General features: G+C 34.0%; 57 protein-coding genes and 3 tRNA genes (1 of these 60 cut by a window edge). 38 read left to right on the top strand and 22 right to left on the bottom strand.

From position 1 onward, the window contains the following. The first annotated feature begins 546 nt into the window (after nt 1-546). The 3 genes from AC6H33_RS03095 to AC6H33_RS03105 are packed head-to-tail and all read left to right on the top strand — an operon-like array spanning nt 547 to nt 3185. Nucleotides 547-1854, top strand: a complete 1308-nt coding sequence (locus AC6H33_RS03095; RefSeq protein ID WP_497605506.1) for a hypothetical protein — start codon at nt 547-549, stop codon at nt 1852-1854. A 10-nt stretch (nt 1855-1864) separates the two neighbouring features. Next, nucleotides 1865-2182: a helix-turn-helix transcriptional regulator gene (locus tag AC6H33_RS03100; RefSeq protein ID WP_497605507.1), complete on the top strand. Its 318-nt coding sequence runs from the start codon at nt 1865-1867 to the stop codon at nt 2180-2182. Continuing rightward, the gene (locus AC6H33_RS03105) at nt 2112-3185 is read left to right on the top strand and encodes a tyrosine-type recombinase/integrase (protein ID WP_497605508.1); all 1074 of its coding nucleotides are present in this window, start codon (nt 2112-2114) and stop codon (nt 3183-3185) included. Before AC6H33_RS03100 ends, AC6H33_RS03105 begins: the two co-directional genes overlap by 71 nt. A 14-nt stretch (nt 3186-3199) precedes the next feature. Here the strand turns inward: AC6H33_RS03105 and AC6H33_RS03110 are convergent, their stop codons facing one another. Further along, entirely contained in the window at nt 3200-3385 is a 186-nt protein-coding gene (locus AC6H33_RS03110; protein WP_497605509.1) for a hypothetical protein, read from the bottom strand. A gap of 126 nt (nt 3386-3511) precedes the next feature. Here AC6H33_RS03110 and AC6H33_RS03115 point away from each other — a divergent pair, with 126 nt between their 5' ends. Together AC6H33_RS03115 and AC6H33_RS03120 are read left to right on the top strand one after the other, a co-directional pair. Beyond that, complete coding sequence (locus AC6H33_RS03115) at nt 3512-4012, top strand: CC0125/CC1285 family lipoprotein (RefSeq protein WP_497605510.1); 501 nt, start codon at nt 3512-3514, stop codon at nt 4010-4012. Nucleotides 4013-4014: 2 nt separating this feature from the next. Then, nucleotides 4015-4281, top strand: coding sequence for a hypothetical protein (locus tag AC6H33_RS03120; RefSeq protein WP_497605511.1), 267 nt, complete (start codon nt 4015-4017; stop codon nt 4279-4281). Here AC6H33_RS03120 and AC6H33_RS03125 read toward each other — a convergent pair. Together AC6H33_RS03125 and AC6H33_RS03130 are read right to left on the bottom strand one after the other, a co-directional pair. Next, nucleotides 4261-5121, bottom strand: coding sequence for a hypothetical protein (locus tag AC6H33_RS03125; protein WP_497605512.1), 861 nt, complete (start codon nt 5119-5121; stop codon nt 4261-4263). The two genes, AC6H33_RS03120 and AC6H33_RS03125, sit on opposite strands and share 21 nt — an antisense overlap. Then, nucleotides 5114-5488, bottom strand: coding sequence for a hypothetical protein (locus tag AC6H33_RS03130; RefSeq protein WP_497605513.1), 375 nt, complete (start codon nt 5486-5488; stop codon nt 5114-5116). Before AC6H33_RS03130 ends, AC6H33_RS03125 begins: the two co-directional genes overlap by 8 nt. 708 nt (nt 5489-6196) lie before the next feature. Between AC6H33_RS03130 and AC6H33_RS03135 the strand changes: the two genes are divergently transcribed. After that, on the top strand, nt 6197-6631 hold the full coding sequence (locus AC6H33_RS03135; RefSeq protein ID WP_497605514.1) for a replication/maintenance protein RepL: 435 nt from the start codon (nt 6197-6199) through the stop codon (nt 6629-6631). Nucleotides 6632-6700: 69 nt separating this feature from the next. Here AC6H33_RS03135 and AC6H33_RS03140 read toward each other — a convergent pair whose 3' ends face one another. From AC6H33_RS03140 to gyrA, 10 genes are all read right to left on the bottom strand, one after another. Then, nucleotides 6701-7933, bottom strand: coding sequence for a site-specific integrase (locus tag AC6H33_RS03140; RefSeq protein WP_497605515.1), 1233 nt, complete (start codon nt 7931-7933; stop codon nt 6701-6703). Between the two features lie 74 nt (nt 7934-8007). Next, nucleotides 8008-8082 (bottom strand) — tRNA-Asn (locus AC6H33_RS03145). 56 nt (nt 8083-8138) lie between these two features. Beyond that, nucleotides 8139-9071, bottom strand: coding sequence for a radical SAM protein (locus AC6H33_RS03150; protein ID WP_497605516.1), 933 nt, complete (start codon nt 9069-9071; stop codon nt 8139-8141). Further along, nucleotides 9072-10103, bottom strand: a complete 1032-nt coding sequence (gene hemE / locus AC6H33_RS03155; RefSeq protein ID WP_497605517.1) for a uroporphyrinogen decarboxylase — start codon at nt 10101-10103, stop codon at nt 9072-9074. A gap of 19 nt (nt 10104-10122) precedes the next feature. After that, nucleotides 10123-10641: a YqhA family protein gene (locus AC6H33_RS03160; protein ID WP_497605518.1), complete on the bottom strand. Its 519-nt coding sequence runs from the start codon at nt 10639-10641 to the stop codon at nt 10123-10125. 3 nt (nt 10642-10644) lie between these two features. Continuing rightward, a complete protein-coding gene (locus tag AC6H33_RS03165; RefSeq protein WP_497605519.1) occupies nt 10645-11679 on the bottom strand; it encodes an aspartate-semialdehyde dehydrogenase in 1035 nt (344 codons plus the stop codon). A gap of 27 nt (nt 11680-11706) precedes the next feature. Further along, nucleotides 11707-12861, bottom strand: coding sequence for a sigma-54-dependent transcriptional regulator (locus AC6H33_RS03170; RefSeq protein WP_497605520.1), 1155 nt, complete (start codon nt 12859-12861; stop codon nt 11707-11709). Between the two features lie 11 nt (nt 12862-12872). After that, nucleotides 12873-13283: a hypothetical protein gene (locus AC6H33_RS03175; protein WP_497605521.1), complete on the bottom strand. Its 411-nt coding sequence runs from the start codon at nt 13281-13283 to the stop codon at nt 12873-12875. Further along, nucleotides 13232-13828, bottom strand: a complete 597-nt coding sequence (locus tag AC6H33_RS03180; RefSeq protein ID WP_497605522.1) for an LPP20 family lipoprotein — start codon at nt 13826-13828, stop codon at nt 13232-13234. Before AC6H33_RS03180 ends, AC6H33_RS03175 begins: the two co-directional genes overlap by 52 nt. A 45-nt stretch (nt 13829-13873) precedes the next feature. Next, entirely contained in the window at nt 13874-16357 is a 2484-nt protein-coding gene (gene gyrA, locus AC6H33_RS03185; protein ID WP_497605523.1) for a DNA gyrase subunit A, read from the bottom strand. 223 nt (nt 16358-16580) lie between these two features. Between gyrA and AC6H33_RS03190 the strand changes: the two genes are divergently transcribed. From AC6H33_RS03190 to cysQ, 6 genes are all read left to right on the top strand, one after another. Further along, nucleotides 16581-17831, top strand: a complete 1251-nt coding sequence (locus tag AC6H33_RS03190; RefSeq protein WP_497605524.1) for an ammonium transporter — start codon at nt 16581-16583, stop codon at nt 17829-17831. A 74-nt stretch (nt 17832-17905) separates the two neighbouring features. After that, a complete protein-coding gene (locus tag AC6H33_RS03195) occupies nt 17906-18244 on the top strand; it encodes a P-II family nitrogen regulator (protein WP_497605525.1) in 339 nt (112 codons plus the stop codon). 86 nt (nt 18245-18330) lie between these two features. Continuing rightward, nucleotides 18331-19506 carry an ammonium transporter gene (locus AC6H33_RS03200; protein ID WP_497605526.1) on the top strand — a complete coding sequence of 392 codons (1176 nt, stop codon included), beginning with the start codon at nt 18331-18333 and terminating at the stop codon, nt 19504-19506. A 42-nt stretch (nt 19507-19548) separates the two neighbouring features. Next, nucleotides 19549-20259 (top strand): energy transducer TonB, encoded by a 711-nt coding sequence (locus tag AC6H33_RS03205; protein ID WP_497605527.1) that lies wholly within the window; start codon nt 19549-19551, stop codon nt 20257-20259. Nucleotides 20260-20560: 301 nt separating this feature from the next. After that, the gene (locus tag AC6H33_RS03210; RefSeq protein WP_497605528.1) at nt 20561-22336 is read left to right on the top strand and encodes a GGDEF domain-containing protein; all 1776 of its coding nucleotides are present in this window, start codon (nt 20561-20563) and stop codon (nt 22334-22336) included. 18 nt (nt 22337-22354) lie between these two features. Then, nucleotides 22355-23110 carry a 3'(2'),5'-bisphosphate nucleotidase CysQ gene (cysQ, locus tag AC6H33_RS03215; RefSeq protein WP_497605978.1) on the top strand — a complete coding sequence of 252 codons (756 nt, stop codon included), beginning with the start codon at nt 22355-22357 and terminating at the stop codon, nt 23108-23110. Nucleotides 23111-23209: 99 nt separating this feature from the next. Here cysQ and AC6H33_RS03220 read toward each other — a convergent pair. Next, a tRNA-Glu gene (locus AC6H33_RS03220) sits at nt 23210-23284 on the bottom strand. Nucleotides 23285-23306: 22 nt separating this feature from the next. After that, a tRNA-Lys gene (locus tag AC6H33_RS03225) sits at nt 23307-23382 on the bottom strand. Nucleotides 23383-23652: 270 nt separating this feature from the next. Between AC6H33_RS03225 and AC6H33_RS03230 the strand changes: the two genes are divergently transcribed. The 12 genes from AC6H33_RS03230 to AC6H33_RS03285 all read left to right on the top strand — a co-directional run bounded on the left by AC6H33_RS03230 (nt 23653) and on the right by AC6H33_RS03285 (nt 36458). Continuing rightward, nucleotides 23653-24411, top strand: a complete 759-nt coding sequence (locus AC6H33_RS03230) for a complement resistance protein TraT (protein WP_497605529.1) — start codon at nt 23653-23655, stop codon at nt 24409-24411. 97 nt (nt 24412-24508) lie between these two features. Then, nucleotides 24509-25432: a VWA domain-containing protein gene (locus AC6H33_RS03235; protein WP_497605530.1), complete on the top strand. Its 924-nt coding sequence runs from the start codon at nt 24509-24511 to the stop codon at nt 25430-25432. After that, entirely contained in the window at nt 25429-26844 is a 1416-nt protein-coding gene (locus AC6H33_RS03240) for a VWA domain-containing protein (protein WP_497605531.1), read from the top strand. Before AC6H33_RS03235 ends, AC6H33_RS03240 begins: the two co-directional genes overlap by 4 nt. After that, nucleotides 26825-27934: a hypothetical protein gene (locus AC6H33_RS03245; RefSeq protein WP_497605532.1), complete on the top strand. Its 1110-nt coding sequence runs from the start codon at nt 26825-26827 to the stop codon at nt 27932-27934. The genes AC6H33_RS03240 and AC6H33_RS03245 overlap by 20 nt, the downstream gene beginning before the upstream one ends. A gap of 49 nt (nt 27935-27983) precedes the next feature. After that, nucleotides 27984-28991, top strand: a complete 1008-nt coding sequence (locus AC6H33_RS03250; protein ID WP_497605533.1) for a CsgG/HfaB family protein — start codon at nt 27984-27986, stop codon at nt 28989-28991. After that, a complete protein-coding gene (locus AC6H33_RS03255) occupies nt 28991-29989 on the top strand; it encodes an LPP20 family lipoprotein (RefSeq protein WP_497605534.1) in 999 nt (332 codons plus the stop codon). The genes AC6H33_RS03250 and AC6H33_RS03255 overlap by 1 nt, the downstream gene beginning before the upstream one ends. A 113-nt stretch (nt 29990-30102) precedes the next feature. Next, complete coding sequence (locus tag AC6H33_RS03260) at nt 30103-31050, top strand: AAA family ATPase (protein ID WP_497605535.1); 948 nt, start codon at nt 30103-30105, stop codon at nt 31048-31050. Nucleotides 31051-31058: 8 nt separating this feature from the next. Next, nucleotides 31059-31889 carry a DUF58 domain-containing protein gene (locus AC6H33_RS03265; protein WP_497605536.1) on the top strand — a complete coding sequence of 277 codons (831 nt, stop codon included), beginning with the start codon at nt 31059-31061 and terminating at the stop codon, nt 31887-31889. Then, nucleotides 31889-32296, top strand: coding sequence for a hypothetical protein (locus AC6H33_RS03270; RefSeq protein ID WP_497605537.1), 408 nt, complete (start codon nt 31889-31891; stop codon nt 32294-32296). Before AC6H33_RS03265 ends, AC6H33_RS03270 begins: the two co-directional genes overlap by 1 nt. Beyond that, nucleotides 32289-33218: a VWA domain-containing protein gene (locus AC6H33_RS03275; RefSeq protein WP_497605538.1), complete on the top strand. Its 930-nt coding sequence runs from the start codon at nt 32289-32291 to the stop codon at nt 33216-33218. Before AC6H33_RS03270 ends, AC6H33_RS03275 begins: the two co-directional genes overlap by 8 nt. Further along, nucleotides 33215-35014, top strand: coding sequence for a VWA domain-containing protein (locus tag AC6H33_RS03280; RefSeq protein WP_497605539.1), 1800 nt, complete (start codon nt 33215-33217; stop codon nt 35012-35014). The genes AC6H33_RS03275 and AC6H33_RS03280 overlap by 4 nt, the downstream gene beginning before the upstream one ends. Before the next feature lie 22 nt (nt 35015-35036). Beyond that, nucleotides 35037-36458, top strand: a complete 1422-nt coding sequence (locus tag AC6H33_RS03285) for a BatD family protein (RefSeq protein ID WP_497605540.1) — start codon at nt 35037-35039, stop codon at nt 36456-36458. Here AC6H33_RS03285 and AC6H33_RS03290 read toward each other — a convergent pair. Continuing rightward, nucleotides 36455-37285 carry a prephenate dehydrogenase gene (locus AC6H33_RS03290; RefSeq protein ID WP_497605541.1) on the bottom strand — a complete coding sequence of 277 codons (831 nt, stop codon included), beginning with the start codon at nt 37283-37285 and terminating at the stop codon, nt 36455-36457. The genes AC6H33_RS03285 and AC6H33_RS03290 overlap by 4 nt on opposite strands. Before the next feature lie 99 nt (nt 37286-37384). Here AC6H33_RS03290 and bamA point away from each other — a divergent pair, with 99 nt between their 5' ends. Further along, complete coding sequence (gene bamA, locus AC6H33_RS03295) at nt 37385-39652, top strand: outer membrane protein assembly factor BamA (RefSeq protein WP_497605542.1); 2268 nt, start codon at nt 37385-37387, stop codon at nt 39650-39652. Nucleotides 39653-39739: 87 nt separating this feature from the next. Here the strand turns inward: bamA and AC6H33_RS03300 are convergent, their stop codons facing one another. The 6 genes from AC6H33_RS03300 to plsY all read right to left on the bottom strand — a co-directional run bounded on the left by AC6H33_RS03300 (nt 39740) and on the right by plsY (nt 44690). Further along, the gene (locus AC6H33_RS03300) at nt 39740-41209 is read right to left on the bottom strand and encodes a Ppx/GppA phosphatase family protein (protein ID WP_497605543.1); all 1470 of its coding nucleotides are present in this window, start codon (nt 41207-41209) and stop codon (nt 39740-39742) included. 8 nt (nt 41210-41217) lie between these two features. Then, nucleotides 41218-41472 (bottom strand): YfhL family 4Fe-4S dicluster ferredoxin, encoded by a 255-nt coding sequence (locus AC6H33_RS03305; RefSeq protein ID WP_497605544.1) that lies wholly within the window; start codon nt 41470-41472, stop codon nt 41218-41220. A gap of 112 nt (nt 41473-41584) precedes the next feature. Beyond that, on the bottom strand, nt 41585-42883 hold the full coding sequence (locus tag AC6H33_RS03310; RefSeq protein ID WP_497605545.1) for a sensor histidine kinase: 1299 nt from the start codon (nt 42881-42883) through the stop codon (nt 41585-41587). Nucleotides 42884-42973: 90 nt separating this feature from the next. Further along, complete coding sequence (gene hsrA, locus AC6H33_RS03315; protein WP_497605546.1) at nt 42974-43648, bottom strand: homeostatic response regulator transcription factor HsrA; 675 nt, start codon at nt 43646-43648, stop codon at nt 42974-42976. A 101-nt stretch (nt 43649-43749) separates the two neighbouring features. Further along, on the bottom strand, nt 43750-44079 hold the full coding sequence (locus tag AC6H33_RS03320; RefSeq protein ID WP_497605547.1) for a dihydroneopterin aldolase: 330 nt from the start codon (nt 44077-44079) through the stop codon (nt 43750-43752). Next, nucleotides 44076-44690, bottom strand: a complete 615-nt coding sequence (gene plsY / locus AC6H33_RS03325; RefSeq protein ID WP_497605548.1) for a glycerol-3-phosphate 1-O-acyltransferase PlsY — start codon at nt 44688-44690, stop codon at nt 44076-44078. Before plsY ends, AC6H33_RS03320 begins: the two co-directional genes overlap by 4 nt. 135 nt (nt 44691-44825) lie before the next feature. On the opposite strand from plsY, the gene nadA reads away from it, so the two are divergent. The 13 genes from nadA to ubiE form a co-directional block, all read left to right on the top strand. Then, nucleotides 44826-45806: a quinolinate synthase NadA gene (nadA, locus tag AC6H33_RS03330; RefSeq protein ID WP_497605979.1), complete on the top strand. Its 981-nt coding sequence runs from the start codon at nt 44826-44828 to the stop codon at nt 45804-45806. Beyond that, nucleotides 45803-46618: a carboxylating nicotinate-nucleotide diphosphorylase gene (gene nadC, locus AC6H33_RS03335; protein WP_497605549.1), complete on the top strand. Its 816-nt coding sequence runs from the start codon at nt 45803-45805 to the stop codon at nt 46616-46618. The genes nadA and nadC overlap by 4 nt, the downstream gene beginning before the upstream one ends. 65 nt (nt 46619-46683) lie before the next feature. Next, entirely contained in the window at nt 46684-47736 is a 1053-nt protein-coding gene (gene flhB, locus AC6H33_RS03340; RefSeq protein WP_497605550.1) for a flagellar biosynthesis protein FlhB, read from the top strand. Nucleotides 47737-47774: 38 nt separating this feature from the next. Continuing rightward, nucleotides 47775-48650 (top strand): DHH family phosphoesterase, encoded by an 876-nt coding sequence (locus tag AC6H33_RS03345; protein ID WP_497605551.1) that lies wholly within the window; start codon nt 47775-47777, stop codon nt 48648-48650. Further along, nucleotides 48651-50021 (top strand): peptidoglycan metallopeptidase Pgp6, encoded by a 1371-nt coding sequence (gene pgp6 / locus AC6H33_RS03350; protein ID WP_497605552.1) that lies wholly within the window; start codon nt 48651-48653, stop codon nt 50019-50021. A gap of 30 nt (nt 50022-50051) precedes the next feature. After that, nucleotides 50052-50936 carry a UDP-3-O-acyl-N-acetylglucosamine deacetylase gene (gene lpxC, locus AC6H33_RS03355; protein WP_497605553.1) on the top strand — a complete coding sequence of 295 codons (885 nt, stop codon included), beginning with the start codon at nt 50052-50054 and terminating at the stop codon, nt 50934-50936. Further along, on the top strand, nt 50929-51390 hold the full coding sequence (locus AC6H33_RS03360; RefSeq protein ID WP_497605554.1) for a hypothetical protein: 462 nt from the start codon (nt 50929-50931) through the stop codon (nt 51388-51390). Before lpxC ends, AC6H33_RS03360 begins: the two co-directional genes overlap by 8 nt. A gap of 7 nt (nt 51391-51397) precedes the next feature. Further along, complete coding sequence (thrB, locus tag AC6H33_RS03365; RefSeq protein WP_497605555.1) at nt 51398-52279, top strand: homoserine kinase; 882 nt, start codon at nt 51398-51400, stop codon at nt 52277-52279. Between the two features lie 290 nt (nt 52280-52569). Further along, entirely contained in the window at nt 52570-55200 is a 2631-nt protein-coding gene (gene infB, locus AC6H33_RS03370) for a translation initiation factor IF-2 (protein ID WP_497605556.1), read from the top strand. Further along, nucleotides 55197-55547 (top strand): 30S ribosome-binding factor RbfA, encoded by a 351-nt coding sequence (rbfA, locus tag AC6H33_RS03375; protein WP_497605557.1) that lies wholly within the window; start codon nt 55197-55199, stop codon nt 55545-55547. The genes infB and rbfA overlap by 4 nt, the downstream gene beginning before the upstream one ends. Before the next feature lie 12 nt (nt 55548-55559). Beyond that, the gene (locus AC6H33_RS03380) at nt 55560-56009 is read left to right on the top strand and encodes an LSm family protein (RefSeq protein ID WP_497605558.1); all 450 of its coding nucleotides are present in this window, start codon (nt 55560-55562) and stop codon (nt 56007-56009) included. Beyond that, on the top strand, nt 56003-57010 hold the full coding sequence (ribD, locus tag AC6H33_RS03385) for a bifunctional diaminohydroxyphosphoribosylaminopyrimidine deaminase/5-amino-6-(5-phosphoribosylamino)uracil reductase RibD (RefSeq protein WP_497605559.1): 1008 nt from the start codon (nt 56003-56005) through the stop codon (nt 57008-57010). Before AC6H33_RS03380 ends, ribD begins: the two co-directional genes overlap by 7 nt. A 3-nt stretch (nt 57011-57013) precedes the next feature. Continuing rightward, a protein-coding gene (gene ubiE, locus AC6H33_RS03390; protein ID WP_497605560.1) for a bifunctional demethylmenaquinone methyltransferase/2-methoxy-6-polyprenyl-1,4-benzoquinol methylase UbiE crosses the window boundary here: on the top strand, nt 57014-57671 show its 5' portion. The gene runs 62 nt beyond the window's last position; only the first 658 of its 720 coding nucleotides appear in the window; the start codon lies at nt 57014-57016; its stop codon lies beyond the right edge, outside the window.

The raw sequence follows: 57671 nt of genomic DNA on the forward strand, positions 1-57671 counted from the left end.
ATGGAGTAAACTAGCTGTCTATTTCACACTTGACAAAATATATAAAAATACATATCATTTCAGCAAGTACAAAGTGTACTACCAAAAAATTATTGGAGTTTCAAAGAGAAAATAATTATAAATTAGGTTATAAAAAGCGTAAAATAGTAATAGGCAACACAAAGTCATAAAAAAGCCAAAGTGCATCAGAGAAGACAAAAGATAAGCCATAAAATATCTAAAAGCTACAAACTACCATCATAAAAAATCAAATCAAATAAAAAATAAACATCTCAATTCTTTACTGTTGAAAAAATATTCTTATATCCTAAAAATGGTACATCTGCAATTTTAAGCCACATTTATCAGGATGATAAATGGGGTATCAACGAGCTAGAGAATCAGAGTTTTTCAATAATCTTTTTGCGAGGCGATAGCTTAGAACACTAAAACCGCGTCCATGTGCCTTTGGCACTGCAAAGCGGTTTGTTGTTTCTTAGTCTATCTTTTTGTCAAGTCGGCGGGGTTCTTAGTAACACCCCCTTCTTAACCTCACAAGGATTTAAAATGAATAATATTTATAACGCTCCAAACATAATATCTGGGATAGATACGCTTTACTATTTTTATGAATCTAATGATTTGTATGATGATTTATTCTTAGATATATTAGACCAGTTAGAAGACGTAAAAGGCAGATTTGAAAAGAGAGATATAACATACTCTAACAAAGACATAAAAATTCAAATCAATAAACAAGCTTTTACTTTTAACGGCAAGGCACAAGGATTTTTCTGGTTTACTCACATAGATGAGTATTTTACTATCGGTTTTAAAGACCACCTCACAAACAGAGGCTTAAACGATATACAACTTCAACTAAATGCAAACGGCATTTATACGATAGGTTTAAAAACGCTTCTTCGATATGTTGATGATTTGCTTGTAGGTTTTATAACGGGCTATAAACCTTTGACAAGAGTTGATTTGAATATCTTTGTACAATCTGACTTATCTTGGATCTCTAAAGAGATGTTTGTAGCTAGAAAAAGAAGCTATACATCAATTTTCAAAGAAGTAGCTTCCAAACATAAACTTGAAACTCTCTATATAGGTAAAAAACCTTTTTTACTCCGTTTATACAATAAAATCGAGGAGCTTAAGAACTCTAAGAAAAAAGAGATGATGTATGAGTATTTTTTAAATAACGGTTTTGGCTCACTAGAAAATGTATTCAATATAGAGTTTGAAATGCACAGAGACTATTTTAAAAGTTTTAAAATTGATACGGTTGATGATTTACTCCAAAGAGGCGAGCTTTTATTTCAAGATTCTCTAAATGCTATTAGATTAGTTGATTTATCAACTATTACGGATAACACAATTGATTCTAAAAATAAAAACAGAGCTTCAACTCATCCGTTATGGGAACATCTAAACGCCTCTTACAAGCTAAAAGATTTTTTAGCACTTGAAGCACCGCTTGAAAGAATTAAACGCAAAAGCTACAGATACACAATCGAAGAAGCTATGGAAGAGCAGTATGCACTGGCAAGAAAAGCATATATTCATAATATCGTAGTAGATGAGCAGTTTTATAGTGAAGTGCTAGAGAAATTTAATAAAATAAAAAAATCTGCATATTCAGGTATGACACCTGCAATAGAAAACGGCTGTATTGATTTTAATAATCCGTCAATAGAGATAAACATAAAAAGTCTTAGCAATTTAGATTTAGAAAAATATCTTTATATACTAGAAGAAGATATGAAAAAACCTGATTTAGATTTGAATATATTGATAAAAAGACATCAGTTGGTACATCTTGAATTAAAATCTCGCGGTATTGATAAACCGCTTGAATGCGTTTTTTAGGTGGCAATAGATGGACATAAAATATGAATACTTGGAATTGCTCCCAATGATAAAAGATATGCTCATACAATCTAGCTCACCCTATTTATCTCGTCAAGAGCTATCAAACTATCTAAAAGTAAGTGAAAGCTTCATCAAACAAAAGCTCTATAATGGGGAGTTTGAAGAGAGTAAACATTACTTTAAGATAGGAGAGTCTAAAATGCTCTTTGATAGATTAGAGATAGATAAGTGGATTAGGGCGAAAGGAAGTGCTGATGGCAAGCCTTTATGCCAAAAACAACAAACTCTATCTAAGTATATATCACAAAGGACAGAGGGTTATTAAACCTACTGGACTGGATGATAATGCTAAAAATCGAAAGTTAGTGGAGAACGACCTTCTCCCTAATGTGTTATTTCAAATTCAAACAAACCAAATTGATATATCTCCTAAAAAAGATATAAGAACGGTTGCTTTTTATGCAGAGCTATTTTTAAAAACTAAGAATGCTCTTGTCAAGGAGTCCACATATATAAGGTATTACTCGATTATTCATAATCAGATTTTACCTCTCTTTGGAGATAGGGATATAAGCTCTATCAAACTATCAGAGATAAAAAAGTGGTATAACTACTGGATAAATAATAGGAGCAGTGCGACTGCAATATATATTGCAAATATATTTAGTGCTATCTTTAAAGAAGCATTTTATGATGAAGCGGTAGATAAAAATCCATTTGCTTATATAAGACGACCAAAAAAAGAGCAGGGCAGCGCAAAGCCATTTAGTGTTGATACAATAAAAATGCTTATTGAAAATGCACAAGATGAGTGGTTTAAAAACTTTCTAGCTCTATCTTTCTTCACTGGGCTTAGAACTGGCGAGGCTGTTGCTCTTAAATGGGAAGATATAGACTTTAACTCTCAGGAGTTGGAAGTAAAACGCTCAAGAAGATATGGAAAAGATGTTACTCCTAAAACTCAAAAGAGCAATAGAGTAGTTCCAATATTTGATGAGCTTCTTCCATATTTAAAAAGTCAATATGAGCTTACCTACTCTAAGAGTGAATATGTTTTTATATCAATGTATGGAACTCCGTTTAACGACGGAAACCGTATAAGAGATTATCACTGGAGCAGACTACTCGAAAAAGTAGGGCTCTCATACCAAAGATTATATGATACGCGCTCAAGCTTTGCCACTATGATGTTATCAAGCGGAAAGTTCAGTATAAATCATATAGCCCAAATGATGGGGCATACAAATATTGAAATGTTGATACATAAGTACAACAAGTTCATTCCATCAGAGGTAAGAAAGATTGATAAATCAATTGGATTGTTTTAGAAGTAGTGGTGGTATTATAAAAAGTAATACTTGAAAAATATTTTAGCTACCATATAGCTACCATAGATTTTTAAAGCTCTGAAATATCGTGTTTTAGGGGTTTTAAAAAGGGTGGCTCCGAATACTGGATTCGAAAAATAATTTTGTACAATACCGTGAATAAGGGCTTCTAACTCTTTGGCTTCGGATTTTAGTATCATAATTTCTCCTTCGTGTATCATACTTGTAGTAGTCTAACATAATTTTATATAGAATGTATAACGGTAGCCATATTTAATAAATTTTTTGATATTATATTGTTAATTAGTATTATGAGGTAGTGTTTAATGGTTGTTTTTCAATACTTGCTAATAGCCTTGTTTGGGTTATTTTTTATTGGCTGTTCTACAAAATATCAACCTGTTGGGTTTACTGGTGGTTTTAGTGAAACTCAACTGAGTCATAATGCTTTTAATGTTTCATTCAAGGGTAATGGATATACTTCAAGAGAAAAAGCGTCAGAATTAGCTTTATTACGTTCAGCAGAACTAACATTAAATAATGGCTATAAATACTTTATTATATTAAATTCAGAAAAATATATTGACTATAGTTCTCATACTTCCCCAAAAACATATAATACTACATTCCAAGCAAATACATATGCAAATCAGACATATGGTATTGCTAATACAACAAGCAGTGGAGGCAATACTATTTATTTTCAAAGACCAAGCACTGACAATACTATACAATGTTTTAAAGATAAGCCTAATCTAAATACAGTTATATATGAGGCTGAATTTATTTCAAAATCAATCAAAACAAAATATGATATAAAAGATTAATTATGGCTCATAACTGGCAAGAAGATGACGATATCAAAGTTTTATATATTGTTTTATATGGATATGAAAATATACCGTACAAAAAAAATGACATAGCAGAACAAATTGGAGTTACAGTTGGTAGTTTAGGATATAGATTAGGTAACTTTAAAGCTATTCAAGGAATAGGTAAAGTTACACACGTCGCTAAATTGTCTAAATATGTGTACAATAAATATAACTCATTAAATGAGCCTAAATTACGAGAATTAGCTTTTAATGTAGTATAAGCTTATTTCTGTTCGATTATGATTGAGCGATTTTGACACGATTTCAATCGCTCTATCATATCCAAGTTTATTCAATTTTTCATTGAATAAATTTTTAGCATATTGATAACGGAAATCATGAGCTCGTAAAGTTGTATCCAGCTGTTTTAAATCTCTATTAAAAGACTGTTTCGAAGGTATCTTCTTCATCTTCAGAATAAGTTCTCTATCTTTATGGCTGATAATCTTATCATGATAAATTTTTCCACCTTTACCAACAACACCAGTAATCTTATGGTCCCCATTTCTTAAAGCTTTGATATATTTATGAGGTTCTTTTACTATATCCATAGCCTCACTTATTCTATATCCATGAGTAAGCATTAATCTTCCAATAACAAAACTCTCATATCTTACCTGCTTTAATTTTTCCAAAATATTTTCTGACTGTAAACCTCGAGAGTATTTAGTTTGATTTTTAGGTAATAAATTTTTTATATTCTTGAATTTATCTTTAAAATAATTTTCTGATACTCCTATTGTGATATTAAGTCCTCTGAATGCCCTTAATAAGCTATTAAATCCGCTTAAATAGTTTTCTACGGTAGAAAGTGCTAATCCGTTCAATCGTTGATCCAAAAAGCCGTTAAGATTTATTTCATTTAAGAGTAGATTCAATTTTCCGTCTTGTCCATTTGATTCTAAATAGTCCGCAAAATCTTGAAAATACATATCTCTTTTAGTTAATAGGGCTTCTGAATGGGTTAGGCTATCGTCATTTTTTTTAGTTCCAAGTGCAAATAATTTAAAGTTCATATCTCTTTTTTGTTTTTCAAATGTTCCACCCTTGAGATTACTCATTATCACACCCCTTTAAATATCTATAAATTGTTGAAGCAGATATACTTACATTATGTTTTATTTTCAGCTCTTTAGAAATTCTATTAGCCCCTAAACCATTATAATTCATGAGCTTTATATCGTGTAGATACTTTCTTACTATGGGGTTTTTCACTTGAAGCTCTTTAGCCTCTCTTTGTATCTGTTTATCCTGAATATCTTTAATGATAAAAATAGATTGGATAATCTGATTGACTGTAATTATGTCGTCCTCCCATATACATTTGATTAAATGCCCTTTCACACGCTTTGCATATTCCTCTACCTCTTCAATAGAGAAGTTAAGTACCTTAGACGCTCGTAATTTATAATTGATTGATAATCTCATTTCACACCTCATATTATGGATTAATCTTGTTCTCTAAAAGAGATATATACTTGTCTATTCGGTTGTTGTTCAGATATGTGCTTTTAAATGTAAAAGTACGAAAACCTATTTAAGAGGGGCGAAGCCCCCGACAGTGATATAGACGTTACAGTTCAATAGTTGTGTTAAGAAAGGTGCATTAGCACCACTTGTGAAATTATTGCGGATACAAGTCCATTAACTGCTGGATACCAAACCAATTCGGTAAAACCGATTCCTATTTTCTTCTTCATTATTCTTCCTTTGTAAAAATGTAATACTCTGTAATAGCAATGAGTTTAAAAAATATATGTAATCTTGAAAAGAATTGTAAAATTATTTTTCATGACATACTCATGAATGTGTTATGAAGCGGTGCAAACTCCAATTCTTAGGAGTTGATAAGCTAATTATTCTCCGCCGTCACTATCTCAAAATTGACGAGCAATTTATGAAATAGAGACGGCTAAAAAAGTTCTTAGAATATAGATAAGAGTAATATATTTTTAATATTCCTTTTTCATTCCTATATTCACGGTATTTTCTCTATATTTTATTGGTATAAAAAATTAGTCTGCAATGGGGCAAAAATTTGCCCTAGGGCAAATTTTTGAATTTACTTAAAAAAATAAGATTAATTGAAAAATTTAGTATAAAATTTTTACATATTAAAATAAAGGAGTTACATGAATGAATTTAAAAACAAAATCAAAACAAAAGATTATAGGTACAGAGGAATATACTGATTCAAGCACTGGAGAAGTTAAAAAGTTTAAAGTTATTAATGAAGAAGAGCAAACAGATTTTAATTTTCAAAAAATATGGGTAAAAGATTTAATCGAATTATTAAAAGCTCTCGGAGGTGGTAAAGTTGAAGTATTCTGTCATATATTAGAGAAAAAAAATGCTGATAATATTTTCATAGGGAGTGTTAGTGATATATCAAAAAAAATAAAGGTAAGTGAAAACACTGTTAAATCAGCTTTAAGGCTTATGAAAGAGCTCGATTATGTAAGAATGGTTATGCATGGAGTCTACCAAATCAATCCAAGCCTCATAGTAAAAGGTAAGTCAAAAAAGAGACAAATGCTTTTAACTGATTATAATAATATCAAAGTGGCTTAGTGTAAGTTAAAACTTTACACTAAAGCTTGATAATATTTTGAGATAAAAAAGGAGCAAAGCGAATATAAATTATTGATAAGATACAGAATTGACTATACCTTTTTTTAAACTTAGTGCAAATTTTTTACCATATACATCACGTGTCAATCTTACCTTATCTTCTTTTGCATGTCCGACTATCTCTTGTGTGATTGATAGTATTTTTTCTTCTCTGTCATTTGTTTCTAAAATTTTCTCAATGAACGTGCCCCTAAAAGTATGAAAATTATAGCCGTCACCTTGGGTTATCACATTGTATAAATTAAGCCTACAGCGCTTGCTAAAATATTTTATATCGATATTTTTTAAAGAAGAAAAATCAAATGCTAAAACGTCATCTAAAATATTTTCGTGAATTGGAACTTCGCGAATACCTGCTAAACTCTTTGCATCTTCAATATCAAAATAATATATATTGTTTTTATCTTGCTTTATATTGTCGCGTGTTAAATTGTAGATATCAGCTTGTCGCATACCACTATACAAAGCAATTAAAAAGATTGTGCGTACATTAAAACGTGGTTCATTATAATTGTGATTTAGTATGCTGTGCACTTGCTCGTTTGTATAGTTAAATACCGTACGCTTACGAGCTCTTGCGTCTGCTGTTTCGTCTAAACTCTCTACTGCTTTTGCTCTATTAATAGCTATATATTCTCTTTTAAGGGCATGTTCTAAAAACTGCTTAAGATAGTTAATGTGTTTATTAACTGTCAGATTAGTAATTTTTCTTTTTGTTACATGTTTTATATGATGCTGAAATGCTTCAAAGTCCTCTACTTTTAGACTATTGATATCTTTATCTTTGAAGAAATCAATCAACATATTAAAAGTAGCATTATATGCTGTTATGCTATCAGCACCTACTTTGCCTACCTGCGTTTTATGTGCTATATATCTATCTCTCAATGTACTAAAAGTTAAAGCTCCGTGCAGTGCCATATTTTCAGCATTGCTTATATGATTTTTAACTTCTTTAAATCGTTGTACTTTTGCTTCGATTTGCATTTGCATAGCGTGTTCAAGTGCTGTTTTAAGCTCTTCTTCTGTGTCGTACTCAAACATAAGCTTAAAGTCTGCTGTCTCTAATTTAAACATCTCTTCTCCATTCAATAAGTCTAAAACTTTTTTGCGTTTTAGTGCTTCTTTGATATTTTTAGTTTTTAAGGATATTCTAATGAGTTTTTGCTTAATTCTGCGACGATAGTAATAAGTAGTATCAACTTTGTAAAGTCGTAAGTGTGAAGTATCTTTTTTTTTCAAAAAAGTATCATAGTTTTTGCAGTTCGGTTGTAAAAAATCGCTGGAAGTGCCTATTTTGTGGGGTTTGAAGCTTGTGGCTCCGAATACTGGATTCGAACCAGTGGCCAAGTGATTAACAGTCACCTACTCTACCGCTGAGCTAATTCGGAATGTTTGATAGGTCGGAATTATACTTTATGAGCTTTAAAAAGTCAAGGTTTTGACGCTATTTTAGGCGTTTTCTTTTTTCATTATCGTGAAGTATATAAAACTCTAAAGAGCCTATTTTTTTAGTAACAACTGTTTTTTTAGAAATCAACTCCTCTAGTCGTTTTTTACTATCCTCATCAAATAATAAATTTATATCTTCTATGGTTAATGGTCGTTTATCAAGTGTGTTTAAAATATCTTCATTGCTGTAAAATGTGTTGTTTGGTTCTGCATGGACTCGTGAGGCTAAATGCACAGGAAGTGAGCTATCAAATTGAAGTGAAGCTTCATAGAGCTCTTTGTAGCTCAGCCCTTCAACTGGATAGGCTGGAGGTCTGTCTATCGTGCCTAAATCAATTCTGGTTGCTTTTACTTTTAATAAAACTTCATTAAGTTTAGATATCTCTTCTTTTGTATCATTTAATCCACGAACAAATAGTATCTCTATAAAGAGTTTTCCTTTGTATATGTGTGAAAACTCTTCTACTTTTTGAACTATTTTGTTTATATCTATATCTTTGTGAGGTCTATCTATTCTTTTAAAGATGCTCGAGCTTATAGCGTCAAGTGAGAGTTTTACTTGGTCTAGTTTTAGCAGTAAAGAGAAAGTTTTATCATCAACTAGTGTTGCACTGTTTGTTAGTATGAGTGTTTGAGTGGAGTTTTTTATTTTGTTTATCTCATCGATAAGTTCATCAAGATATGGATAAAGAGTTGGTTCTCCGTTTGCGGTTAGGGTTATAACATCTATCTTATCATTTAGATGAGTTTTTAGCTCATTAATAATAGTCGATACTTCTATAACTTCTATCTGCTTATCCGTTGTTGCACTAGGAGCTAGTTCGCAGTAAAGACAGTCAAAATTACACTGTTTTAGGGCAGGGGAGAGATCTATACCCAAAGAAGAACCAAATCTTCTTGAGTTTATAGGACCAAAAATTGTTTTCAATTATTTTTTACTAACTCTATGACACTCTTTGATAAAGTGTTTTGCATTCTCTACTGGAACATCAGGTAGAATTCCGTGTCCAAGGTTGAAGATATGTCTTTTACCGCCCATTATCTCTTGAAGAGCTTCTACGCACTCAGTAGTAGCCTCTTTTGAGTATAGTCTGCATGGTTCCATATTTCCTTGAAGAACATAGCGACTTCCAAGTTTCTCTTTTGCTAAGCCCATTGGTGTTGACCAATCAACTCCAAAGACTTCAAAGTTTCCATACACTTTATCTAAAAATGCAGGTATTCCTTTTGGGAACATTATGATAGGAATATGAGGATATTTTTCTTTTAAGTAGTCTGCAATTTCAACCATATACTTCCATGAAAATTCATCATATTTTGAAGGCTCAATAGCAGCTGCCCATGAGTCAAAAATCTGAACAACATCTATTCCTGCTTCTATCTGTTTTTCCATATAAAATTTTACTACTTCAGTTACTTTTGCAAGTATCTTATGAAGAAGTTTTGGATTTGAGTACATCATTTTCTTGCATATGTTGTATGTTTTTGTTCCTTCACCTTCTATCATATATGTAGCAAGTGTCCATGGAGCCCCAGTAAAGCCTATTAAGGCCTTATCGTCTGCTAATTGCTCTTTTATAAGTTTGATAGTGTCATAAACATAAGTAAGTTTTGAAGCGGCTTCTTCTCCGCCAATAAGCTTATCTAAGTCTGCTTCATCTTTTATAGGATTATCAAATTTTGGACCTTCTCCTGTAACAAACTTCAAATCCATTCCCATCTCATTTGGAACTACCAAAATATCACTAAAGAGTATCGCCGCATCAACTCCTACAATGTCTACTGGCTGAAGTGTTACTTCACAAGCTTTTTTAGGGTCATGACAAAGGTTTAGAAAATTACCAGCTTGTGCACGAACTTTCATATACTCTGGAAGATAACGACCAGCTTGACGCATCATCCAAACTGGTGTGTATGGAGTCTCTTTGCCAAAACACGCATCTACAAATATTTTACTCATATTAATCCTTGATATTTTTTTAGTGGCTTTTTCCGACTTTACTTAAAAAGTAAAGACCTACGGAAACTGCTGTTATAGATAGTGCCAAATATAGTAGATCTAAAGCACCACTATATGCCGTGTGCCCTACTTTTTGAAAAAATCCAACAACTAAAACCATTACGATAACTTTAGATATTTTATCTTTAAGTTGATCTAGTGAATGAACTGCTAATAGTTGATTTTCACACCCATCCTCATCTTTTGCTGGATCTATATCTGAAATAAAAAGTTCATACAGACCAAAAGAGAAGATAATCATTACAACGCCTATAAGATAAAGATCTACTGCGCCTATGATTCCGCCAACAACCTCTTCGTGAAAATGTTCTGGATGTTCATGCGTAATATAAGTATTTAGAACATGCTTTGCTGTTTCATAAATATCAAAACTTGCAACTATAAAAAGTAAAACTGCTCCAATTAGTCCAAAAAAGACAGCAAGAAGGATTATAAATCTTGAGTTCCATAAACCTTTTTCAAAAAGTTTTTCTAACATTATCTATTTTCCTTCTTCTATCTCTACCCATTTTTGGGCAATACGAACAGCATTTGTAGCAGCACCAACTCTTAAATTGTCAGCTACTATAAACATATGAAGTATAGTTTTATCAAAGTTGTCTACTCTAATACGTCCAACAAAAGTCTCATTTTTTTCTAGCGCGATAGAAGGCATCGGATAGATTGATTTTTCTGGAGTGTCAAGAATTACAATATTTGGTGCTTTTTCTAAAATTTTTCTTGCACTATTTGCATCAACTTCACAAGCAAATTTTACACTCACAGCTTCTGCATGTCCGCGAAGAGTAGGAACACGTACACAAGTAGCGCTTAGAGGTATCTCTCTATGCATGATTTTAGTTGTCTCATTTACCATCTTCATCTCTTCTTTTGTATAGCCATTATCTAAAAATTTATCTATTTGAGGGATAACATTTAGAGCGATTCTATGAGCAAAAGCTTTAACTTCTGCTTCGTCAAGTTTAAATGCAAAAAATGATTGCATTTGAGCCACTAGCTCTTCCATCGCAGTTTTTCCAGCTCCAGAAGTTGCTTGATAAGTGCTAACATCTACTCTTAGTATGCTATATGCTTCATCAAGAGGTTTTAGTGCTTGAACCATTTGAATTGTTGAGCAGTTTGGGTTTGCGATAATTCCAGATTTTTTCCATTTTGCAATATCTTCTGGATTTACTTCAGGTACAACAAGAGGAATATTTTCATCCATTCTAAAATGAGAAGTATTGTCAATTACAACAGCTCCTGCTTTTACTGCCGCTGGTGCAAACTGAGCACTTACGCTTCCTCCTGCAGAAAAGAGTGCTATCTCAACATCTTCTTCTTCAAAAACAGTATCCGTTAGCTCTTGGATAGCCACATCTTTTCCTGCGTATGAAACTGTTTTCCCAATACTTCTTGAGCTAGCAAGTGGAATAAGCTTGTTTATTGGAAAATTTACCTCTTCTAAAATTGCTAATATTTCTTCTCCAACGGCTCCATTTGCGCCTACAACTGCTACATTATACTTTTTTGACATATACAATCCTTATAAATTTATACATTTTTATTTACTAAAACCTCTTGAGCTTAAAAAGAGTCCATCTGGAATGATTTCATCAGTATCACTGAGTATTACAGCTCTCTCAACAACGGAGATTAACTCTCTTATATTTCCTGGCCAACTATAAGCTAGGAGCTGTTTTTTTGACTCTTGCGAAAAACTTTTTAATTCAAAACCATATTTTACACAATTTTGTTCCAAAACCTTTTGAGCTATATCTAAAATTTCATCTTTTCTCTCCGCAAGAGGTGCAATTACTATTGGAATGGTATTTAAGCGATAGTATAAATCCTCTCTAAAAGTGCCATCACTGATTTTTTGTTCTAAATCTGCATTTGTAGCAGCAATAACTCTGATATCAATTTTTATACTCTTTGAAGAACCAAGTCTTCTAATCTCTTTTTCTTGTAGAGCACGAAGAAGTTTTGCTTGAACACCATATGGCATCTCTGCAATCTCATCTAAAAAAAGAGTTCCGCCGTTTGCAAGTTCAAACTGTCCAACTTTTGCTTCACTTGCATCAGTAAAAGCACCTTTTTCAAATCCAAAAAGCTCACTCTCAATGAGGTTATCTGGAATTGCCGCCATGTTTATTGCAATAAAAGGTTTTTTAGCTCTTAGGGAGTGTTTATGTATAAAAGAGGCAAAAACTTCTTTACCAACGCCACTTTGACCTAAAAGTAAAACACTAGCGTCTGTTTTAGCTGCTTTTGAGGCAATATTTATAGATAATTCAAGTGCTTTAGAAGTTCCAAAAAAACCACTAGAAGCTGTATTGCTTTGCTCTATACTTACTACTTTTTTTACTTTTTGTATCTTGTCTTCTCTTTTTATAGCGGATATTAGAGTATCAACATCAAAAGGCTTGAGTAAAAAGTCTTTGACTCCAAGATGAATTGATTCAATAGCTCTTTGAAGAGTTGCATTTCCAGTCATTATAATGACTTCAAATTTTCCATCCAAAGCTTTTACAAACTCTATTCCATCCATCCCTGGCATATTTATATCCGTAATGACGAGATTGAAACTCTCATCAATACTCTTTAGTGCATCTTTTGCATTTTTAAATGTTTTTATTTCAAACTCTTTATAGTCGCTCATCGCGATTTCAAGAGATTTTCTCATATTTATATCATCTTCAACGATTGCAATTTTCACTAATTTTTGCCTTATTTTAAAGGGTAGATTCTAGCTAAACTATCATTAAAATCGACTTTGAAGCAAGTTGTTCTAAGTGTGAGAGTAGTAGTTGAGCTGTTTTGCAAATTTGCAGTCATCTCTTTATGTTCAACATGAAGACCAAGCTTATGAATATAGTCTATAAACAGAGTTGAGTTTTGAGAGATTATTTTTTTTAAATTTTTTTGTCCATAATTATCTAGAACAAGCTCTGAATATGGCTTACCACTGCATTTTTTCATACTTTTTGAAATTAGAAGGGTTTCATTGTATAAGATGGCATCTTTGACAATGTATTTGTAGGAGATAAGATACTCACTCGCACTAAGCGAAAGTGAGCAAAGAACTATTATTGAGCAAAGTCTGAGTGTGAAATTACTATCTCCATCTCTACTTCGCATAATCCCTCTTTAAAAGTTGTTTCAACTATATCTGCATTTCTTACTATCGCTTGAACGTATGTACGGATTGTAGATTTTTGAACCATCATATTTTTGATAGTATCTTGTCCATCAACACGAACACCTTTTACTTTTTCAGCTATTGCTCTATATGCATCAGCGATTGCAGCTCTTTTTGCAAGTGCATAAGCTTGAGCAGGAGAAGATGTATTCATAGGTGCAACACCTTGACCAATAACAGAGACGTGCATAGATTTATTTTGTCTTAAAATCTCTTCTTGAGCTGCCATAGTAGCTAACTCTTCTTCTCTTTGAGCTTTTACTTGAGCGAGTTTGTCCATAGTTTTTTGACTCTCTTCTCTTGCTTCATTAGCTTGTATTGTTGCGATTTGAGCTTCTTCTTTTGCTTTTAGAGCTTCTGCACGAACTGCTGCTAATTCGGCATTTGTCTGCTCTACAACAGTAGTGTCAACTATAAGAACTTTATCAGCTCCAAAAAGCGATGAAACAGTTAAAAGCATTGTAAGTAGTATAGAATATCTCATTGTTTGTCCCTTGTCATGGTTTTATAAATTTTTCTTAAGCAACTACTATTCCAACTCAGTTGGTTCAAATAGAGAGTCATCTTCTTCGTCATCATCTAAAGGCTGTTTCGGACAACGAGAAACACTCGCAACATCATCACCTTTAACGATATAAACACCGCTTGTATTTCTGCTTGATTTAGAGATAGTTTGCATATCAACTCTTATCATTTTTCCAGCTTTAGTAAGTGCCATCATATCCATCTCTTCATCTACCATAAGGCATCCGACAACATTTTTTCCAGTTTTAGCAGTCATCTTCATAGCTATAACACCGCTTCCACCACGATTTGTTAAACGATACTCTCCAGCATCTGTGCGTTTACCGATACCTTTTTCACTTACAACTAAAATTTCTTGTTCATCATTAGCAATTATATTTGCATCAACGACTTCATCTTCTGCATGTTTAAACTTGATACCTCTAACACCTCTGGTATTTCTACCTTGGTCTCTTGTTTTTTCCATATCAAATTTAATACATTGAGACATTTTAGTCATTATAAATAGATACTTTATGCTCTCATCTGCGATTTTTGCAGTGATGATAGAGTCATCATCATCGAGTAAAATAGCTTTTACGCCGTTGCTTCTTATATTTGAGAATTCGCTTAGGTTTGTTCTCTTTACAACACCTTTTTTAGTGAAGAATACTAAAGATTTTTTCTCACTAAAGTCAGTTGTTGGGTTGATTGACTGAATTTGTTCGTCTGCTACAAGATTTAGAAGATTTACAACCGCTTTACCTTTTGCTGTTCTGCTTCCTTCTGGAATCTTATAAACTTTAAGCCAGTGAAGTTGTCCACGGTCAGTTACAAAAAGAAGTGTATCGTGAGTATTACATGTAAAGAATCTCTCTATAAAGTCATCTTCATAGGTAGTAACAGCGATTTTACCTTTTCCGCCTCTTTTTTGCTTCTCGTATTGTGCTAGAGGAACTCTTTTTATGTAGCCTCTATGTGTAATTGTTACAACCATCGGCTCATTAGGGATAAGGTCTTCAACGTCGATATCATCATAATCATCTTCTATATCTGTTCTTCTAACATCTGTGTAAGTAGATAAAATTTCATCAAACTCTTGATCTATTATGCCGTGTAGAACTTCTTCGCTTTTTAAGATTGACTCTAAATACTCAATAAGTTTAATAAGCTCAAGAAGTTCATTTTCAATTTTTTCACGCTCAAGACCTGTTAATCTTCCAAGGCGCATATCTACAATGCTTTGCGCTTGTAGCATACTAAAGTCAAATTCTGATATTAGGTTATCTCTAGCATCTTCTATATTTTTACTAGACTTAATAACTCTGATAATCTCATCAATAATATCAAGAGCTTTTTTTAGACCTTCTAATATGTGCGCTCTTGCTTTTGCTTTTTCAAGATCAAAAATAGTACGACGGATAATAATAGTTTTACGGTGATTTATGAAGTGTTTTAGTATATCAATAATTCCAAAAATTCTTGGTTCTTGATTTAATATAGATAGCATGATGATTCCAAAAGTAACCTGCATGCTTGTCTGTTTGAAGAGATTATTTAAAACTATCTCACTCATAGCATCTTTTTTAAGCTCTATAACAACGCGGATACCATCACGGTCTGATTCGTCGCGGATTTCTGAAACGCCTTCAATCATCTTGTCTTTTACAAGGTTTGCAATATTTTCAATTAGACGAGCTTTGTTTACTTGATAAGGAAGTTCATCTATTACGATAACGTCTTTATTGCCTTTTTTCTCAATATGAGTTTTAGCACGAACTTTTATACGACCACGGCCAGTTGCGTAAGCGTCCATTATCCCTTTTTTGCCAAAAATAGTTCCGCCAGTTGGGAAGTCTGGTGCTTTTATATGCTCCATTAGTTCATAAAGCTCAATATTAGGATTTGCAAGTAGTGCTTTTAATCCCATCATAATCTCTTGAGGATTGTGAGGGGGAATGTTTGTCGCCATACCAACAGCAATTCCAGATGAACCGTTTATGAGGAGGTTAGGAACACGAGTTGGCATAACATCGGGCTCTTTTGTAGTGCCGTCGTAGTTATCTATCATGTTTACTGTGTTTTTTTCTAAATCTTTTAGCAGCTCTCCAGCATACTTTGTCATTCTTGCTTCAGTGTAACGCATAGCAGCAGCGCTGTCTCCATCTACTGAACCGAAGTTTCCTTGACCATCTACCAACTGCATTCTCATAGAAAAATGTTGAGCCATACGAACAAGTGCATCATAAACAGCAGTGTCACCATGCGGGTGGTACTGACCAATAACGTCACCGACGATACGCGCCGACTTTTTATATTTTGATCCATGAGAAAGGCTCAGTTTATCCATCGCATAAAGGATTCTTCTGTGAACAGGTTTGAGTCCATCACGAACGTCTGGAAGTGCACGACCCACGATTACGCTCATTGAGTAATCTAGATAACTGCTTTTAAGCGTCTCTTCAATATTTATGGTTTGTATACTATCGTTGTTTAGCAAGTTGCTCATATAAAACACCTAATCTTATTAAATTCAAAAATTAATTCCATGAATAGTATCTCAATGTGGCTTAAGAGTTACGTAAAATATAGGAAAAAAATAGACAACTCATAAGTTCTACAAATATCTATTGCAATAAAGAGTGGTTGATTAAAAAATAATCATAAAGTTGATTAATGTCACAAATTAAGCATGTATAATTTGAGCAGAAATATTATATAAAGGATAGAAGATGAAAAAATATCTCTTAGGTGTGTTGTTACCCTCTTTTGCGTTTGCAGAGGATGCGTTAAATAGTGGCGACACTGCTTGGATGTTGGTAGCAACTGCTTTTGTAATGCTAATGACACCAGCTGGATTAGCGCTATTTTATGGCGGTTTGACACGTTCAAAAAATGTATTAAACACGATGGGTATGAGCTTGGGTGCTTATGCTGTTGGAACACTTGTTTGGGTTGTAGTAGGTTACTCAATTGCATTTGGCGATGGCGATATTATAGGAACTGGCAAGGTAATGCTTACAAATATCGCTTCTGATACTCTAAAAGGTAGTATTCCAGAACTTTTATTTGTTGCATTTCAGGGAACTTTTGCAGCGATTGCAGTTGCAATTGCTAGTGGTTCTATGATTGAGCGTGTAAAGTTTTCTACATATATAGTTTTTGCTGCTCTTTGGGTAGCCCTAGTTTATGCACCTGTTACTCACTGGGCATGGGGTGGAGGAGAGACTCTTAACTTTGGCGAGATGGATTTTGCGGGGGGAACAGTTGTTCACTTAAATGCAGGTATCGCTGGTTTTGTGGTTGCTATGATTCTTGGACGTAGAAGAGACTATGGAAAAGTTGCTATTAAGCCATTTTCTCCAGTACTTGTAGTTCTTGGCGCATCATTATTATGGTTTGGTTGGTTTGGTTTTAATGCAGGTTCACAACTCGCTTCTGATGGCGTTGCAGCTTCTGCATTTTTAGTTACAAATGTTGCTGCATCTCTTGGTGTGATAGGTTGGATTATTGCAGAGTGGTTTGTTTATAAAAAAGCAACTTTAATCGGAGGAGCTTCTGGTGCGGTTGCAGGATTGGTTGCTATTACTCCAGCTTCTGGAAGTGCAGGAGTTGATGGTGCGATTATTATAGGTCTAGTAGGTGGAGCTATCGGCTTTTGGGGTGTTGCAAAACTTAAAAATATGTTTAAAGTTGATGATGCTCTTGATGCATTTTGGATTCATGGTTTGGTTGGTATCTGGGGTTCAATTGCAACGGCTATATTTATAGCACCTTATGCAATGAGTGAAGGTTATAACATGGCTTCTCAGCTTTTAAGTCAGGCAAAGGCAATTGGATTGACAACTATTTACAGTGCTGTTGTAACAGCAGTTGTCTATTTTATAGCATCTGCGCTTACGGGTGGTGGAAGAGTTGATGATGAGAGCGAGAGCAGAGGTTTGGATGAAACAGTCCATGGAGAAAAGGCAATAAATCTTTAGATTCTCTCTAATTGATTATTTGCCAAAAAGAGTAAATGTGGTTACAATTTTAAACTAAATTTGGAGATATTATTATGAAAAGAGTAGAAGCGGTTATTAAACCATTTAAATTAGAAGATGTAAAAGATGCCTTAGCGGAGATAGGAATTACAGGTATGACTGTAAGCGAAGTTAAGGGTTATGGACGTCAAAAAGGGCACAGTGAACTTTATCGCGGTGCGGAGTATGTTGTTGACTTTCTTCCAAAAATAAAAATGGAAATGGTTGTTGATGATGAAAATGTTGAACAGGTTGTAAAAACGATAGTTGAAGCCGCAAGAACTGGCAAAATAGGCGATGGCAAGATATTTATAAGTGATATAGAAAAGATTATTCGTATTCGTACTGGTGAGACAGATAGCGAAGCAATATAACAGTTGATTAAAAATTAATCAATTTAAAAAAATCCTCCATTATTTTATAAGCTATAATTTCCTTCAATAATTTTGAAGGATTTTATATGCTAGAAGCCGACTTTAAATACATCATAGACACTTTCTTTACTATCTTTGCAATGACTCTTATTATCTTCATGGTTCCTGGTTTTGCTATGCTTGAAGCTGGTTTGGTTAGAACAAAAAACGTCTCGGCAGTTTTAACAACAAATATAATGATTTATGCAATCGCTTCTTTAGCATTTTTGCTCTTTGGGTATAAACTTGCTTTTGGGAGCTTAGATAGCGCAACAAACAGCATATACGCTGTTGTTATGTTCCAAATGGCTTTTGTTGGCAAGACTGTAAACATCATGAGTGGTGGTGTGAGCGAGAGAGTAAGAATCATTCCTCTTTCCATATTTACAGTTATTATGGGAGCTTTGATATATCCAGCAGTTGTAAATATCAGTTGGGGTGCTGATATGTTGAGGGGTGGTTTTTTAGATATAGATATGTATGACTTGGCTGGTTCTACTGTTATACACTCAACTGGCGGCTGGGCTCTCTTAGCAGCACTTTTTATAATCGGTTCAAGAAGAGGGCGCTATCAAGATGGCAGAATAAAAGTAATCCCTGCTTCAAATATTCCTCTTGTTGTTCTTGGAGCGTTTTTGCTCTGGATAGGTTGGTTTGGTTTTAATGGTGGAAGTGTAGGCTCTATTTCAACTGTTGAGAATGCAGATCTTGTCGCAAAAACTATCATGAACACAAACACCGCTGGACTCTCTGGTGCGATAATAGCAGCAGTTATTATGTATATGAGATATAAGCTTTTTGATATTACTATGATTTTAAATGGTGCACTTGGAGGGCTTGTTGCAGTTACTGCAGCGGCTAATTTGTATGATATGTACACGCCAATTCTTATAGGTTTGATTGGTGGAGCGTTGGTCGTGTTTGCTGTACCGCTTTTTGATAAGTTGAAGCTAGATGACCCAGTTGGAGCACTCTCTGTTCACTTGGTTAATGGTATATGGGGAACACTAGCCGCTGGAATATTTGTAGAAAAAATCTCTTTTATAGCACAATTAAAAGGTGTTGTTTTGATTGGAATTTTTACATTTAGCGTCTCATATATTGTTTTGTTTATGATTAATAAATTCTCTAAATTTAGAGCAGATGATGAGGCTCAGCTTATGGGTATGGATATTAATGAGTGTGGTGTAGAGGCATATCCAGAGTTTAAGAGAGCTATATAACCTTTAATAAAATAGTAACAATAGTTTTGTTACTATTTCAGCATGATTAGACACAGCAACTCCCTTCTTATCTCCCTTTTTATTCATTTTCTCCTAGTAATTTTAATTTTTTTTATATCAAAGAGCTATGTTGAAGTCAAAGAAGAAAAAGAAAAAATCATAGTTTTAAATGTTTCTACAATTGAGTTTGAAGAAAAAGTAAAAACTCTAGAAGTACCAAAAGAGCAATACTGCGCACCAAAAAAAGTACAAGAGATAAAAGAGAAACCAAAAAAAGTACAAGAGATTAAAAAAGAGAAAGTTGTAGTTGATAAAAAAGTAAAAGAAGAGATAAAACAAGAGATTAAAGAAGAGAAAACAGTGGAGAGTCCCACAGAGATAAAAAGTGATAACATAGCGCAAAACAGGTCTTTAGCTCAAATAAAAAAAGAGAACACAACTCCAAGCGAGATTACAAAACAGCCAACTCTGCAAGAGGAGTATAGTGAAGTAAATAAGCACAAAATATTGGAACTTTTACGAGACAATCTCTACTACCCAATGAGTGCGAGAAAAAGAAACATAACAGGGATGGTTAAAGTAAGTTTTACATTAGATACAGACGCAAAAGTATCTAATACCAATGTATCAGAGTCTCAGAGTGATATACTAAGCAGAGCCGCAATTAAGACGATAGAAGATCTTTCTGGTAAATTTCCAAAACCAAAAAAAGAGATAACTTTATCTATACCTATCAACTATAACCTAAAATAGATATAACAAAAGATGATATAAATCAAAACACGCATCTAATCTAAATGATATAATCGTAAAATAACGATAATAATATTTAACGTTTTGGGAGATTATCATTAAGCACAAACTAAATAACTCTGTTTCATTAAGAAAAATAAATTTTTTAATAACTTTTCTTATAACAATCATACTTTTTTCAATTGTTTTTGTCGGATACAGTGCGACAAAAGAGTATTTTAAAACTCAAGATATCGAGCGCATTAAAGTAAATATCTTAGACCTTGGACATCTTATAGTTCCAATCATAGAAAAAGATGGCATGGACGCGTTAGAGCCTATACTCAAAAGAAGCGTAGAGCTACATCAAGAGTATGAAGCTCTTTATATAACTGTTGATGAGAAGATAGTTGTTTCAACAACACAAAACGCTACTGTAAAAAATTCTCTTTATGTAAATGATACAGATGTAGCAAAGGTTAAAGAAGATGTTTCATTTTATGCTAACTTAAATTATCTTGATAAAGCAAAAGATATAAATTTTAAACTGATTGTAGATTTAAATGACAAATACCTGCTGCAAAGTGAAAAAAATGTTCAATTTCTTGTAGTTAAATTTATGCTCTATTTTATTTTTGTAGTAGTTTTTTTCCTTATAGTTTTGTATTTTTTAAATATATATCCTCTTATGAAATTAAGCAGCAATATTAGAAACAAGAAGCAATATAAAATTGATTTTTTTATCAAAGAGCACTCATTTTTATATAACTATTTTATTGAAAAATATAATGAAGTTATATATCTGAACAAGACTTTAGAAGAGAAAGTAGCAGATAGAACAGCTCTGCTTTTAAAAACAAACAACCTCCTCAAAGAGGCACAGCATCTCTCACGTATAGGCAGTTGGGAGCGTGGAGTAGATGATGATTTGCTTATCTGGTCTGATGAGATGTTTGAGATTTTTGAGTTGGAGTTAAAGAGCATCGCTCCAACTTATAAAGTTTTTATGAATTATGTTCATTATGATGACAGAGAAGAGCTTAATAATACAATACAAAATGCTATAAAAAATAAGAGTGACTACTCTTTGACCTATCGAGTGCTGATAAGAGGTAATTTACAAAAAGTTATCTATGAAAAGGGTAAGCTTGAGTATGACGATATAGGAAATGTTAAGAGGTTGATAGGAACGGCTCAAGACATCACTCAAAGATATAAAACAAGTAAAGAGTTAGAGTTTCAAGCAAAACTTTTGAACTCAGTAACTGACTCGATATTTGTACATGATTTAGATGGAAATTTTATATATGTTAACGAGGCTGCATATACAACTAGAGGCTATACAAAAGAAGAGATGTTGCAGATGAGAGTTGAAGACCTTGATTATCATGATGAAAAAAGTGGCTCAGAGGTTTATGAAGAAAATATGATAAATGTCAAAGCGCAACTAAGTAAACAACAAAAAGCGGTTGTTGAGGTGAGTCATAAAGTAAAAGATGGTAAAACAATTCCAATCGAGATAACGTGTAAGCTAATCCAAGATAAAGGTAAAGGCTACATTATAAGCATCGCTAGAGATATTAGTGAACTTAAAATCATGAATGAAAATCTTCAGAAGATGGCAATTACTGATAATTTAACAGGAATTTATAACAGACATAAATTTGAAGAGATTATAAAGATAGAGATGGAGCGTTCATATAGATTTGATAGCCCACTTTCGCTAATAATGGTTGATATAGACCATTTTAAAAGAGTAAATGACACTTATGGGCATGATGAGGGCGATAATGTTATAAAAAACATTGTTGATATAATTAGTGAAAATATTAGGCATCTGGATATATTTGTTAGATGTGGCGGAGAAGAGTTTATAGTTTTATGCCCACAAACAGAGTCCAATGGTGCAGCGGTACTTGCGGAGAAATTAAGAGGCACGGTAGAGAGTAAAAAGATAGATGTTATTGGAAATATTACATGTAGTTTTGGTGTGACTTCGTATATCAAAGATGAGGGTAAAAGCGCTTTTATTAAACGTTTAGACGGAGCTTTGTATAGAGCAAAAGATGAGGGCAGAAATAGAGTTATTGCTATCTAGATAAGGTGAGGTACTTAAATAATGCAAACAGTTGATATCCAAGTTATAAAAAACATAGCACAAGAAGCTGGTGATGCTATCATGGAGATTTACACAAAAGATTTTCACATAGAGTTCAAAGATGATGCATCTCCACTTACTGAAGCAGATATAAAAGCAAACGAAATTATTTGTAACTCTCTTCTTGAGCTCTATCCAAACATTCCAATTCTCTCCGAAGAGAGTAAAATCGCAGAGTATGAGGTGAGAAAGTCTTGGGAGTACTACTGGTGTATAGACCCAATTGATGGAACTAAAGAGTTCATCAAAAAGAATGGTGAGTTTACTGTAAATATCGCTCTAATCCATAAAAGCATACCTGTTCTTGGTGTTGTTTATGCTCCTGTTCTAAAGTCTATGTATTGGGCAATGCAAGGCGGAGGTGCATTTTTAAATGGGCAAAAACTGCCTATTTATATGAACAAAAATAAGAAGCAAAAGCTCTTTGTTGTAGCTTCAAAATCTCATCTATCACCAGAAACACAAATATTTATAGAGGCGCTTGATACAAAAGAGATAGAGCTGTTGTCAATAGGAAGTTCACTAAAACTTTGCATGGTAGCAGATGGCAGTGCAGATATTTATCCACGACTTGCTCCAACAATGGAGTGGGATACAGCTGCGGCTGACGCTATAGTTAGAGAGAGTGGAAGAATGAGCTATATTTTTGATACAGATACACCACTGCTCTACAACAAAGAAAATCTTCTTAATCCTTGGTTTGTTGTTAAATAAACTTATATAAATTGTGTGAATTTTAGAATAGGCAATACAAGCAGTAATTTGACTATAGTTTGAAAGTGCTGAAAATATGGAGTTTTAAATGTAAATGAGTGGTGACCCCGAGGAGAATTGAACTCCTGTAACATGGATGAAAACCATGGATCCTGACCGCTAGACGACGGGGCCACTCTTTAGCATTTTTTAGAAATGGTGTCCTGTGATGGATTCGAACCATCGGCCACCTCATTAAAAGTGAGATGCTCTACCAGCTGAGCTAACAAGACATAAACAAACATAGTGTTTGTGGATGGGAATTATAGACAAATAGGTTTTTTAAGTCAAGAAAAAAGAGTGTGAATTTTGAAATTTTTTATTTTACGTTTAAAAGAGGCATCTACATCAAAAAACAACAGGTTTATTTATGTTAAACATAAAAAATAATTGTGTTACAAAAAGAAGCGTAAGGAATATTTCTTGATAAAATCAAATAATATAGAGTCTATTTTATGTTTTTTTAGTATTCTTTTTTTGTTATTTAACAATAAAGGATATCTATGAAAAATAGATCAAGAGTAGCAGCTCTTATTTTAACAGGAAGCTTTTTGGCAATGGGTCTTAGTTTTAGCGGTTGTAGTGCCATGAATACGGCTATTAAGAAGAGAGATTTAGAGGTACAGACAAAAATGTCTGAAACTATATTTTTAGAGCCAGTGGCACCTGAAGAGAGAATTGTCTATTTTGACATCAGAAATACTTCAGATAAAGAAGTTAATGTGAAAGAAGGCGTAGAAGCAGCTTTTATAAACAGAGGGTATAAAATAACTCAAAACCCAAAAGAGGCTACTTATATGCTTCAAGGGAATATTTTAAAAGTTGGAAAGTCTGACTTAAGAGAGTCGTCATCATTTCTTGGTTCTGGTTTTGGTTCAGGGATAGCAGGAGCTGCAGCAGGAGCTGCAACAGGGTATGCCTTAACAGGTAGTAATAAAACTGCTGTAGGACTTGGTTTAGCTGGGGCTGCAGTTGGTTTTATTGGCGATGCGTTAGTTGAAGATACGATGTTTGTTATGGTAACAGACTTACAAATAAGAGAGAGACCATTAGAGGGTGAAGTTGTAACTCAAACTCAAAATGCAAATCTTGCTCAGGGAAGTTCAACTACTACAAAGCAAGATATCCAAGGCGGAAAAGTTGAGTGGAAAACTTACCGTACTCGTATCGTTAGTACTGCAAATAAAATGAATTTAAAATTTGAAGAGGCTCAGCCAGTTCTTGAATCTGCACTTGCTAAGTCTATGTCAGGCATATTTTAGTCTATATTTGATGGCTTAATTGCCATCAAATATATAACGTCAATAATTAAAACTATTTAGCTAAAATAACTCCTTTAAAAAATTGCTTGGAGTGGAAGTGAACTACTATAGTTTTGAATACCCTTATCTTATACTTCTTCTTCTCCCAATCATATACTGCTTATACAGATGCAAAGAGCGTCTAAAACCTATATACTTTGTGCATCTTCACTTTTTATCTGCAAAGAAGAGTTTTTATAAACTTGAGTGGATTGTAAAAATATCAATTTTCTCCCTTTTATTTATAGCTCTAGCCTCGCCAATTATCATCGATAGGGTAGACCCACTAAATAGAAATGGAAAAGATATAGTTTTAGCGATTGATGCGAGTGGTTCTATGAACAGCAGTGGATTTGATTTTGAAGATGAAGAGAGGGGTTTAGAGAAGTTAAGCAGGTTTGAGATAGCTAAGTTAGTGGCATCTGAGTTTATAAAAAAAAGAGTAAGTGACAATGTTGGTGTAGTTTTATATGGAGATTTTGCTTTTATCGCTTCGCCAATTACTTATGAGAAAAACATTATAGTTGAGATGCTAAGTTATCTAACGCAAGGTATGGCTGGGCAAAATACCGCCATTGGCGAAGCAATAGCTATGAGTGTAAGAGCATTTAAACACTCAAAAGCAAAGAGTAAGATAGTGGTTTTGCTAACCGATGGAGAGCATAACAGCGGAGATATTTCTCCAAAAGATGCTACTGTTTTGGCAAAAGAGGCAAATATAAAGATTTATACAATCGGTATGGGTAACAGAGGAGAAGCTGACGAAGCACTCTTAAGGGAGATAGCAGGTAACAGTGGCGGAGAGTTTTTTTATGCGACAAACGCAAAAGAGCTAAGAGAGATTTATGCGCATATTGATGAGCTAGAATCTTCAACTATAAAAAGCAGAGATTATCTTTTAAAAGAGTATAACTACTATCCGTTCTTGCTGATTGCACTTCTGCTTTTACTATACTTGCTAAAGAGAGAGATGAGCAAATGACGCTTCTTTATCCAAGCTATTTGTGGCTTCTTCTCATCTTGGTTCTGTTTTTTATAAAAAGAGATTTTAGAGAGTATAGAGTTTCTTTTTATGGCTATTTGCTTACTTTTATCTTTATAGTTTTAGCTCTTTGCAGACCAGCAATAGAGCAAGAGCCTATCAAAAGTGAGCAACTTTTAAGTGATGTGATAATCGCACAAGACCTCTCTTTTTCTATGCAAGTCCAAGATATAGAGCCTTCAAGATTGGCGTATTCAAAAAAGATGTTAAAAAAACTGCTTTATGCAAAACAGAAGAGCAGATTTGCAGTTTTAGGTTTTACTACAAATGCCATCATATTGTCCCCACTAACAGAGGATAGAGAGCTTTTAGAACACCTCTTTAACTCACTAGATGAGAAGTTTATAATAACTAAGGGAAGTGACGTAATGTCCGCTCTTAAGCTATCAAGAGATATATCATCTTCAAAGAGAGCCAGAGTAGTTATCTTTAGTGATGGAGCTGATGAGCTTGATTATAGCGCAGAGGCTTCATATGCGAAAACAAATAACTTAATTGTAAATATTTTTATGACCGCTTCAGAGATAGGCGGAGTGCTAAGGCTAGAGAGTGGAGAACTCTTAAAAGATGAGGGCGGAGATATAGTCATAAGTAGGCAAAATAGCGCTATAAAAGCGATAGCTGATGCAACAGGCGGAGTCTATACAAAAGATTTTGATGAACTTCTTAGTGCTTTAAATGATATGGATAAAGAGGAGCATAAAAGCGAAGTAGAGATTATGAGAAATATTGAGCTTTTTTACTACTTTGTTGCTTTGGCGATTATCACATTTTTACTCAGCGTCACTACTTTAAAGAGGTTCTTCATAATCTTTTTGCTTCTTTTTGGAGTTCATCTAAATGGGGATGAAAATTTTGACAGAGCAGTAGAGTTTTATAGAGCAGGAGAGTATGAGAAGGCAGTTGAAAAGTTTGAGATGTTAAAGTCTGATGATAGCGAGGTTAAGTCTATCATATACTACAACATAGGCAACGCGCTTGTAAGGTTAAAAGAGTTCACTAGGGCTAGAGAGGCTTACTTAAAGTCGCTAACGCTAAGCTACTCTAGGGAGGCAGATGAAAATTTGGAGCATATAATTGGTGCTAGTGAAAAAAAAGAGATGAGCAGTGGCAAACAACAAAGCAACGACAAATCATCATTGGCTAAAAAAGAGAGTAGCAAGAAAAAGCAAAAAGAGGGCGGTGGCTCAAATATGAAAGTAAGTGCAGCTTCAAGTGGAAACTCCGATGACAAGGGCAAAAAAACAGAGGCCCAAAACAGTATAAATTTAGATGGTGGTAAAGCAAAACTAAGCTCTAAACAGTATGAGCTTATAAACAAGAGGAGTGTTGATGAAAAAAAACCTTGGTAGAGTATTTTTAATAGTGAGTATTTTTTTACAAGCCTCTCTCTTTGCTTCAACTTATGAGTGGAGCAGTTTTGTAAGTAAAAAAAGTGCTTATGTAAATGAGGCGATACATCTAAAATATATATGTACTTTTAGTGATTTAGCAGAGTTATATAGCATAGATTTCAATCCAAGCGGAGATTATAAGAACTACCGAATAGAGATTTTAAGAGAGAGTTCAAGCATAGTTGATGGAAAAAAGATAAACAGTTATGAGTTTGTTTTTTTTGCTAAAGATGCCCAAGAGATTGAGATTCCTCTTTACGCTGTGATGAAAAAGACGACAAAAGAGTCTATCGAAGAGATGGTGATAGGAAGAGATAATGTTAAAAAAGAGGATGTGAGTAAAACAAGAGTTGAGCTTGAGAGGCTCAAACTCTCTATTAAAGAGACAAATACGACTTTTGTTGGAGATTTTACTATCAAAGTAGATAAACGAGAGCCCAAGGTTAGGGCATTTGAGCCATATCATCTAAGCATTACCATAAGAGGTGAAGGAAGCTTTGAAGCCATAGAACCTTTGGTTTTTGAGATAGAGGGTGTAAGAGTTTTTGCAGGAGAGGTAGCTTTAAAAACAGAGCTGAGTAAAGATGGAGTCAAGGGAGAGTGGAGTCAAAAGTTTGCTTTTGTGAGTGATAAAGATTTTACAATTCCAAAGCTAGAGATAACCTACTTTAGCCTAAAAGATGAAAAGTTACAACAACTGACTATTGATGCTGTTGACGTAAAAGTTGAGAGTGGTTTTGTAAAAGAGGAGCTCTTAGACAAGGTTGATGATAAGAAGTGGCATTTTGAGCTATCTTATCTCTACTATCTTCTCACTTTTATAGCTGGTTATATAGCTGCAAAAGTAAAAATAAAAAGAGAGCCAAAGCCTAAAAACAGGGATGAGCTCTTTTATAACAATATAGAGAGTGCAACCTCTCTAGATGAGTTAATGATTCTCTTAGTGCTAAGGGATGCAAAAAAATATGACTCACTAATCAAAGATATAGAGGCTAAAAGAGTTGTATCACTTAAAAAAACAAAAGCAATGTGCAGAGAGTTTAAGTGATTTTGATTAAAATAGTGACATTAAAGATAAAAAATGGCGGAAATTTAATATGGTAGAGTTTTTTAGATATTTGAGTTTTATATTTTTTGTTACTGTTTTTATGGGTGGATGCTCTCAAAGAGTAGCTATAAAAGCACTTGAACCTGCAGAGATTGACCGTGCAACGCTTACTAAAAAAATCAGTGTTACAAACTTTGAAAATGACTCAGTTGGGCTATCAGGCAAGATAGAGTCAAAACTTATCTCTAAAAAAATAGATGACAAAAGTTATTTTACGATTGTATCAAGAAGAGATTTTGAGAAGATTATTAGTGAGCAAAAGGTGCAAAATAGCGGTTTGGTAGATGTGTCAACAGCTGTTGAGGTAGGAAATCTTATCGGCGCAGAAGCTATAATTTCTGGACGCGTTGGACGAGTAGCACATAGTGACACCTCTTTTTATGAGCGCCGTGTTAGATGTTTGGATAAGAAATGCAAAAGTGTCTCAGAGTATAGTGTCAGATGCACAAAGAGAGTTATAGGTTTGTCTGCTGATTTGCGAATGATTGATATTGCAAAGGGAGATATTATCTACGCAGAGACCATAGGCAAGTCTGGCGAGTGGAGTCACTGTGTTGATGATTCACGCTCTTTGCCATCGGTTGAGATTGTTTCACAGAACTTGGCAAATAGTATCGCTGATGATTTTACAACAAAGCTAACTCCTCACTATCGCTACTTTGAAGTCACTCTTCTTGATAGCTTAGATGGTGACTATACATCTAAAGACGAGAAGCTCCTAGAGGTTTCGATAGAGTATATAATGCAAAGCAGATATGATAAAGCTCAGAAGTTTTTGATAGAGCTCATAGACTCAACAAACAAAAAAAGTTATGTAGCTTTTTATAATTTAGGAGTAGTAAAAGAGGCACAGGGAGAGTACGCAGATGCTCGTGAGTACTATAAAATGGCGGATGATTTGATGGTTGAGCCAATAGAGGAGATAAGCAGAGCAAACATTAGAATTGATGAGCTAATCAAAAAACATAACATTGCAACAAGACAGCTGGAGCAGTGATGAGAAATATAACGCTTACTATTTTAGCACTCCTCTTTCTCTTAGGATGTAGCACAAAAGATGAACTGAATCTGTCTTTTAAAAAAACTCTTCCGCAGTGGTATGTAAATCCTATGCAAAGCTCACAAACAACCCTCTACAGTGTAGGAGAGGGCGAGAGTAAAGAGGTAGCGCTCAAAAATGCTCTAAATATGATGGCATCAACTCTAAGCGTCTCTATCGAGTCAAGTTACAACTCTAAAAAAGTAGTTCAAGAGGGCAGAGTAAACAGCAATCAGCTTGATGTAGAAAATAGAGTCTCAAGCAGTGTGCATAAGATTCGTATCAGCAGTTATGAGCTCTTAGAGTATGAAGAGGTAGGTTTTAGAAATCATATACTCTTGATTAAAGCAGAGAAGAGCAAACTCTTTAAAAGCTTAGAGAGTGAGTTAGAAGAGGAGTTTTCTGTAATAGACGCAGAGTTAAAATCACTATTGGCATTTAACGCACTAGAGCAGATAAGCAGATATAAAAAGATAAAAGCAAAATTAGAAGATTTACCAGAGAGATTGGTTGTTATGAGTGTTTTAAATAGTAGTTTTGATGCTAACGTATATACAAATAAAGCGCAAAAAATTAACACCGCTTATGATGAGCTACTCTCATCAATAACCTTTGAGATACAAACAGATAACGATTCAAAAAACTTAGAGGCTCCGCTTAGGGTTGCGCTAAATGCCAAAAAACTCTCAACTGCACACAAGAACAAAGATAGACACTTTAAAATTTTTATAAAATCAGATATTCAAAGAGCAACATCTTTGGGCTTTACTCTTGCTCGTTCTGCCATAGAGATAAGCGTAGAGGATTATAGAGGCGCAATAGTTGCGGGAAGCAAACTAAATCTAATAGGACAATCAACGCAAGGTTATGAGATAGCAAAACAGAGCCTCTCTATGAAGTTTAGCGATATGATAAAAAAAGAGGGTATCGAGAAGATTATTGGGCTTGATTTGTGATTTATTTGTCACTTATCGTTAACTGCGTTTAGTTATAATTTTTCCCTACAACCACTAAAGCTACATGTGTCGTTTTGATACTTGAGAGGTAAATAAAAGAGGATTTAAAGCTTATGATTTCAAAAATAGAGTTGATTAAAAAAGAGGTTTCAAAGGTAGTAGTTGGGCAGGAGAAGATGATAGATTCTCTTCTTATTGCTCTTTTATGTGAAGGTCATATTCTCATAGAGGGTGTCCCTGGACTTGCAAAGACAACAACTGTAAATGCCCTCTCTAAGAGTTTGGGCGTCAATTTTAAACGTGCGCAATTTACTCCAGACCTTCTTCCTTCAGACATACTCGGTGCTGAGATATATGATCCAAAGAGCAATAGCTTCAAGATTAAAAAAGGTCCGATTTTTACAAATCTTCTCCTAGCAGATGAGATTAACCGCTCTCCAGCAAAAGTACAATCTGCTCTTTTAGAAGTTATGCAAGAGAGACAAGTAACTATCGGTGATACAACTTTTAAACTAGACTCTCCATTTTTTGTTATGGCTACACAAAACCCGCTTGAGCAAGAGGGCGTTTACCAGCTCCCAGAAGCGCAATTAGATAGATTTATGTTAAAACTAATAGTGAGTTATAACACTAAAGAAGAAGAATTAGAGATAGCAAGAAGAGTCTCTAGCGGAAAATTTGAAGAGATTAAGAGCGTTGTATCACATGAAGATTTAGAGATGCTAAAAGAAGTGGTAAAAAATATACATATTGACGCTGAAGTTGAAGAGTATATGATAGAGCTTGTAAATGCAACAAGAAATCCAAAAGAGTATGGGCTTGAAGAGATAGCTTCTTATATACAGTTTGGAGCTTCTCCTCGTGTAAGTATAGATATGTTCAAAGCTGTAAAAGCGATGGCATTCTTGCGAGGCAAAGATTTTGTAACTCCTGTTGATGTGGCTTATATAGCAAAAGAGTTGATGCGTCACCGTATAGTTTTGAGTTATGAAGCAGAAGCAGAGGGCATTACAACTGATGAGATTATCCAAAAAGTACTTCAAACTGTTGCAATTCCTTAGATAAAACTATGAGCAAATTACAAAAAATCTTAGTTCGTGCCAAGCGTCAAGTCTTTAGTGAAATGGTCGGAAACAATCCCTCTATTTTTCAAGGCGAGGGTTACGATTTTATAGAGCTTAGAGAGTATATGGCTGGAGATGATATTCGATTCATTGATTGGAATATCACAGCAAAGATGCAGACGCCATATATTAAGATATTTAGACAAGAGAGAGAACTTCATGTTGTCGTAGTTAATGTCTTAAACGGAAGCGTACATTTTGGCTCTAAAAAATTCAAACAAGAGAGTATTGCAGAGATTTCAGCCATCTTAGGCTTTTCAACTATAAAAAATGGAGATATTCTAAGCTCATACATCTTTACAGACAAAATGCACTCCTATACAAAACCGAGTAAAAAACTACACCAAATCCACAAAAGCACAGATGATATTTTAAATTTTGATGCGATAAATCAAAAAGTAGATTTTAAAGTTATCGCCGACACCCTTTATAAAAGATTGAAAAAAAGGTCTCTTATCATCATAGTAGGGGATTATTTTGAGATACCAGACTTTAGACTCTTAGCTAAAAAGCATGAAGTTTTATCTGTAATAGTTAGAGATACTTTAGAAGAGAACCCCCCTTCTATGGGCTTTGCATCACTGCTAGACCCACAAAGCGCGGTAACTCTTGAGGGTGATTTTAACGAGAGAAGTGTTAAGGCTTATGCAAAAAAAGTGAGTGAACATGACCACAAACTCTTTGAGACACTTAGAAGTGATGGCATCAGATTTAGAAAAATATATACTCACTCAATACCAAGTGTAGAGTTACGCAGACTCTTTGAGGGAAGATAATGGAAGCAAATCAAAGTTTTGATATACCACTGCATGATATAAAAAACATCGTTGATGTAGACGAGTACTCGCTTTACTACCTTCTAGGAGGCTCTTTTTTAGCACTGCTTCTACTTAGTGCTTTGGCATACCTTTTATATGTATGGCTTAACAAAAAAGCAAAGTTTAACCTGCGAAAAGAGAACTACAAAGCCCTAAATAGCCTTGATTTGAGAGATGCCAAAAAGTCTGCATACGCTATAACTTTTTATGGAGCAACGTTTAAAGATGACAGCCCAAGACACCATGAGATGTATCTAAACCTAACTGAGAGACTTGAAGTTTATAAGTACAAAAAAGAGGTTGGTGCGTTTGATGATGAGACCATTGGTTATATAGAACTTTACAAGGGTATGATTGATGTTTGATGGAATCTATTTTGAATTTCCCCAAATATTTTTTACTATCTTTATCTTTATAGCATGTGCCTTTTTGTGCAAATTAAGACTTACTTCTATCTATTTTCCTCATGTTGCACAGTTTTTAAAAGGTAGTGTGTCATCTTCAAAAATACTCTTTTTTTTAAAATGGCTTGGAATTTTGATGATGATAGTAGCTCTTATGTCGCCTATAAAAGATGAGCCATATGAGTTAGAGCCAAAAGATGGGTATGAGATAGCTCTGATTTTGGATGCTTCTGAGTCTATGAAAGCGCAAGGTTTTGATAGACAAAATCAAAGCTTGAGCAGATTTGATGTTGTAAAAGAGATAGTTGCTGATTTTATCTCACAAAGAAAAAATGACAACATGGGTTTGGTCGTTTTTGGAGCATACTCTTTCATAGCCTCTCCGCTGACTTATGATATAAATATCTTAAACAAAATCCTCTCACAGTTAGAAATCGGGATGGCTGGAAAATATACAGCACTAAACACATCTCTAGCTCAAGGAGCAAATCTTTTAAAGCAGAGCAAGTCAAAAACAAAGATAGCGATTTTGCTTACAGATGGTTACAGCACACCACAAGTTGATAGCGTCCCTATTGATGTCGCCCTTGATATGATAAAAAAAGAGGGGATAAAAGTTTATCCTATTGGAATTGGAATGCCTCATGAGTATAACACAGAGGCACTTTTGCAAATCGCAAATGAGAGCGGTGGCGTTGCATTTGGAGCTTCAAGTAGTGCAGAGCTTCAAGAAGTCTATAAAAAAATTGATTCCCTTGAGAAGTCAAAGATAAAAAGAGAGAGTTACACTAACACAAACTACTACTATCAGTTTCCACTATTTGTGGCACTTATCGCTCTTATGCTCTATGTCTATCTAAGAAATAGAAGAGGGTATGCATGAGCTTTTTACATCCAGAATTTTTGTACTACATGTTGCCTCCGCTCTTTATACTATTTGCCCTTTTACTTACTCAAAAAGAGACACATGAGCAGTTTTTTAGCCAAGAGATAATGGATAAACTTAGGGTAAATGCAAATACTTTAACACTCAAGGCTAGAAATGCGCTCTTTTTTCTTGTAGGATTTTTTATGATTATAGCTCTTGCCCAGCCAGTTATAAAAGAGGGTAGCGTGGAGATAAAAGCAAAGAGTGTTGATGTGATGATAGCTCTTGATATCTCAGACTCTATGTTGGCGGAGGATATATATCCAAATCGCCTAGAATCAGCAAAAAGAAAAGCCTTATCTCTGTTGAAAGAGGCTAAAGATGAGCGCATGGGAATAGTAGCCTTTGCAAAAAACTCCTACCTTGTCTCTCCTCTTAGTTTTGATAAAGTCTCTGTCTCTTTTTTACTGCAGCAGCTTGATACAACCTCTATAACAGAGCAGGGAAGTGACTTTTTATCTGTCATTGAAACAGTGCAAAAGATTCAAAAAGATGAGCCAAAAAAAGTACTTCTTATCCTAAGTGATGGTGGAGATAAAAGCGATTTCACTGATGAGATTGCTTTGGCAAAAAAGAGCGGTATCACAGTTTTTGTCTTAGGAATAGCTACAAAAGAGGGCGCTCCGATAAAAAGAGAAGATGGAACTTTTATAAAATACAATGATGAGATAATTATCTCAAAACTAAATGAAAACATAGCCTCTCTTGCTATAAAAACAGGCGGAGTTTATATAGAGTCAACGACCTCGCAAGAAGATATAAAGAGAATGATTCAAGAAATAGAGCGAGTGGGAGAGAAAAAAGAGTTAAAAAGCCAAGAGGTGCAAAAGAGCAAACCGCTCTTTTACTATCCACTCTCTCTTGCACTTCTTCTGCTTCTTATCGCTATGAGCTCTATTGGTAAAAGAGGTAGCTCTCATTTAGGTGTTTTACTTATTTTGGCTCTTTTTTTATCTCAAGAAGCCAGAGCAGGTGTTTTGGATTTTATGGATTTAAAAAAGGCAAAAGAGGCTTATGAGAGCAGTAATTTTGAAGAGTCTGCAAAGCTTTATAATGAACATGCAAAAGAGAGTAAAAATCCTCAGAGCTACTATAACAGCGCTAATGCTTACTATAAACAAAAAAAGTATAAAGAGGCGATTGAAGCCTACAAAAAGGCTACTTTTGATGATAAATACGATAGGGCAAAAAATCTCTCAAATCTAGGAAATGCCTATGCAAAAGATGGTGATTTGCAAAAGGCGATAGAGGCATATAAAGAGTCTCTAAAGATAGAAGATGACAAAGATACAAGAGAAAATTTAAGTGAAGTTGAGAAGTTTTTAAGAGAACAAGAGCAGAAAAAAGAGCAAAACAGCGAAAAAAACAGAGATAAGCAAGACGATAAAGAGGATAAACAAAAACAAAATAAAGAACAAGATAGTAAAGATAAAGAGCAGAACAAAGAAGAAAAAAAAGATGACAAAGAGTCAACTCAAAAAGAGAAAGACTCAGATAAAGAGCAAAAAGAGTCTGAAAAAGAAGAAAAAGAGCAAAAGGAAAAAGAGGCAAAAAAGAGTGAAAATATGGATGAAAAAAAAGATGATTCAAAAGAAAATGCTCAACAAGTAGGCGATAAAAAAGAGGAAATTATGAGTGATGAAGAGGAGAAAAAATGGATAAACCAACTCAAGCAAAATTCAAGCAGCTATCTCTACAAACTAAATGATAATGATGAGAAAAAAATCTCTAATGATGAAAAACCTTGGTAGAAATTATTTTAAGGAATAAAATTTGAAAACTATTACAAAAGTCGCGCTACTATTTTTTATAATTGTGTACCCATTATTTGCCTCACTCACTGCTCGAGTAGATACAAGCAGTGTTGAACTTGGAGATGTTGTTACTTTCTCTTTGGATATTTCAGGGCAGAAGATAAAAAAGCCAGAGATTACAAGACTTTGTGAGAGTGATGTTATATCTACCTCTTCTCAAACAAATATGCAGATAATAAACGGAGCGATGAGCAAGAGCTATACATTAAGCTATAAATTTTCACCACAAAAGAGTTGTAAAATTGAGCCCTTTGGACTAGAGATAGATGGTAAAGTAGAACACTCAGAAATGATAGAGATAGAGGTAAAAGCTCCAAGCCAGAGCAGAGATGCAAATTTTATGCTTACCCTTAGCAGTAATAAAGAGGAGCTTTATGTTGGAGAGACGTTTGAATTAACATTAACGTTTAAACAAAAAAATGGTGCAAGTGCGCTTGATAGTAAGTTTACACAGCCTGAGTTTAAAGGCTTTTGGGTAAGAAGTGAGTCACAACCGCAAAAAGTACAAGATGTTGATTATACAACTACGACTATGGTCTATACTCTGCTTCCTCAAAGAGTAGGTGAGTTAAAAATATCAAGAGCGCAGATGCAAATCGCTTCAAGAGATAACAGAGTTGATAGTTGGGGTAGTTTTATGCCAACTATCAAATGGAAAAATTATTTCTCAAATGAGCTCTCTTTTAGTGTAAAACCGCTTCCCTTGGGCGTTACTTTAGTTGGAGATTTTAAGATAAAACTCTTGTTAGAAAAAGATGAAGTAAACGCAAACGAGCCCTTAAATGTGGCTATTGAAGTGAGCGGAGATGGAAATTTAGAAGATATAAAAAGTTTTAAACCATATATAGATAGAGTTGGAGTTTTTGAAGAAAAGCCTCTTATTGAGGGCTCTAAGCTATCACAAAAAATTACTTTTGTAGCCCAGAATGATTTTGTAATCCCACCATTTGAGATTAAGTATTTTGATATAAAAACAAAAGAGATAAAAAGTATCTCTACAAAAGAGAGAGAGGTAAAAGTAAAAAACGCAAAGCCAAAAGAGGAGCTAGTTATCAAAACAGATAACGAGCAAATAAGTAAAAACAGTGCAATTGCTATAAGTGATGGATATGATAAAAGTTATCTTTTTATTGCTTTTGTAGTAGGAGTGTTTTTAGGCACTATTTTGATGATTTTAAAGCCATTGATAAACTTTAAACGAACAAAAAAAAGTTCCATTAAAGAACCAAGAACTCTTTTGGCAAAGCTACTGCCTCATAAAGATGATGAAGAGGTGAGGGGGGTGATAGAGAAGTTAGAGCAAAATATCTACACTGACAAAAATTTAGAGATAGATAAAAAAGCCCTAAAAGAGCTTCTTAAGAGGCTAAAGATAGACTAGTCTAAAATATCATGGAGTCTGTTTCCAGACTCTATATTTTTATGAACTTCATCCCACTCATCATTTTTTATATGCTCTTTTAAGATACTTAACTCATTCTCAAAAAGCTCAATAGCTTCAAGCAGATTTGTTTTGTTTTGTCTAAAAATATCTTCCCACATATTTGCAGAGCTCTTAGCCAAACGGCTCATTGAGCGAAATCCACCAGCTGCGAGTGCTAAAATATTGCGCTTGTTCTCTTGATTCATTACAGTATTTGCAAGAGAGTAAGAGATGGCATGAGGCATATGAGAGATAAATGCTGCATGACGGTCATGCTGATGCGCAGGCATAAAGTGCATCTTCATACTAAGGGCTTTAAATATCTTTTTTGCAACACTCGCCTGAAGTTCGCCACTGTTTTCAATGTCGCACAAAACAACAACTTGAGAGTTATATAAGTTGTCTATCGCCGCTTTTGGGCCAAAGTGCTCTGTTCCAGTCATCGGGTGCGCCGCTACAAAGTTTTTTCTTATCTCACTAGAAATTGAGTCAATAATTTTTGCTTTTGTACTTCCCAAATCTATAATGGTTGTATTTTCTTTAACATCCAAGAGGTTTTTAAGAGCCGCAATTACGCCATCAACAGGTATTGCTAAAAAGATAACATCATAATTTTTAACTTCATCAAACTCTACAATCTTATCAACAAGACCAAGCTCTAACGCCTCTTTCTGGTGATTAATGTTGTGATCACTTCCTACAATATTTTCTATAAAATCTATATTTTTGAGGCTCTTAGCGAGTGATCCACCCATAAGCCCTAACCCTACTATTGCTATATTCATACTATTTCTTCTTTTTTATTTGCCAAATTATACAAGATTTACTTAACATTAACCTCATAAAAGGTAGAATCTTCTCTTATTTTACAATCTGGAAAATCAATGAGAATATTTTTAGCAGCACTACTAACCCTTCTTGCGATAAACTCTTTCGCACAAACAATCAAATCAATTAAATATGACGGTATGGTTCAAATATCTGAGTCAGTAGCACTTAGAATGTTAAAGTTTGAAGTTGGCGATGACGTTAGTGAAAAAATGATTGATGAATCAATTAAAGCGTATCATAAACAGGGATATTTTGAGGATATTTGGGTTGATGTTGACAAAGATGGAGCAATGACTTTTCATTTTAAAGAGAAACCTCTTATCTCAAAGATAGAGCTTAAAGGGTGGAAAGAGAATGACTCTGAAATCATAGATAGTGTAATCCAGATTAAAACTGGTGCACTTTATGATGAGAAGAAGATAGAAGCTGCAAAGAAAAGAATTATTGAAGCAATCAATCAAGAAGCAAAGATTGACAGTGTTGTAGAGATTTCTAAAGAGCTTTTGGATAACGGAAGCTATAAAGTAACTTTTTTAGTAAACGAAGGTGAAGAGATTATCATAGAAGAGTTATTGTATAGCGGTGCACAAGGGCTAGATAGTGATGAATTTGATAGCATGATTGCCAATAAAGAGCGAGAGTTTATGGGCTGGTTTTGGGGTAGAAATGATGGAAAGATGAAAGTTGCTGACTTAGCTTACGACCCGCTAAGAATACGAGATTTTTATATGCAGCATGGGTACTTGGATGCCGAGATAAAAGAGCCATTTGTGAGAGTAAACTTTGACAACTACAATGCAGATATGAGTTATCAGATCAAAGAGGGCGAAGTTTACTCTATTAGCGCAATTACAATTGAGCAAGACAAAGAAGTTGTAGATAATGCTGAGATAGAAGAGCTACTTAGTCTAAAAGTAGGAGAGGTATTTAACATAGAGACTTTCCGTAACGACTCTCAAAAAATTAAAACACTTATCGCTGATCTTAGTTATGCCTTCGTTCAGGTTGTTCCAGACCTTAAAAAAAATAAAGACAAAAGAGAAGTAGAAGTTATCTTTAAAGTTTCTCCTGGAGATAAGGTTAAAATCAGAAATGTAGTTATCTCTGGAAACAATAGAACACTAGATAGAATTATACGAAGAGAGTTATATCTAGGGCCTGGAGATATGTACTCTTTAACGGACCTCTCTGATTCTAGAAATGCACTTGGACGTTTAGGCTTTTTTGATGGAAATACTATTGAAGAAAAAAGAGTTGATAACAAAACAATGGATTTGGTTGTCAAAGTAAAAGAAGCTCCAACTGGAAACATTCAGCTAGGTGGTGGTTATGGAAGCTATGGCGGACTTTTAGTTAGTGTTGCTGTTGATGATAGAAATGTTTGGGGTTCAGGAATTGATGTTGGTGTAAAGGCTGAGCGCTCTTCACTCTCATCAAACTACTCTTTTTCTATCTCAAATCCAAGATTGAACGATAGTGATTTTAGTGGTAACTTCTCTCTTTATACATCTAATTTTGAGTATGAAGACTATACAGTTATGTCTGATGGATTGAGTGCTGGACTTGGATATAGATTTACAAGATACATTAGCGGTAGCTTAGGGTATAGCTACTCTAAAAATAAGTATGAGATTGATGAAGATGCAAACTTGACTTATGTTGATGATTATTTATTTCAAGATTACACAAAGAGTTCTGTAATTGTTAGTGGAAAGTATGATGATACTGATGATTTTTATCTTCCTAGAAAAGGTGTGATGCTATCTCAAAGTATTGAAAATGCAGGAGTTGGCGGTGAAGCTAAATTTGTAAAAACAAGAACAACGTTTGGTGCATATAAAGGGCTTGAAGAGTATGTTGGTTTTGACCTGATTTCAAGATATAAAGCAAAGATAAGCTATGTAAAAGATACAGGTTTCTTACCAATTGCAGAAAAATTTTATATGGGTGGTATCGGAAGTGTTAGAGGATATGAGTCCTACTCTTTATCTCCAACAACACAAGCAGATGATACTGCCTCTGATGGCATTAGAAGATATGGTGGAGAGTATAGTGCTACAAACAGTTTTGAGTTAAGTTTTCCTCTTGTTCCAAAAGCAAAGATGCGTGTAGTTACTTATCTTGACTGGGGTTATATCGGAACAAGTGAGAAGAGCAATGGTACATATCTTGTTGAAAACCTATCAAGAGGCGGATTTGGTGTAGGCCTTGAGTGGTTCTCTCCAGTTGGACCGATTCAGTTAATGTTCTCAAAACCTCTAGCAGAAGAAGAGGGTGATAAGACTTCAGTATTTGAATTTACTATGGGACAGAGATTTTAGTAGATAATATTATCTATTTTATGGGCTTTGCCCATAAAGTGGCAGAGACATTTGTCTCTACATTAATGTCACACTACGCTTAATAATTTATAAAAATTTTACTTCTAAAGGATTGTTCTTTAGCGGTTCTAACTTCTCTACACTCTCTTTTGCTAAATACAAACTATTTTTTGATTCAACTTCTATTACATCATCTTTTAGCGTTAATTTAAAATCAATATTTCTTGGCATATGACTAAGCAGGGCAACACTCAAAGAGAGAATATAGCTAAGTGCATTAAGCTGTTCAGTATCTGGTAAAAGAGCGCTAAATTTCTCTACATGAGAAGAAGATGGGAGTTTTCTTTTTGAAAATCTTGCAAGTGTTGCAATTAGAGTAATTTGCTCATGAGTAAAGCCAAACTCTAGCGCATCTTGTATAAGTTCGTAACTATGCTTATTGCTAGAGTAGAAATGAATACTGCTTCCACTCATACAGAGTTTGGAAGCAATAGATAACTCATAACGGTATTTTTTTTCTATATTTAATTTTTTGGCACTCAAATTAAACAACTCTTTAGCAACTCTGCTTATCTGGTTTGCATATGAGAGATTTTCAACGTGAGCATCAAGAATGTAACGTATAGAAGTGTTGTAGTTGAGTGGAAATCTATCTTTTGAAGTTCTTAGCAAGTCTGCTAAAAAAACACCTTCTCTTACGCCAACACCGCTAGTCAATAGCTCTTTAATCTTAAATTTTTTAAAAACTCTAAGAAGAATAAGTGCCCCAGATTTTATGACATCAAATCTAGAGTTTTTTATACCTATTTTTTTTAAATTATCATCATCACTAGATAATATTTTTTCTAAAAAATTTTCAAATTCATCATAAGATGGTCTGTACGCATGAAGTTTATCTATCGGATAATCACTCTTAGCAAGCAAGGCAGAAGATATTGCTCTAAATGTTCCGCCAATTCCAATCATTGTTGATGCATCTATCCCATCTAGAACTGCTAGTTCTTTATCTATATACTCTTTTGCACCATCTATATCATTTAAGTCAAAAAAAAGCTCTTTTAGACGCACTGTTCCAAGATTTATAGAAAAGCTTTTTAAAATATCTTTTTTGTTTATAAGAGCAAATTCTGTTGAACCTCCGCCTATATCAATACTGATAGCACTGTTTTGTTCTGGTAAAAGATTTGCACAAGCGATAGCTCCAAGATAAGCTTCTCTTTGCCCGTCAATAACCTTGATATTTAATCCAAGACCATTTTTTACTCTGTTTAAAAACTCTTTTTGATTAGGGGCATCTCTAAGTGCCGAAGTTGCAACACATAGTGTTTTTCTAGCTTTAAAGGATGTGATGATTGAGAGAAAATTTTCTAGCGTATCATAAGCTCTTTGCATTGGAGCTTCTTGAAGATTTCCACTGTTTTGATATGCGTTTTGGGATATTCTTACTCTGCTTTTTGCTTCATGTAAGATATGAAAAGCAAAGCGAGAGGTTTTTTCATAGATAACCATTCTAAGTGAATTAGAACCTATATCTATGACTGCTACACGTTTTGCCATAAAGAAGCTTAAAGCTCCTCTTCTTGTATTTGTTTATATTTAAATTGAAGCTCAGCAATTGATTCTACATTATCTTTATCTGGGATAATACAATCAACAGGGCAAACTGATATACATGCTGGTTCATCATAGACACCAACGCACTCAGTACAACGATCTGGATCAATAAAGTAAATCGGGTCGCCCTCTTCAATAGCTATTGTAGGGCACTCTTCACGACATGCATCGCATGCAATACACTCATCATTTATTATTAAAGCCATTAAAATACCTCATAGTTGTAATCTAATTTAAATATATTATTTAGTATATATTTTCATGTGCCCGATTTATAGCTAAATATAGCTTTATTGTTTTTTAAATATAGTTATTTGTTTAATTTGTTGGCAAGATGCATGATAGTTTAGAGTTGAGATTTAAAGAGGAAATAGTTCCAGTTATGCCATCTGTTCTATTTTTTATGCTTATTTTAGCACCTAACGCATCAGCAGCACTCTTGGCTAGAAAAAGTCCTAGACCAACTCCTGATTTATTTCCTTCTCTCTTAAAAGGTGCAAACAAATCAGAACTCTCATCAATTCCACACCCCTCATCTATAACTTCAATCAAAAGTCCGTAGCTATTTAAAGAACTCTTCAGTATAACTCTTTTATCTTTAGGAGTGAACTTGAGAGCATTTTGGAGAAAATTTTGCACTATCTGATTTAAAAGTCCAACTTGTAAAATCGCCATAAAGCCGTTAGGCTCAAAACTCATCTCAAGAGTTTTATCTTCATTTGCAGCAAGAAGATTAAAATCATCAGCTTTTTGTCTTAGTAGTGTAATTACATCAACCTCTTGAGGCTTGTCTAGCTGCATTCCCTCTTGACGGCCTATGTTTAAGATGTTTGAGACGATTATATTCATCTCATCAACTGTTTTATTTGTAATTTTTAGAGCTTCTATATACTCTTCTGGAGTGCGTTTTTTGATAAGAGTTACTTGATTTTTTAGTTTAATGACTGCAAGAGGTGTTTTTAACTCATGCGCTGTTCCGATGAAGAGCTCTTTTTGGTATTTTACAAAGTTTTGGATTCTTAAGATAAGATGATTTATAGTCGCACCAAGTGGCTCAAACTCCTCAGGCAACTCTTCAACGATAATTGGGCGCATAAGATGTTCATTCATATTTGAGAGCTTGTTGCTAAGGGTTTTTACAGGAGAAACTAGCATTTTTGATAAACCTATCGCATAGATAATTACAAGTAAAAATCCAGCAATGTTAATTACTAAAAGATAGTTAAGTATTTTATTTAAAAGCGTGCGTGTAGCAGTAATGTCTTTTGTGATTTTAAGATAACTAAGCTCATCAAAATTAAAAGGATGAATTAGAGTCAGATATGATTTGTTATTTTTTGTAGTTTCATAAAAGTCGAGATTTAGATGTTGGGTATTCAAGTACATAATCTCAATAGTTAGCCCTAAATACTCATCTGGTGTAGGAACAGATGCTCCATAAATAGATTCGTTACTAGTAGCATTTTTTGCATAAACAGAGAGCTCATGATATTTTTCATCTATGATTGATTTTTCAATATAAAAATATAAAATTGATGAGAAAAGAAGAATTAAAGAAGAAGAAGCAATGATAAGTTGTATTAAAAAACTTTGTCTTATACTTCTTTGTGAAAACATACTTTTACCTAATATTAAATATTCTGTAATTGTATCGAATAAAAAAGTGATTTAGTAGCTAAAGGAGTAAGTTCTCCTTTGCTATTTATGTTAGTTTATCTCTTTTGGAAAACAGAAACGGTATCCACGACGGCGAACAGTTTCGATAGTAGTTATGTTAAGAGGTTTATCCATTTTTTGTCTGATTTGATTTATTGCAACTTCAATTACGTTTGGAGTAACAAGTTCAGGCTCTTCCCAGATAGCGTCTAGCAGTTGTTCTTTTGAAACTATTTGATCACGGTGACGTGCTAAGTGAGTTAAAACTTCAAAAGGTTTTCCTTTAAGTTCAATCTCAACTTCTTTGTATGTAATTTTTTCCTCTTCAGGATTGATGATAAGATCTTCGATTTCAATTATATTGCTACCACCAAAACGAAGACGTGCATCAAGACGTGCAACTAAAACATCAAAGTCAAAAGGCTTTCTAATATAGTCATCAGCACCACTTTTTAGGGCTAAAATTTCGCTCTCATTATCGTCTCTTGCTGATAAAACAACAACAACAGTCTTTGGAGTTTTTGTTTTAATGTCTCCTATGATATCTATACTGTTTCCATCTGGAAGCATCCAATCCATAAGTACTAAATCATAGTTACGAATATCAAGATAGTATTCACCATCTTTTAGAGTCTCTACTACATCGCTTTGGTAGCCAAATTCTTTTAGCCCCTCTGCGAGCATTTTATTTAAAGTAACTTCATCTTCTATTATAAGAATGCGCATAAATTATGTCCTATGAGTGAATATTTTGGCGGAATCATATCATAATTTTAGGTTATTTTAAAGAAAATTTCAATTTTTTTTAATAAATCTTTAATTTACAATTAAGATTCAAAAACTGTAAAATCACTTACACTTACCATACAATCGGGCAAAATAGATGATTTTGTTATCTTTAAGTTTATGCTTTTTATCCCTTTGAATTCTTTATTTAACTTTAAACTTATCTCTTTTAAAGCATCTTCTATGAGTAAAAATTGACTATTTATCATTAAACCTTTGATAAAAGTAACAACTTGAGCATAATCGATAAAGTTTTCTTCATGCTTATAATCTATATGAATATTGATAATTACTTCTTGTGGGGTGGCTCTCTCAAAATCTAAAATTCCAATAATAGATTGAAATTTTAGATTTTCAATATGGATAATCATACAACCCTTTTTTCTTCACCCTTAAATAGGCGAATTATATTTGGTATATGTTTATATAAAAGTATAAAACCGATAATGAGAACAGGAGCATGAGCCATATCTGGGTGGATTATAAAACTAGCTACTACTAATGCGCCAAGAGCTGTGAGTGAAGATAATGAAGATATGCGGATAAATTTAGCACCTAGAGCCCAGACAACGAGTGCGATAATTGTCTCAAACGGAAGCATAAACATCATAACTCCCATCCCAGTAGCAACACCTTTTCCGCCTTCAAATCCTAAATATGGAGAGTAGCAATGACCAATGACTGCTAGAACAGATATGCCCCAAAGTGTAGCTTCGCTAACCCCGTAAAAATAGGCAACTGCTAAAACTAAAACCCCCTTGATAGCATCAAGAAAGAGTGTTGCTGCGCCTAATTTTTTTGCTAAAGATGGGTTGCTCTCTTTTACAACTCTTAAAACATTAGTAGCACCGATGCTTCCAGAACCACTCGATTTTACATCTACACCAGCATATTTTTTTGCCAATATAAGACCAAAAGGAATAGCGCCTATGAGGTACGCTGCTATGAAAAATTGAGCATTTGTATTAAATAAAAAATCCATTAAAAACCTTGATTGAAAATTTAAGCAATTGTACATAAGATATGATTATAGAGATATAAAATATCTGCGATACTGTTTTTTGCTATAATTGCGCGATACTTAAAATAAGGAATTATTTTGGAACTAACAACAGAGATGTTAAAAGAGAAAATTAACGAATATAAAAAGAAGTTAAGTGTAACGGTTGTTGCACATTTTTATCAAAGAGATGAAGTTTTTGAGATGGGCGATATTACAGGAGATTCTCTTGAACTTGCGCAAAAAACGATGGCTGATAATTCAGAATTTGTAGTCTTTTGTGGTGTTGGATTTATGGGGCAGAGTGTAAAAGTTTTATCTCCAAACAAAAGAGTAGTTATGCCAAAGGCAGCGTGCTGCGCGATGGCTACTATGATTGATGGGATGCAGTTTGATGCTTCCGTAAAAGCTCTTAATGAAGCTGGAATTAAAAATGAAGATATTTTACCAATCACTTATATAAACTCAAATGCTGATGTAAAAGCTAAAGTTGGTGAGATGGGAGGAATGGTTTGCACTAGTTCAAATGCAAAGAAAATAATTACAACAGCTCTGCAAGAGGGTAAAAAAATACTCTTCGTTCCAGATAGATGTTTGGGGCAAAATATAGCAAATCAAATGGGGCTAAAATCTTGCGTTATAGGTGATGGAAGCAGTGTCGCAGATGCTGATATTATTTGCTTTAACGGTTTTTGTTCAGTTCATCAGCTATTTTCAGTTGATGATATTAACTTTTATCGTAAAAAATACCCTGGAATTTTAATAGCTGTTCATCCAGAGTGTGATCCATCAATCTGCAATGCCGCAGATTTTGTGGGTTCAACTTCTCAACTTATAAAGTATATAAAAGATTTAGATGAAGATCAAAAAGTAGCTGTTGGAACAGAGTTTAACCTTGTAAATCGTCTGCGCAAAAAAAATACATATGTTCTCTCATCCACAAAACCAGAGTGCCCAACCATGAATGAGACAACTCTAAGAGACGTTTATGATGTTTTAAAATCTATTGATGATGGTGAACCATTAAATGAAATTCATATCGATGCAAATACTCAAAAGTGGGCAAAAATAGCACTAGATAGAATGATGGCTCTATGATAGAAGATTTTGTAAAAGAGACATTAGCACAAGATGTAGGACGAGGAGATTTGTATGCACTTGTTGAGCCAAGTGTAGCGGCATCTGCAAAAATCATTGCCAAAAGTGATGGAGTTGTTGCTGGAGTAATCTATTGTGACGCTTTAGCAAAACTAGAGAATTTTAGTGTAGTTTGGAACAAGAAAGATTCAGATAGCTTTGTAAAGGGTGATATTTTGGCAACGCTAAATGGAACATCACATATCCTTCTTCGTGCTGAGAGAACATTTTTAAATATGCTTCTTCATGCAAGTTCAATTGCTACACTTACTAAAAAATATGCAGAAATTATAGAGCCATACGGTGTAAAACTCTTAGATACTAGAAAAACAAGACCTCTGCTTAGGGTTTTTGAAAAATATGCGACAAGATGTGGCGGAGCAGTTAATCACAGAATGGGATTAGATGACTCTTTGATGATAAAAGATACACACTTAAAGACTATAAAAAATTTGAAGAGTTATATACAAAAGGCTAGACAAAAGATTCCATTTACTGCAAAAATTGAAGTAGAAGCGGAAACTCTTGAGATTGCAATTGAGGCATTTGAAGCGGGTGCTGATATCGTGATGTGTGACAATATGACGCCTCTGCAAGTTCAAGAGGTTGTAAAATATAGAGATGCAAATTTTGCACATATACTCATTGAAGCGAGTGGAAACATCTCACTCCAAAGTATAGAGAGCTATGCAAAAACTGGTGTTGATGCCATAAGCAGCGGTTCTCTTATCCATCAAGCAAACTGGATAGATTTATCAATGAAAATGGATTAAGTTAAGTGTTTTATGCCAAAGTAAAATCTTTGTCAAGATTTTAAAAGTTCTTCTAAGGAGTATTTATGGCAGATGATGCAGAAAAAACAGAAGAACCCACCTCCAAAAAGATAGAGGACGCCCGAAAAGAGGGAAATGTTCCAAAGTCTCAAGATGCTTCAGGTGTTATGACGCTATTTGTTGCCATTTTAGCTTTTTTGATGCTTTTTCCATACATGAGTTCCCATCTTCTTTTGCTATTTAAATACTATTTTTCTCTTATTGGTATGACTATAGATAGGGAATTTATGGTGGATATTGCAATAGTCACTATGAAAGAATTTTTTCTAATTGTTATGCCTCTCTCAATTGCTGTTGCTGTTGCTGGTATTGTTGCTGCTATTGCTCAGTTTGGTTTTTTATTTACTTCAAAAGCAATAATGCCTGACTTTAAAAAAATAGACCCGATTAAAGGGATGAAAAATCTCTTCTCAATGAAAAAATTGATAGATGGCATTAAGATAACTTTTAAATCATTTACAACCCTTGGCGTTGGGTTTGTTTTTTTCTTTTTATTTATCATGGAACTTCCAACAGTTGCTCTTTTTGGATTTAATGACCAGATGATTTGGCTTAGAGACAAGATGATAATCATCGCTTTTGTTATGCTTTTAATTATTTTTATTTTTGCAGTTATTGATATTATAATTGTTAGAAAACAGTATTTTGATGGGCTAAAAATGAGTAAGCAAGAGATAAAAGATGAGATGAAAAACATGGATGGAGATCCTATGATTAAGGCGAAAATACGTCAAATCCAGATGCAAGCTTCAAGAAAAAGAATGATGGCTTCCGTTCCAACCGCAGATGTTGTTATAACAAATCCGACACACTACGCAGTTGCAATAAAGTATGATGAACAAAAATCTCACGCTCCAATTGTTGTGGCAAAAGGGATGGATAATATAGCGCAACAGATAAAAAAAATAGCAAGAGAAAATGGTGTTCATATAGTGCAAAATCCTCCATTGGCAAGAAGCCTTTATGCGCAGGTAGATTTAGACAAATCAATACCAAATGAACTCTTTGGAGCAGTAGCCGAGGTTCTGGCATATGTTTACAAAATGAATAAGAAGTAGTATATAATCCCAAAAAATATAGCTAAAGTAGTCATAAATTGAATGAAATATTAAAAAAAATAGATAGTGCTACTCACATAGTCATTCTCTCTCATAACTGTTTTGATGCTCAATCTATTGGTAATGCTAGTGCTTTTTATACTTTTTTGCTTCAAAAACATAAAAAAGTTTCTTGGGTTTGTAAAACATCAAATACAAATCATAGAATCTCATTTATTCCATGGGTCCAAGATATAAAAAATACATTTCCAAAAAGTGCGGATTTGGCTATAAGTTTTGACTCTACGAATAAAGAGCATTTAGAGATAGAGTGTGAGCTAATAAGTTTTATATCAAAATCAGAAGTTTTGTACCAATTTTTTAAAGATCATAAGATAAAAATAAATCAAAAGATTGCTACTGCATTATATTCTGGGCTTCTTTATGAAACTGATGGATTTTTGTCTGATAAGCTCTGTGGTACGACATTTGCTATGGCTAAAGAGTTAATAGAGTGTGGTGCAGATTTTAAATTGTGTAATAAAAATATAATGAAAAGTATCATGCTAGGTGCTTTGAGATTAAAAGCCACTATGTTTAAAAATATGTCACTGTGCTACGATGCAAAAGTTGCTACTTTTTGTGTAAGTGATGAGGATATGAGAGCAAGTGGTGCAACAGCATTTGATGCACAAGCAGCACTACATGAGTCACTTTTTTTGCCTCATACAGAGATAGCTCTTTTGTTAATGCAAAAAAGTAATTTTAAAATAAAGTGTTTTGTTTGTTGTGCTTCTGAAGTTAATTGTGAAAAAATAGTATCAAATTTTGATGCCACAACAGATAAGAGTTGCTCAAGTTTTACGCTTAATGATTTGGTATCACTAGATGAAGCTAAAGAGTTTATGCTTAATTTAATTAAAAAGGAAATGTAGTTGAGAAGAAGAGAAAATGGTTCTTTATATGGTGTGTTGTTTGTTTTAGTGTTAATAGTTGGCGGTGCTTTTTATGTGTACAACTCTCTAATGTTTGAGAGAGAAGTCCCTGCAATATCTTTAGAGAGTGATGGTTATTGGAATTTAAAAGATCCATTAAAATTATCCATACAAGATAGAAGTGGTCTTAAATCATATAGAGTAGTATTAAAGAGCACTTCAGGAGATACTGTATTGTATCATGAACAGTTTATGGAAGCAAAGAATATTGTTGATATAAAAATAGAATCACCTAAGAGTGCCTATACGATGAAAGATAAAGATATAAAAATTATTATTGAAGCACTAGATGCAAGTAAATGGAATTTTTTTCAAGGAAACGCTACTCAAAAAGAGTATAGTATAAAAATTGACAAAAAAAGACCGCTTATAAATATAATTGCAAACTCATATAAAATTAGCAAAGGCGGTTCAGCGCTTGTTGTATTTAAAATTGAAGATGAAAATTTAAAAGATTTTTATATAGAGACAAATTTTGATAAAAAATTTAAAGCACAGCCGTTTTACAAAGAGGGGTACTATATAGCCCTTATTGCATGGCCTATAACAGAGGCAAACTTTAAAGCTACGGTTGTTGCACAGGATTATGCAAAAAACAGTACTCAGGTGTATATCCCACTGTATTTAAGAGAAAAAATTTATAAAGTTTCAAATATTAAGCTCTCTGATAGCTTCTTACAAGGCAAAATTGCTGAATTAGCAGAAGAGTTTGAAGAGACACAGGGAGCAACTGACTCAATAGAACAGTTTAAATTGATAAACGAGACAGTAAGATTAAAAAATGAGAAGTTAATCCATGAAATTACATCAAAAGTTCCTCAGAAGATGATTCAAGACTTCCATATAAACAGTATGTACCCGCTTAAAAATGGTGCAGTAGTCGCTCATTATGGAGATCATAGAATTTACTCATATAATGATAAAGAGATAAGCGAATCATACCATATGGGGTTAGACCTTGCTAGTAATGCACAAGCCGAGATAATTCCTCAAAATGGCGGAGAAGTTGTTTTTGCTGAGTATAATGGTCTTTATGGAAATATGCCTATATTGAGCCATGGATTAGGGCTTTACACGCTCTATGGGCACTGTTCAAGTATTGCTGTTAACAGTGGAGACGTTATAGCAGATAGCTCTCATCTGGCAAATACAGGCAAGAGTGGTTACGCAATGGGAGATCACCTTCACTTTGGTGTTTTAGTCCAAGGTATAGAAGTTCATCCAGCTGAATGGATGGATAATGACTGGATGAGATTAAATATCAGTGATGTTATTAAGAGTGCAAAAGATATAATTGACAAAAAAATATAAACTATACAAAATTTAATTGCAGGAGCAAAAATGTATCAAACAACTATTAAGAAAAGTGTTGAGTTAGTTGGAATAGGGTTGCATAAAGGCTCCGCTGTTAAATTAAGACTTGAACCTTTAGCATCCAACAGCGGATTGATTTTTTACAGAAGTGACGTTGATGTAGCAATTCCACTTATCCCCGCAAATGTTGTTGATACTAAAATGGCGACTGTTATAGGTAAAGATGGTTATGTTATCTCTACTATTGAGCATATGTTATCTGCAATATATGCTTATGGAATTGATAACCTTAAGATAATTGTCGATGCAGACGAAGTACCTGTTATGGATGGAAGCAGTGCTAGTTTTTGTATGCTTTTAGATGAAGCAGGGATAGTTGAACTTGATGTGCCAAAAAAGATTATGCGCATTAAAAAAGAGATAATTGTACAAGAGGGCGAAAAGTATGTAAAACTCTCTCCATCAACTGATTTAAAATATGGTTTTACTATCAAATTTCCACATCCAGTTATCCAACAGCAAGAGTATATTTTAAACTTTACAAAGCAGAGTTATAAAGATGAGATTGCACGTGCTAGAACTTTTGGTTTTTTACATGAAGTACAGTATTTACGTTCAAAAGGTTTGGCTCTTGGAGGCTCACTAGAGAATGCAATCGTACTCGATGAGAAAAAGGTTTTAAATCCTGAGGGATTAAGATTTGAAAATGAGTTTGTAAGACATAAGATATTAGATGCAATCGGAGACATGGCGCTAATAGGGATGAATTTTGTAGGTAACTATGAAGCTATGGCTGGAAGTCATGATTTAAACCATAAGTTAACTCTAGAGCTATTAAAAGATGCCCAAAATTATGAAGTTGTTGAACTTGTTGGTGAAAAGACAAAAGAGTTAGAAAAAGCATATGCTTAAAAGTGTTGATTTAGTTTTTGTGACTCTCTCATCTCCAATTTTAATTGGTATATATGAGGACACAAAACTAATTGAGACTATCGCAACTAGTGAGAAAAGCTCTGAAATTCTACCTCTTCTTTTTGATGAAATATCAAAGAAATATAGTATAAAATCTCTTTTTTATGCAAATGGACCAGGTAGCTTTATGGCTATAAAGGTTGCTTATATATTTTTAAAATCTATGAGCATACTTAAAAATATACCACTATATGCAACAGACGCCTTTTATTTTAATGAAAATCAGCCAATAAAAGCGATTGGAAAGCTATATTTTGTTAAAATTTCATCAGAAATAAAAACTCAAAAAATAGAAACAGTACCAGAGGTTAGATTTACGCTTCTGGATGTACTAGATTATAGAGAGTTTAGCACAATAACTACGCCTCTTTATGGAATTGGAGCGCTAGGATAGGAACAAAGTGACAGTAAGTGTACCAGCAACTAGTGCAAATCTTGGACCAGGATTTGACTCTTTAGGTTTAGCAGTTGATCTGCGTAATGTAGTTGAATTTCACCCGTCGAAATTCTTTAGCGTAAGCATTAAAGGTGAGGGTGAAAATAACCCTAAATTAAAGGGCAACAACCTCTTTATCAGTATTTTTAATGAACATTACAACAGACTAACGAAAAAAAAGCAAAATTTTAAATTTAATTTTTATAACCAGATACCTATGTCAAGAGGACTTGGTAGCTCTTCTGCCGTAATTGTTAGCGCAATTGCAAGTGCACACGAAGCAGCAGGAATAAAAGTTTCAAAAAGAAGAATACTAAATCATGCACTTGTATATGAGTCGCATCCAGATAACATTACACCAGCTGTTATGGGTGGATTTAATGCAGCAACTGTTGAGAAAAATAAGGTTTTTTCTCAAAAAAAACATCTCCCAGATTATATAAAAGCAGTTGTTGTAATACCAAACAAACAGATGAGCACTGCAAAAGCAAGAACCCTTTTGCCTAAATCATATTCAAAAGAGAGCGCTGTTTATAACCTTTCACACACAGCTCTGAGTGTTGCTGCATTTTTTAATGAAGATTGGGAAATTTTAAAACTTGCTTCTCAAGATAGATTTCATCAAAAAGCAAGAATGAAGACTTTGCCAGAACTTTTTAATGTTCAAAAAATTGCATATGAGAGCGGAGCTTTAATGAGTACTCTCTCTGGAAGCGGTTCAACATTTTTCTCTATGGTATATGATGAAGATTCTGAAAGTATAGCTAGTAAACTTGCTATAAAATTTCCAGAATTTGCTGTAAAAATTCTTAATTTTGACAACGAGGGACTTATTATTGATAAATAAGTTACACTCATTTTCTAAGTAAATCAAGGAACTTTTAGATATAATGGCGAAAAAATTTAACCAGCCTCTTAGGATGTGTATATCTTGTAGAATAAGAGATATGCAGATAAATCTACTCAGACTTCAGTGCTTAGAATCACAACTTAGTCTTTTTAGAGGAGAGGGTAGAAGTTTTTACATATGTGAAATTTGTCTCAAAGATGAGAAAAAAGCATTAAAAGCCATTATGCGACAATGTAAAAGCTCAGATAGAGATAAATTTTCGAACATACTAAAGGAGATCATCACTGATGACAGAAAAAGTTAGAGTACACGAAATTGCTAAAGAGTTAGGAATTACTTCTAAAGATGTAGTAAAAAAAGCCTCAGATATGGGCATTGAGATAAAGTCGGCAAATAGTTCAGTTTCAATGGAAGAAGCAGAAGGTTTAATGAACTATATAATGAGCGGTGAATTAGCACAAGTATCAGCAGCAGATACAAAAATAGAAGCTAAAGCATCAAATAATACTCCTAAAGAAGAAAAAACTCCTATAAAAGAAATTAAAAATACTCAAGCAACTCTCCCTGTAAAAAATAGTGAAAAATCTCCAAAAGATGTAGTAGAAAAAACTAAAGAATCTGAGCTAATTAGTAATGAGACAAAAGTATTGCCAAAGAGTGATGAAGCACAAGAAGAGGAGAAAGAGTTAGAAGTAACTGATCCTAAAAAAATGGTAATTAAAAAGTCTGGCTTAAAAATTGTTAAAAAGAAGCAGCCAAAACCTGAAGAAAAAGATGAAGATGAGTTTGTTCACGTAGTAAAACAGACACAATCATCAATCTCTTCATATGGGAAAATAAGTGCTGAAGTTTTAGAAGAGCTTGCAAATAAGAAAAAAGCAAAGCAGACAGTTTCAGGTGGAGCTAAAAAACAAGAGCAGGGTGTCAAGATTGATATATTTGGAGCTTCTTTATCTGAAGTTTCTATGGATATGGACGATCAAGTGGTACTACTTGACTTAAATGCAACACAAAGACAAGCGCTAGTTCCAGAAGAGCCAAGAAAAGCAAAAGTTGCAAAACCAGTTGGTAGAAATGCAAACAAAAAGTCTTCTTCAAAAGGCAGAAATGTTTCTCGTGATAAAAGAAAAAAATACATCAAAGACAAGCCTGAAGATTTAATCATAACGCATGTAGAAATTCCTGAAGATATTCGCGTTTATGAGTTCGCAGAAAAAGTTAATCGTCCAATTAGTGATGTTATAAAAGTACTATTTAGTCTTGGCTTAATGATGACAAAAAATGACTTCTTGGGTCATGATGAAATTGAGATATTATCTGAAGAGTTTGGTGTTGAAGTAACGATAGTTGACCCTAAAGATGCGTTTAACTATGAAGAAGATTTAAACGAAGAAGTAGATGAGGATGCCACTGAGAGACCACCTGTTATAACTATAATGGGACACGTTGACCATGGTAAAACGTCACTTTTAGATGCTATTAGAAAAGCGAAAGTAACAGAGGGTGAAGCTGGTGGAATTACTCAACATATCGGTGCTTATACTATTGAACAACATGGTAAAGCTATTACTTTCCTAGATACTCCAGGTCACGCAGCGTTTTCACAAATGCGTCAAAGAGGAACAGACGTAACAGATATTATCATTATTGTTGTTGCCGCTGATGATGGTGTTAAACCTCAGACTGATGAAGTTATAAAGTTGGCAAAAGAGTCTAAAGTGCCAGTTATAGTAGCGCTAAACAAAATGGATAAACCAACTGCAAACCCAGATATGGTAAAAGCTCAAATGGCTGAGCGTGGATTAAATCCTATTGATTGGGGCGGAGATATTGAGTTTATACCAATATCTGCAAAATCTGGAATGGGTATTGATGAACTACTTGAAAACATCCTCCTAACAGCAGAAGTTTTAGAGCTTAAAGCAAATGAAAATGCTATGGCAAAAGCAGCTGTAGTTGAATCTTCATTAGAAAAAGGACGTGGTCCAGTTGCTACTGTAATTGTTCAAAATGGAACTCTAAGTGTTGGTGATTATGTAGTTTGTGGTAGCTCTTTTGGACGTGTAAAAGCACTTTTAAATGAGAATAAACAGCAGATTAAAAGCATTAAACCAAGTCATACAGCGGTTGTTGTTGGACTAAATGAAGTTCCATCTTCAGGTGAGATTATGATGGCCATGAATAGTGATAAAGAAGCAAGAGAATATGCTCAAAAACGTCATGAGTATGATAGACATAAAGAGTTGTCACATAGTACAAAATCTACTTTAGAAGATATGACTAGTATGATTGCTGAGGGAAGATTAAAGTCTCTTAAAGTTGTTCTTAAAACAGATGTTCACGGTTCACTAGAAGCGATTAGAAGCTCATTGAGTGAGTTGAGAAATGATGAAGTTAAAATCAATGTTATATCTTCTGGTGTTGGTGGAATTACAGAAAACGATGTTGAGCTTGTTTCAAATAGTGAAAACTGTGTACTTCTTGGATTTAATGTTCGCCCAACAGGAAGCGTAAAAGCTTTAGCAAAACAGAAAAATGTTGACATTAAAACATACTCTATAATATATCAACTACTTGATGATATGACAGGTATGTTAACTGGTATGATGGCTCCTAAGTTCACAGAGATAAATACGGGTCAAGCAGAAGTAAGAAATACATTTAAGGCACCAAGAGGTATGGTTGCTGGATGTGTTGTTGTTGATGGTAAGCTTATCCGTGGCGGATTGGTACGTGTTATTCGTGATGGAGTAGTTGTTCATGAGGGAGAACTTACATCACTTAAACGTTTCAAAGATGACGTTGATGAAATCGGAAATGGTTATGAGTGTGGAGTTATGATAAAAGGTTACGATGATGTAATCGTAGGCGATGTGATTGAGACATTTAAAAAAGTTGAACAAAAAGTATCTCTATGACAGAAGCTCAGATTAAACTAAAAAGAACCGAGTCTCTGCTTTTAGAGCTTATACCTGCGGCTCTTGGCAGTTTGAATGATGCAAGACTTCATAAGCTAGATATAATTGATGTTAAATGTTCACGCGGGAGAAGTGATGCTAAGGTTTTTATTCACCCATCATCATATACAGAGCAAGAGAAAAACGAATTTATTAAGCTTTTAAAAAATGCCAGACCGATTGTTGAAACTTATTGCATGAAAAATCAAGGCTGGTTTCGCTCTCCGAATCTTACATTTGAGTTTGATGAACAGTTTGAGAAGGCTCAAAGTCTTGAAGAGTTATTTAAAAAAATTGCTAAAGAGTAGGCGGATTTATTTATGAGTTTAGAAAAAGATATAGAGTCGTTTGTTAAATCACTTGAGTTAGAACTATATGAGATTTCTGTTGCTAAAGATGGTGATGAATCAATATATAGAGTAAACGTATTGTCAACACAAATTGTTGATGGCAAGAAAAAAGGTGTTAGCTTAGATGAGTGTGTTCATTTAAGTCGTCTTATCTCTCCTCTTTTGGATGTAACTCCACCAATGTCTGGCGAGTATAGACTTGAAGTTGGAACTCCAGGAATAGAGAGAAAAGTAAGCACACTCAAGCAGTTTGTTTTATCGGTTGGCGAGAGAGTGGCTTTTACTTTAAAATCAAAAGAGAAGCATAAAGGGTTGCTTGTAAGAGTAGAAGAATCAAATATTTGTTTCGATGTTGATGGCGAAGAACTTTGTGTTGAGTTTAACCAAATCTCAAAAGCTAAAACATATTTTGAATGGTAATTGACGAAAATTTTTACATGCGCCTTGCCCTTGATGAGGCTTGGAAATATCAAGGACTAACATATCCAAATCCAGCTGTTGGATGCGTTGTTCTCTCAGAGAGAGGCGAAATTTTAGCAGTTGAAGCCCATAAAAAGGCAGGTTTGCCTCACGCTGAAGTTGAAGCTTTAAAATCTGCTTATCACACTTTAAGTGGCAATGATAAGATTTTAGAACTTAGCGAATCTTCTCAAATCCACAACTATCTTTTACAAAATCATAACAACTGCTTTAGTGGAGCAACTATATATACAACACTAGAACCATGTTCTCACATCGGTAAAACCCCATCATGTGCAACACTTATTTCAAAACTAAACATTAAAAAGCTTATCGTTGGCTCACTTGACTCTAACGATGTTGCCTCTGGTGGCAATAAAATAGTTCAAGATTCAGGCGTGGAGATAAAACATGGTGTTATGCAAAAAGAGTGTGACGCATTGCTTCTACCTTTTAAGCTTTGGCAAAAAGATAGATTTGTATTTTTTAAATGGGCACAAAGACTAAATGGTACTACTGATGAAGGAGTAATTAGCTCTCTTAAATCAAGAACAAAGGTTCATGCAATGAGAGATGTTTGTGACCTCTTAGTTATTGGTGGGAATAGTGTAAGAGTAGATAGACCAACGCTTGATGCAAGACTAGTAGATGGTAAAGCACCAGATATTTTGATATTATCAAAAAATTTGCAATTTGATAAAACTATACCGCTTTTTAGTGTTGAAAATAGAGAGGTAATAATCTCAGATAATTTTGATAAATTGAAAAATTATAAAAATATTATGATTGAGGGAGGTGATGTGATGTTTGAACTTTCAAAAGAGATAGTTGATTATAATCTTACTTTCATATCCTCTCAATTTGGGGGCAAAAATAGTTTTATAGGTAGCGAAAAATTTGAAATTTTAAATCTACTCCAAGATGCGCAAGATATAATCATGTGGATAAAAAGGGAAAAATAAATTATGCAAGAACAAGAAAAACAAAATAAAATAGTTTCGATGTTTGATGATATTGCACCAACTTACGATACTGCAAATCGTGTTATGAGTATGGGTGTTGATAAGAGTTGGAGAAGAAAAGCGTGTGATTTATCATATGTTTTTTATGCAAAAGAGAGTATCGATAAGATTGTAGATGTTGCTTGTGGAACAGGCGACATGATGGATTTTTGGAAAAAAAGAGCAGATACTAATGGTATAGCTGTTGGTGAGATAGTAGGCGTTGACCCATCAAAAGGGATGGTAAATGTAGCAAGAGAGAAATACCCTAAATTTAATTACCATATATCAAAAGCTACTGAGATACCATTGGGAGATAGTAGTGCCGACATACTTAGTATAACTTATGGCATAAGAAATGTAGTTGAGAGAGAAGCCGCTTTAGTTGAGTTTAACAGAGTTTTAAAAATTGGCGGTTTAGTTGTTATTTTAGAGTTTATGAAAAATGAAAATCCATCATTTCTTGGACGTATTAGAGATTTTTATATGAATAAAATCTTGCCAAAAATAGGTGGTTTTATCTCAAATAACCTAGAAGCGTATGAGTATCTTCCAAATTCAATAGAGAGTTTCTCAACAGTTGAAAATATGAAAAAAGAGTTAGAGGCAGTTGGATTTGAGA

The organism is Sulfurimonas limnophila, from assembly GCF_059705345.1.

Bases quoted from the DNA above. Each gene is read 5' to 3' on its own strand.
- AC6H33_RS03100 (WP_497605507.1), top strand. From the start codon at position 1,865: ATGGACATAAAATATGAATACTTGGAATTGCTCCCAATGATAAAAGAT.
- bamA (WP_497605542.1), top strand. From the start codon at position 37,385: ATGAGAATATTTTTAGCAGCACTACTAACCCTTCTTGCGATAAACTCT.
- AC6H33_RS03165 (WP_497605519.1), bottom strand. From the start codon at position 11,679: ATGTCAAAAAAGTATAATGTAGCAGTTGTAGGCGCAAATGGAGCCGTT.
- AC6H33_RS03105 (WP_497605508.1), top strand. From the start codon at position 2,112: ATGGCAAGCCTTTATGCCAAAAACAACAAACTCTATCTAAGTATATAT.
- rbfA (WP_497605557.1), top strand. From the start codon at position 55,197: ATGACAGAAGCTCAGATTAAACTAAAAAGAACCGAGTCTCTGCTTTTA.
- AC6H33_RS03280 (WP_497605539.1), top strand. From the start codon at position 33,215: ATGAGCTTTTTACATCCAGAATTTTTGTACTACATGTTGCCTCCGCTC.
- gyrA (WP_497605523.1), bottom strand. From the start codon at position 16,357: ATGAGCAACTTGCTAAACAACGATAGTATACAAACCATAAATATTGAA.
- AC6H33_RS03245 (WP_497605532.1), top strand. From the start codon at position 26,825: ATGAAAAAAAACCTTGGTAGAGTATTTTTAATAGTGAGTATTTTTTTA.
- plsY (WP_497605548.1), bottom strand. From the start codon at position 44,690: ATGGATTTTTTATTTAATACAAATGCTCAATTTTTCATAGCAGCGTAC.
- AC6H33_RS03190 (WP_497605524.1), top strand. From the start codon at position 16,581: ATGAAAAAATATCTCTTAGGTGTGTTGTTACCCTCTTTTGCGTTTGCA.
- AC6H33_RS03265 (WP_497605536.1), top strand. From the start codon at position 31,059: ATGAGCAAATTACAAAAAATCTTAGTTCGTGCCAAGCGTCAAGTCTTT.
- AC6H33_RS03180 (WP_497605522.1), bottom strand. From the start codon at position 13,828: ATGAGATATTCTATACTACTTACAATGCTTTTAACTGTTTCATCGCTT.
- nadC (WP_497605549.1), top strand. From the start codon at position 45,803: ATGATAGAAGATTTTGTAAAAGAGACATTAGCACAAGATGTAGGACGA.
- AC6H33_RS03115 (WP_497605510.1), top strand. From the start codon at position 3,512: ATGGTTGTTTTTCAATACTTGCTAATAGCCTTGTTTGGGTTATTTTTT.
- AC6H33_RS03380 (WP_497605558.1), top strand. From the start codon at position 55,560: ATGAGTTTAGAAAAAGATATAGAGTCGTTTGTTAAATCACTTGAGTTA.
- AC6H33_RS03160 (WP_497605518.1), bottom strand. From the start codon at position 10,641: ATGTTAGAAAAACTTTTTGAAAAAGGTTTATGGAACTCAAGATTTATA.
- hsrA (WP_497605546.1), bottom strand. From the start codon at position 43,648: ATGCGCATTCTTATAATAGAAGATGAAGTTACTTTAAATAAAATGCTC.
- AC6H33_RS03135 (WP_497605514.1), top strand. From the start codon at position 6,197: ATGAATTTAAAAACAAAATCAAAACAAAAGATTATAGGTACAGAGGAA.
- AC6H33_RS03360 (WP_497605554.1), top strand. From the start codon at position 50,929: ATGCTTAAAAGTGTTGATTTAGTTTTTGTGACTCTCTCATCTCCAATT.
- AC6H33_RS03125 (WP_497605512.1), bottom strand. From the start codon at position 5,121: ATGAGTAATCTCAAGGGTGGAACATTTGAAAAACAAAAAAGAGATATG.
- hemE (WP_497605517.1), bottom strand. From the start codon at position 10,103: ATGAGTAAAATATTTGTAGATGCGTGTTTTGGCAAAGAGACTCCATAC.
- AC6H33_RS03240 (WP_497605531.1), top strand. From the start codon at position 25,429: ATGACGCTTCTTTATCCAAGCTATTTGTGGCTTCTTCTCATCTTGGTT.
- AC6H33_RS03230 (WP_497605529.1), top strand. From the start codon at position 23,653: ATGAAAAATAGATCAAGAGTAGCAGCTCTTATTTTAACAGGAAGCTTT.
- AC6H33_RS03200 (WP_497605526.1), top strand. From the start codon at position 18,331: ATGCTAGAAGCCGACTTTAAATACATCATAGACACTTTCTTTACTATC.
- AC6H33_RS03305 (WP_497605544.1), bottom strand. From the start codon at position 41,472: ATGGCTTTAATAATAAATGATGAGTGTATTGCATGCGATGCATGTCGT.
- AC6H33_RS03120 (WP_497605511.1), top strand. From the start codon at position 4,015: ATGGCTCATAACTGGCAAGAAGATGACGATATCAAAGTTTTATATATT.
- flhB (WP_497605550.1), top strand. From the start codon at position 46,684: ATGGCAGATGATGCAGAAAAAACAGAAGAACCCACCTCCAAAAAGATA.
- AC6H33_RS03260 (WP_497605535.1), top strand. From the start codon at position 30,103: ATGATTTCAAAAATAGAGTTGATTAAAAAAGAGGTTTCAAAGGTAGTA.
- AC6H33_RS03320 (WP_497605547.1), bottom strand. From the start codon at position 44,079: ATGATTATCCATATTGAAAATCTAAAATTTCAATCTATTATTGGAATT.
- lpxC (WP_497605553.1), top strand. From the start codon at position 50,052: ATGTATCAAACAACTATTAAGAAAAGTGTTGAGTTAGTTGGAATAGGG.
- AC6H33_RS03205 (WP_497605527.1), top strand. From the start codon at position 19,549: ATGATTAGACACAGCAACTCCCTTCTTATCTCCCTTTTTATTCATTTT.
- AC6H33_RS03195 (WP_497605525.1), top strand. From the start codon at position 17,906: ATGAAAAGAGTAGAAGCGGTTATTAAACCATTTAAATTAGAAGATGTA.
- AC6H33_RS03290 (WP_497605541.1), bottom strand. From the start codon at position 37,285: ATGAATATAGCAATAGTAGGGTTAGGGCTTATGGGTGGATCACTCGCT.
- AC6H33_RS03095 (WP_497605506.1), top strand. From the start codon at position 547: ATGAATAATATTTATAACGCTCCAAACATAATATCTGGGATAGATACG.
- nadA (WP_497605979.1), top strand. From the start codon at position 44,826: ATGTTAAAAGAGAAAATTAACGAATATAAAAAGAAGTTAAGTGTAACG.
- AC6H33_RS03175 (WP_497605521.1), bottom strand. From the start codon at position 13,283: ATGCGAAGTAGAGATGGAGATAGTAATTTCACACTCAGACTTTGCTCA.
- AC6H33_RS03270 (WP_497605537.1), top strand. From the start codon at position 31,889: ATGGAAGCAAATCAAAGTTTTGATATACCACTGCATGATATAAAAAAC.
- AC6H33_RS03310 (WP_497605545.1), bottom strand. From the start codon at position 42,883: ATGTTTTCACAAAGAAGTATAAGACAAAGTTTTTTAATACAACTTATC.
- infB (WP_497605556.1), top strand. From the start codon at position 52,570: ATGACAGAAAAAGTTAGAGTACACGAAATTGCTAAAGAGTTAGGAATT.
- AC6H33_RS03275 (WP_497605538.1), top strand. From the start codon at position 32,289: ATGTTTGATGGAATCTATTTTGAATTTCCCCAAATATTTTTTACTATC.
- AC6H33_RS03210 (WP_497605528.1), top strand. From the start codon at position 20,561: ATGGACGCGTTAGAGCCTATACTCAAAAGAAGCGTAGAGCTACATCAA.
- AC6H33_RS03130 (WP_497605513.1), bottom strand. From the start codon at position 5,488: ATGAGATTATCAATCAATTATAAATTACGAGCGTCTAAGGTACTTAAC.
- AC6H33_RS03255 (WP_497605534.1), top strand. From the start codon at position 28,991: ATGAGAAATATAACGCTTACTATTTTAGCACTCCTCTTTCTCTTAGGA.
- AC6H33_RS03300 (WP_497605543.1), bottom strand. From the start codon at position 41,209: ATGGCAAAACGTGTAGCAGTCATAGATATAGGTTCTAATTCACTTAGA.
- AC6H33_RS03110 (WP_497605509.1), bottom strand. From the start codon at position 3,385: ATGATACTAAAATCCGAAGCCAAAGAGTTAGAAGCCCTTATTCACGGT.
- AC6H33_RS03250 (WP_497605533.1), top strand. From the start codon at position 27,984: ATGGTAGAGTTTTTTAGATATTTGAGTTTTATATTTTTTGTTACTGTT.
- ribD (WP_497605559.1), top strand. From the start codon at position 56,003: ATGGTAATTGACGAAAATTTTTACATGCGCCTTGCCCTTGATGAGGCT.